This is a genomic window from Mycetocola reblochoni REB411 (assembly GCF_900163835.1).
GTDB lineage: Bacteria > Actinomycetota > Actinomycetes > Actinomycetales > Microbacteriaceae > Mycetocola_B > Mycetocola_B reblochoni.
On record NZ_FUKR01000058.1, the window covers coordinates 57,672 to 115,342 of the forward strand.

The following is a 57,671-nucleotide window of genomic DNA, read 5'->3' on the forward strand; positions in this document are numbered from 1 at the left end:
GTCTTGACCATGTCGCGCTTCTTGATGGTGGTCAGCGGGGCGATGGTGAGCACGCCCGCGGTGATGACGACGATGTCGATGCCGCCGAGCTCGGCGACGGCCGCGTCGACGGCCTTCCGGATGCTCTTGCGGGAGCGCACGTCGGTCCCCGTGGCGGAGCGGCTGAAGGTTTTCACGACGGCGCCGTTCTCGGCGAAGCCCTCCGCGATCGACAGCCCGATGCCGTAGGAGCCGCCGAAGACGACGACGCGCTTGCCGGCGAGGTCCGCGAGGTCGACGGTGTCCGCATCGACGCCCTTCTTGCGCATCTGGAAGATCTTGTCGGCGAAGGCGATGTCGATCGCCTCCGTGACCTTCATGTTCTCGGAGCTGCCCTCGACCACCTTGATCGGCGTGCCGGGCAGGTAGTTGAACACGACGCCGCAGTCGTCGGTCGCGGCGAAGTCCGGGTCCTCCGCGGCCTTGGCGTAGGCGGCCCTGATCGTCCCGGCGCGGAATGCCTGCGGGGTCTGGCCCCTGCGGAGCACGGCGCGGGCCGGCATCTGGTCGATGCAGTCGTCGGCGTCGACGCGGATGATGGTGTCGGCGGAGACGATCGCGGTATCGACGGCGGAGTAGTCGTCGAGCGCGTCGATGCAGTCGTCGATGATGCGGTCGTCGATGAAGGGGCGGACGGCGTCGTGGAAGAGCACCTTCGTGTCGTCGGCGCCGACGGCGTCGAGGGCGCGCAGCGTGGTGTCGTTGCGGGTGGCACCGCCGGGCAGGGTGCGGCTGAGCTTGTGAAGCCGGTCGCGGTCGATGACCTTCTCGAGCTCGGGGATGGAGTCCTCGTGCATCATGACGATGACCTCGTCGATGCGGGGGTGGTCGTTGATGGTCTCCAGCGTGTGCACCATGATCGGCTTGCCCGCGATGCGGATCAGCTGCTTGGGGATGCCGAGGCCCACGCGCTCGCCGACGCCTCCGGCGAGCACCACGGCGATGTTCTTGGACGACGACGTCACGAGCACGGTCCTTTCTGCACGACGGGCCGGGGCGCGCCGTGGATGTTACGGAAGGTGAATAATCCGTGAACAGTCTAGGGCGTGCCGTCTGAGAGCAAGGCCCGGAACTCGGCGCTTGGGCGCGTGTGCTGGAAACGCGGGTGGCGTGCGATCAGGATCGTCACGACTAGTGCGGCCGCGCCCGCCAAGGCCAGGACGTAGCCGGCCCAGGTGAGTCCTGGCCAGATCGCCGCTTGCTCCCCGCTGAAGCGTCGTGCGAGCATCGCCGACGTCTCGACGCCCATGAGGGTCGAACGGATCACCACCCAGCCCAGCAACGCGATCGCCGCCGCACGGCCGGTGACGAGCGCGAGGGCCATCACCGGGGCGAGGAACGGCACGAGGGCGAAGAAGTACCGGGGGAGCGAGGAGCCCGCACCCGCCGTGTGAGAGATCTGCATGGCTGCGACGCCGAGGCACGCGAGCACGATGACGCCGAACACGATCATCTCGGTCCCGCGGCTCTCGCCGGACCGATCCGGCGCGGCCACGTCGCTGCGGCGTGCCGTGGGCGCGATCGTATCGACGTCCGTGGGTGTACGGGTCACCGCGATCCGGCGCAGCCAGATGACACCGCCGACGGCCACGGGCAGGAGGAACAGGATCGGGATGCCCCAGTTCATCCACCACGCCCAGGGCTGCTCGGGAACGGTTCGGGTGGAGAACTGCTGGAGCATGGTTTTCCAGAAGTCGGGGTCACCGGCAACCTTCAGCAGCGGCCGTGCCCCGCGTCCGGTGTGCTCGGTGGCCCAGTCCGGGTGCCCTCCGCTGAGGTTGCCGGTGAGCGCGACGTTGCGCAGGTAGAACCAGGCACTGCCAAGGACCATCACGACGCCGCTGAGCACGGGGGCGCCGACGGCGCGCCAGAACCCGGGGCGTGACACAGTGAGCCGCTGGATGAGGAACGCGGTGAGCAGCAGCGCGCACAACGGGAGGGCGGAGAAACGCGTCAGCGCGGCCAGGGTGATGAAAAGCGTGAAACCGAGGTACCACCGGCGACGATGCGGTTCGCGGAACATCGCCACGAGCATCCCGAAGGCCAGGCACACGACCACGGCGGCGAGGACGTCGTTGTACACCGAGCCGCCGAGGCGGACGAACCAGACGGAGAGGCCCGTGATCAGCGCTGCAGCCCAGGCGACGGCGGGGCGGCCGGGGAAGATCCGGCTCGTGGTCCACCTGACGGCGAACAGCAGAGCGACCGCGAGTCCGGCGACGACCAGCCGGGCACCGATCGCGGCACCGACGATGTGGCCGGCGTCGACGAGCGGGCCGACGACGGGGGCCAGGAGCAGGTAGAAGAGCGGAGGATGCTGCGCCGTCCATTGCACCGGCGGGTGCACCCCCATCGTGTTGGCGAGAACGAGGCCGTCCTCGAACACGGGGAGCCGTCCCTGCCACAGCTGCAGCGCGTAGTCGACGTGGGCCGCCTCATCGCCGCTCGAGTACGCCGGGGACCCGAACACGTAGATCAGCGGGCCGCCGAGGCCGAGCGCGACGAGTCCGAGAACCCCCAGCCATCGCGGGATGCGGCGCGGAGCGCCGTGACGTGAGGGCATGGGGATCGAGGTCCTCTCTGTCACCGGGACGGCCTGCCGTCGTTCGGCGTCGTGGCTGGCTCGGCCGACGCGGCATCGTCTCCAGCGGCCCGCGCCGCGCGGATGCGCCGCCCGGCGATGAGACCGATGGTGGCGAGCACGACGTCGACGAGGGTGAGCAGGACGCGGCTGAGCAGCACGACGGTGAGGACGACCGGACCGGACACCCCTCCGGCGAGGGTGGCGCCGAGGACGGCCTCGCGGGCGCCCACGCCCGCGGGGGCGACGATGAACAGGAACCCGGCCGACCAGGCCAGCGCGTAGCCGGCGATGCAGAGCCAGGCGAGCTCGGGGCCCGCGGAGCCGAGGCCGGTGGCCAGGAGCCAGACCTGCAGGCCGGCGAGGGCCCAGCCGAGGAGGGCCCAGATGACGGAGACGAGCACGCCCCGCGTCGACAGCGGGGACTCCAGCGGCGGGCGCTTGGTGAGGCGGAAGACGAGGGCGACGACCCGGTTGAGCACCGGGGGGACGAGGGCGACCGCGAGCGGGACGGCGGCGACGACGAGCCAGCCCCAGGCCTGCAGCGCGGGGCTCGGCGAGAACAGGAACGCCGTGCAACCGATGGCCAGACCGCTGACGAGGGAGACGAGCACGGCGATCGCCATCGCCGTGACCGAGCGGCGGCGAGGGATCTGGTGCGCCATGCCGATCTCGGCCGCGGCGACGATGTTCCACACGCCGCCGGGGATGTACTTGCCGATCTGGCTGACGCCGAACAGCTCCGTGGCCGCCCCGATGCTGATCGGCGATCCCAGGTCGCGCAGGATCCGTCGCCACGACAGCATGGTGCACCACACGTAGGCCGCGCTGACGAGGGCCGCGAGCACGAGCAGCCACACGTTCAGCTGGGCCAGTGCGACGACGATCTCGTCCCACTGCCGCCAGACCGCCCAGACGCCGAGGCCGAGGGCCACGGCGAGGAAGAGCCACTTGATCAGGGGGGAGCGCAGCGCCCCGAGTGCGCGCTTCACGGGCGTCCCCCCGTCAGCTGCTCGAGTCGTCGGCGTAGCGGCTCGACGATGACGGCGGCGCGCACGCGGTCGGCTCCGGCGCGGCTGCGGGAACGGAGCGCGTCGAGCCGCTCGCTGTCGGTGGCGAGGGAGACGAGCTCGGCGGCGAGCGCGGAGGGGTCGGCGGGGGCGACGAGGGCGAGCGCGTCGCCGAGTGCCCTGCGCTGGGGTCCGGTGTCGCTGGTCACGACCGCGCATCCCGCGGCGAGCCCCTCGTACACCTTGTTGGGCACGACGCGGAGCGCCTTCGCGGTGTCGGCGAAGATGCCGAGGCAGACGTCGTGGGCGGCGACGAGGTCGGGCAGCTCGCGGTGGTCCACCCAGTCGATCCACTCGACACCGTCGGTGCCGTCGAGGATCGCCCGCGCCGCGTCGTAGTCCTGACCCGTGCCGACGAGCGTCGCCCGGACCGGCGCACCGGCGCCGGAGGCGATCCGGAGCGCCTCGGCGATGACCGGGGCGCCCTGGAGCGGCGTGAACAGTCCGAAGAAGATGACGCTGAGGCGACCGTCCCCTGGGTCTGCCGCCCGCCCGTCGGCGCCGTGCGCCGTTCCGGTCGGCACGGGGGAGCCGGCAGTGCTGGCCCCGTGCGCGGCACGGGCGGCCGCGTCGAACCACTCCTGACGCGCCCCGACCGGCACGACGACACCCCTGTCGGGGTCGGGCAGCAGCGCCCGGTGCTCCTCGGTGTCGACGACGACGATGTCGGCCGCGCTCGTGGCCGCACGGTCGAGCCGGTTCAGCAGGCGGACCTTCAGGCCGGTGGCGCCGCGGTCCTGGGCGGTGTCGCCGGCGAAGATCAGGTGGTCGAGCACGATCGGCACGCGACGGAACAGCCGCCGCGCCACGAGGACGTCGAAGTGGCCCATGTAGCCGACGACGACCGCGTCGACCCTGGCCCCCGTCCGGCGCAGCCGCCGGGCGTCGGCCGCCATCAGCCACCAGCAGCGGAGCATGCGCCAGCCGAAGGCCGGCAACCGCCACGGCTGGGCGAGCATCCGCACACGCTCAGCCGTGCTGAACCCGAGCGGGTGGTTGATCTCCGCGACCTCGGCACCGTGCTCCCTCAGGCCGTCGAGGATGATCCCGACGCGGGGGTGCTTGCCGGTGTCGTAGCTGCCGAAGCCGAGGATCATCGCTCGTGCTGCTCCGGCGTGCTGCCGTCGGCCGCGTCCGGCCTGGTGCCGTTCGCGGGCAGCGGCCCGGGGCCCGTGGCGTCGAGGATGAGGCGCTCCGGCGCGTACTGCAGCTGCTTGATGCGCTCCAGGCTGTCCTCGATGAGCACCCGGTTGGTCTGCTGCAGGTCGGAGATGACCAGCAGCGCCAGGGACAGCAGCGTGCCGACGAGCATCGCGCTGCCGAAGATGAGCGACTGGATGTGGTCACCGGCCACGCCCATCCAGCTGAGGATGAGGAAGCGGCCGAAGGGGATGACCGCGCCGAGGAAGAACAGCCCGGCCAGGGTGAGGAAGATCGTGTGCGGCTTGAACATGATGTAGCTGCGCATGATCGCCTGGGCCGACTTGCCCATGTGCTGGAAGATGTTGCTGAACAGGCGGGACTCGCGGGTCTTCGGGTTCGTGGTGATCGGCACCGACTCGATGCGCAGCCGCTTGTTGCCCGCCTGGATGATCGTCTCCATGCAGTAGCTGAACTGGGTGACGATGTTGAGCCGCTCCAGCGCCAGCTTCGAGTAGGCGCGGAAGCCGCTCGCAGCGTCGGGGAGCTCGGTGCCCGCCGCGAGGTTCACGACGCGGCTGCCCGCGCCCTGCATGAACTTCTTGAACGGCGAGAAGTGCGCGATCGTCTTCGTCTGACGGTCGCCGATGGCGATGTCGGCCCTGCCGGCCAGGAGCGGCTGGACGAGGTCCCCGATGCGCGACTGGGGGTACTGGTTGTCGCCGTCGGTGTTGACCACGATGTCCGCCCCGTGCTGGAGGGCGTAGTCGACGCCGTCGCGGAAGGACCGGGCCAGGCCCATGTTGCGCGCGTGGCGGACGAAGTGGGTGACGCCGTAGGACTGGGCGACCTCGATCGTGCGGTCGGTCGAGCCGTCGTCGACGACGAGGATGACGATCTCGTCGACGCCGTCGATGTGGGTCGGGATGGACTCCAGCACCGAGGGGAGGGTCTCTTCTTCGTTGAGGCAGGGGATTTGGACGAAGACGCGCATGAGCGGGGATTCACCATTTTTCTCTTGAGAAGACGGGCAATCGTCACAGCGGCGAGGCCCGAATCCGGGCTGGGCCCTGACGGCGGTGGCTCAGTCTACCCGAGCGAATCAACGACTCGGTTCGACCGGATCGGTGCCGCCGAGCGGCGACTGATGTGGCTCTGCGGGGACCCGTCCACCCCCGGCAGGTAGGGTGGCTTGGTCCGGCGCGCACCGTCGGTTCCCCCGCCCCACCTCGCCACGGAAGACCCCTGCCTCCATGACTGTCACCGCCGAGCTCGTGCCGACCAACCTCGAGGACGCCGCCGTTGTCGGCCGCTCCCGAGCACGGAGGCGTGTCTGGCCCGCGCTCGCCGTCGTCGCCGTCGTCACGGCCGCCGTCCTGCACATCCTCGTCGCGCGGAGCGCCGTGACCCCGGCGTTCCCCTACGACGAGATCACGATCTTCGCCCTGGCCAAGTACGTCGCGGGTGAGCCGGTCACTCTCGTGGCCAGTGGCGGCTACTTCCCCCTCTGGGCGTTCCTCATCGCGCCGCTGTGGTGGATCAGCTCCGACCCGGCGACCGTGTACGCGGGGGCGACCGCTATCGGCGTGGTTCTCGCCGTGGCCACGATCTGGCCGTTATCCCTGCTCGTCCGACGTGTCGGCCTGTCGCGCGCCCAGTCGGTCGCTGTGGCGGCGATCGTGATGTGCATGCCGGCGAGGACCCTCCAGGCAGACTACGCAATGAGCGAGAAGCTCCTCGTCTTTCTTCTGGTGTGGGCCGTGGTCGCCGGTTTCGCCCTGTGGGAGAGACCGACCGTGATGCGCGGGGCGGTCTTCTCCGTCGTGATCGGTCTGAGTTACTTCTCGCACGCCCGTGCCCTGCCCATCGTGATCGTCGCCGCCATCTGGTTGGTGGCGCTGCTCTGGCGCCGGTGGCGCGTCGCAGTCGTCGCTCTCATCGTCCTCGCGGCGGCGACGCTGCTCGTCTATCAGGTCTCGCACGCGCTCAACGCCGCGGTGATCGAGGGCGGCGAGTTCGCCCAGGGTGAAGGGTTCATGGACAACCTCCGCGACACCCGTCCCGGCCTGATTCTGCGCGCGCTCTTCGGCCAGGCCTGGTACCAGGTCGTCTCCAGCTTCGGGCTCGTCGTCGTCGGCGGTGTCGCTGTCGTCGCCTGGTGCTGGCGTGAGGTGCGCGAGCGGCGTCTGGGCAGGGCGTGCCTCGTGTTTGGCGTCGTCGTCGGGATGTTCCTGCTCAGCGTGCTCGCCTGGAGCTCATGGTGGAACCTGTACGCGAACCCGTGGCGTCGACTGGACGCGTGGGTGTACGGCCGGTACGTGGACCCGTTCACTCTGCTCCTGGTCGTCATCGGACTGGCCGTGATCGTCAGGGGGGTCCGCAGGGTCGTGCTGTGGTGGTCCGCCGCAATCAGCACCGTCGTGCTCGGCTTCACGCTGCTCTGGGTCGCTCCGCAGGCGCCCACGTGGGGGTACGTCACTCCCGCCCACATCCCCGGGGTGATGCCGTGGGCGGGCTTACTCCCGTCGGAGGAGTTCGCGGAGGGCACGCGGTTGCTCCCGTCGCTGGTCAACGAGAACCGGTTCTGGCTCATCGCCTCCCTGTGCGCGTGGGCGGTCGTCATCGTGACGCTGCTGTTCCGATCGCGACCGGTCGTGCCCGCGGTCGTGCTGCTTGTGGCGTTCGCGGCAGGGACGATCGCGGCGGACCCCGCGTCGGACAGCTTCCACGAGAACAACGGCAACGCCCAGAACGCGCTCAGGGCGCTGGACACTGTGGAGGAGCTGACCGGGCCGGTGCCGGAGGTCGACTTCGACCGGGAGTGCCGCGCCCCGGAGAACCGCTCGCCCGTCGCGCAGAACTACATGATGTTCTGGTTGAGCCCCCGGGCGCTCGACCTGGTTTATCCGTCGACTGATGAGTTCGACTCGGACGTCGTCTTCGCCTGTGACGATTGGCCTCTCGCGGCCGAGCTGGGCGCGCGCGCGATCGAGGGCAGCGACGGCCAGTACTTCTCCAAGCTGTGGGTCCTGCCCGGAGAGCGCCAGGACGAGCTAGAGAAGGCCGGCGTCCTGGAGTAATCAGGCGTTCCGGGGGCCGCCAGATCTTTTAACGCGCACACAACACGGGAATCTTTATGCTGATTCTCATGAATCCACAAGGCAAACGTGTGCGTCCCCCGATGTTGGGTGGGCTCAGACTTCCCGTGGTCCTCGTGACCAGCGTCGCGCTGACGCTCACCCCGGCGGCCGCGCTGGCTGCGACCCCCGCGCCGACGCCCGTTCCGATGGTCTCCGCCGATCCGACGCCGGGCCAGCCGGACACGGCAACGGAGCCGTCGTCCGATGCGTCGGTGCCTGCGACGGTCCAGCCGCCGGTCATCGCTGTGACCGGCGATGGAATCCTGGAGTCAGGGCGAGACCTGGGGGTCCGGGTCACGGTGACCGCGGAGGAGGGCACGCCGCTGCGACTTCTCGTGCAGCGGGAGCAGGACTCCTCACCCGTGGACGCGACTCGGACGGACGTCACCGTCGACGCCTCGGGCGAAGCCGAGGTGGTCCTGGACGGCTCGACGCTGAGCGCAGGCCAGTATCGCGTCGTCGATGAGCTGAGCACCATCCGCGGTGACGCGTTCACGGTCGCCGACGCGCCGGAGGCGCCGTCAGAGCCAGCCCCCGAACAGCATGGCGAGGCGTCGGAAGCACCCGACGAGACCGTCGACGTCCCGCTCGACGAGTACTACCCCCAGTTGGCCAAGGACCTGTTCGACACGGATGGCGACGGGATCTACCGCATCGGAGCCCCCGCCGCAGGGGGAAGCGCCACGGGTGTCGTCCCCGCCGGTCTTGACGACTACTACGCGCAGGCCGCCGACTTCACCGCGGAGAAGTGTGACCGTCTCGGGCTGCCGACGGCCGCCTACGAGCGGCTGGTCGGCACGACGCTGCGTTGCGGCTACGTCATCTCGCCGATCGACGACGAACACCCCTCGGCGGGCAATGTCGCCGTCGCGACGATGGTCGCCGACCACACCGGCGACGAGAAGAAGGGGTCCATTTTGTGGAACCCGGGCGGGCCGGGCGGGTCCGGTCTGACCCTCGCCGTCGCCGGGGCGCTGTATGAGCCGGAACTGCTCGAGCACTACGACCTCATCGGCTTCGACCCGAGGGGGACGGGCTCATCCATGCCGTACTCGCAGTGCTCCACCGACGAGATGCTCGACGAGGACAGGGCCGCCAACTCGTACGGACTCCCTCTGAGCGAGGCCGAGGAGGATCTCAATGCGCGGGCCGAGCGTTTCGCGGACGACTGCTTCGCCAACACCGCGGCGCTGTTCGACCTGGACGGAGACGGCAGTGCCGACGACGCGGACCAGCGCGCCCAGCAGGAACGGCTGATCGAGAACCTCGGCACCTGGGACGCGGTCGGTGACGTCGACGTGATCCGCTCCGTGGCGGGCGACCAGAAGCTCAGTTTCGTCGGCTTCTCCTACGGGACCCGTCTCGGCTACGTCTTCAGCCAGAAGTTCGGCGGGAGCGTCGGCCGTCTCGTGCTCGACGGGGCCGTGGACCCAGGGAACGTCGACAGCGCGAGCATCGACGCGATGCGGTCGATCAACCGGGCAGTCGGTGCGGACGATCCCGACCCGGCGGAGGAGGCCGCTGAGTCGAACATCGCCCAGGGGGCCGGCTTCCAGGGCACCTTCGAGCAGTTCGCGCTCGACTGCTCGGCTCGGGGTGCTCGGGGCCTCACCTGGGGTGAGGCCTATCCTGACCTGGCCGAGGAGGAGATCGGCTCGACGGCGTTCACCTGCCCGCTCGGTGACGGTGTGACCGATAAGGCAGCCCTCACCGCGGCGAACCAGGAAATCCTGCGCACACTCGAACGGGGCGCGCTTCCGACCGGCCAGCCGGGCGACGAGCGCCTGGTCAGCTTCGCAGATGCCCGGACCGGCGTCTTCCAGGCGTTGTACTCGGAGACACTCTGGTCGAGTCTCGCGCAGGGACTCGCGGAGCTGAAGGAGGGACGGACCGCCGGCGGCCTGATGATCCTGGCCGATCAGTACAACGACCGCGACAGCGAGACCGGGCACTATGCTCCGATGCTGCAGGCCTTCACCACCATCAGGTGCACGGACGAGAACAGCAACGGTTCCCTGCCGGACATTGAGAAGGTCCGCTCGTTCGCTGAGCGCTACGACGAGGCCGCGCCCTTCCAGGCTGCGTCGATCTCGCCCGGTGTCTACGACTACTGCGACTTCTGGAGGTTCGTCGGCACCTTGCCCGATGCCGAGGAGCTGACCGCGGTACCGAACATCCTCGTGGTGTCCACCTCGCACGACTCCGCGACGCCGTACGCGTCGGGAGTGAAGCTCGCCAGGCTTATCGACGGCACCCTGTTGTCGGTCTCGGGCGCCTCGCACACGTCCTACATGTCCGGCGACGAGGAGAAGGCGTGCGTCGATTCCACAGTCAACGACTTCCTCATCGACGGCGTGGTTCCGGACGACGGGGACTTCGGCCCTGCGCTGGCGGAGCAGGACACCGCGGTGGACGACACGGGGGAGACGGTGACGTTCGACACCCGCTGCAAGGTGGAGACGTTCCGGTCGGCGGAGTTCGCGCTCTCGGCTGACACCGCCCACGCCGGGGAGCGGATCGGCTTCCTCGCCGCCCACCTCGTCGATGACGTGGGCTTCGAGATCGCCGTCGACGGGGAGAGCCTGGCGTCCGGTCGTACTGACAACGGCGGGAATGCAGGAGGACAGTTCACACTCCCCTCCGATATCGCGCCGGGCCGCTATGCTGTCGAGTTCCGCAGCGGAGGGTCCGCGACCCTGGCGTCCTCGGCCGGCTCGTCCGCCGGACGCTTCGCCACGGCACGGTCGGCCGCCGCCGGCGAGGTGATCGCGACCGCAGAGTTGACGATCCTCGCCGACGACGTCCCGAAGACCGACGACGGTGACGACGCACCCGCCTCGCAGGGCCCGGCCGGCGGAGCTGCTGACGACGGCGATGGATCGTCGTTGAGCGCTTCCGCCGCGGGCTCGCTCGCGCGAAGCGGGACGGATGCGAACGTCGGGCTCCTGCTCGCTGTGGTGCTCGTTCTCGTGGGCGGCACGCTGCTCATCCGCAGGCGGAGGACCGCGGAGGGCTAGCAGCCCCTCGCCCACGAGACGAAGGCGGGGCGGTCGATGTGTCGACCGACCCGCCTTCGCGGTTCTGTACGGCGGGTCAGGGACGACCGAGGCCGTGGAACTCCCAGCCGGCCGCGCGCCACGCGGAGGGGTCGAGCACGTTGCGGGCATCCACGATCACGGGGCGCGCGACGCGGGCGGCGGTGTCGGTCGCGTCGAGCTCGCGGAACTGCCGCCACTCGGTGGCGACGACGACGGCCTCGGCCCCGGCCAGTGCCTCCTCCGCCGAGGAGACGTAGTCCAGCTCGGGCGCCACCCGGCGGGACGACTCCACGGCCTCCGGGTCGTAGCCGGCCACGGTCGCGCCCGCGGCGGACAGGGCGCGGGCGATGTCGAGGGCGGGGGAGTCGCGGACGTCGTCGCTCTCCGGCTTGAACGCCAGTCCGAGCACGGCCACGCGGCGCCCGGACACGTCGCCGCCGAAAGACTCGGCGACGAGGTCGACGACGCGGGCGCGACGGCGCAGGTTGATCGCGTCGATCTCGGCGAGGAACGCCACCGACTCGCCGCGGCCGAGCTCCTCGGCACGGGCGGCGAAGGCACGGATGTCCTTGGGCAGGCAGCCCCCGCCGAAGCCGATCCCCGCGTTGAGGAAGCGGCGGCCGATGCGGTTGTCGTGGCCGATGGCGTCGGCGAGCTGCGTGACGTCGGCTCCGGTGACCTCGGCGATCTCGGCCATTGCGTTGATGAAGGAGATCTTCGTCGCCAGGAACGCGTTCGCCGCGGTCTTCACCAGCTCGGCGGTCGCGTAGTCGGTGACGACCAGGGGGGTGCCCGCGCCGATCGCCCTGGCGTAGACGGAGTCGAGGATCTCCCTGGCGCGCTCGCTCACGACGCCGTAGACGAGGCGGTCGGGCTCGATCGTGTCCTTGACCGCGAAGCCCTCGCGCAGGAACTCGGGGTTCCAGGCCAGCTCGGCGCCGGTCGGGGCGATGCGCTCCTGCAGCCGCGCGGCGGTGCCGACGGGGACCGTCGACTTGCCGACCACGAGGTCGCCCGGTTTGAGGATGGGCAGCAGCGAGTCGACGGCGGCGTCGACGAAGCGGAGGTCCGCGCTGTTGCCGTCCGCGCTCTGCGGCGTCCCGACGGCGATGAAGTGGACGACGGCCTCAGCTGCGTCTGTCACGTCGGTGGAGAACCGCAGGGCGCCGCTCGCGTGCGTCCGGGTCAGCAGCTCCGGCAGCCCGGGCTCGTAGATCGGCGAGCGGCCGGCGGCGAGCGCGTCGATCTTGGCCTGGTCGACATCGATCCCGACGACGTCGTGGCCGAGAGAGGCCATCGCTGCTGCGTGCACGGCACCGAGGTAGCCGCATCCGATGACGGACAGTTTCATGGTGGTGTTCCTCAGGATCGGTCGAGCTGCCCGGACCGGGCGGCGTTGTTCGGCGTACACCTTATCGTGCGAGGGTTGACGTCCGGTTGCCCCGTCCTTCCGGTCGGCGATGCCCGGCATCGTCGCCGGGGCGGAGTGTTTCACCCGTCGGGCTAGACTGTGCCCCGTTGTGCCGTCGAACGAAGTGGAGCATATGCAGATGAACGCCGATCTGATCGTCGTCGGGTCCGGATTCTTCGGACTGACGATCGCCGAGCGGGCCGCGAACGAGCTGGGGCTGAAGGTCCTCGTCGTCGACCGCCGGGACCACATCGGCGGTAACGCCTACAGCGAGGCCGACCCCGAGACGGGAATCGAGGTGCACCGTTACGGCGCGCACCTGTTCCACACCTCGGTCGAGTCGGTCTGGCAGTACGTCAACCGCTTCACCTCGTTCACCAACTACCAGCACAAGGTCTATACCAACCACAAGGGTGTGGTGTACCCGCTGCCGATCAACCTCGGCACCATCAACCAGTTCTTCGGCGCCGCCTACGGCCCCGACGAGGCGCGCGCTCTCATCGCGTCCCAGGCGGGGGAGTTCAACGTCTCCGACGCCCGGAACCTGGAGGAGAAGGGCATCGCCCTCATCGGCCGACCGCTGTACGAGGCGTTCATCCGCGACTACACGGCCAAGCAGTGGCAGACCGACCCGACCGAGCTGCCCGCGGAGGTCATCTCGCGGCTGCCCGTCCGGTACACCTACGACAACCGCTACTTCAACGACACCTACGAGGGTCTGCCGGTCAAGGGCTACACGAACTGGCTCGAGAACATGGCGGACCACCCCAACATCGAGGTGAAGCTCGGTGTCGACTTCTTCGACGAGAGCCAGCCGATCAACAAGAAGGCCGTCGTCGGGCAGGTCCCCATCGTCTACACGGGCGCGATCGACCGCTACTTCGACTACGCGGAGGGCGAGCTCAGCTGGCGCACCCTCGACTTCGAGCGTGAGGTCCTGCCGATCGGCGACTTCCAGGGCACCTCGGTGATGAACTACGCGGACAGGGACGTGCCGTACACGCGCATCCACGAGTTCAGGCACTTCCACCCCGAGCGCAGGGAGTACCCGACGGACAAGACGATCATCATGCGGGAGTTCTCGCGCTTCGCCACGCGCGAGGACGAGCCGTACTACCCGGTCAACACCCCCGGCGACCGCGACGGTCTGCTCGCCTACCGCGGCCTGCAGGACGGCGAGAAGAACGTGTTCTTCGGCGGACGACTGGGAACGTACAAGTACCTGGACATGCACATGGCGATCGGTTCGGCGCTGAGCATGTTCCGGAACAAGCTCTCGCCGCTGTTCGGCGGGCCGGAGGGCGACGGCGAGGAGTAGCCTCCCGCCCGCCCCGCGCACGCGAACGCCCCGCCACGATCCGTGGCGGGGCGTTCGGCGTTCGCGCGGGGCGGGCGGCCTACTGCTCGAAGGTGGTCTTCCACGCCTCCTGCGAGGTGAACTCGGGAAGCGCACGGCGGTACTGCTCGGCCAGGGCGTCCCAGTTGCGTTCGAGCTCGCGGTGCAGCCGCAGGCTCTCCTTGAGCAGCGCGCGGAACTCCGAGCGGTCCCTGCGGTACCAGGACGAGCCGCGGCCGTCCGCGGTGGAGATGAGCGCGCTGTCGAAGCCGGGCACGCGCCACCAGGTGGCGTCACGCTTGGCGAGCTCCACCTGCGGCTGGCTCTGGTCCGCGGGGGAGGTGAGCCAGTGGCGGGCCGCCGCCTTCGCCGTGAACACCGCGAGCGATGCGCCCGCGGGCGACGGCTCGGTGTGCAGCGGGTAGCTCCGGCGCCCCTCACGGGTGGGAGGGACGTCGCTGTCGGCGGTGTACACCGACGTCTCCGAGAAGTCGGCCGCCTGCGCGCGAAGCTCCGGCAGCTTCGTGCCCATCGTGCGGTGCAGGTGCTCCGGGCCGGTGAGCAGGTCACGGATCGCCTCGTTGCGCAGCTCGACGGCGTAGTACTGCATGCTCAGCAGGTGCTTGAGGCTGATGCGGCTGCTGTTGCTCAGCAGGCGACCGCCCTTGCTGTAGGGGGAGTGCAGCAGCCCGGCGACGAGGCGGTTGCGGGCGTGGTAGTAGGCCTGCCAGTCCTGCGAGTCGTCCTTGTCGATCCAGGAGATGTGCCAGAGGGCGCTGCCGGGCAGCGACACGGTGCGGTAGCCGCGCGACCGGGCGCGGAGGCCGTACTCGGAGTCGTCCCACTTGATGAACACGGGGATGCTCAGGCCGATGTCGCGGATCACCTCGACGGGGATCATGCACATCCACCAGCCGTTGTAGTCGGCGTCCATGCGGGCGTGCATCCACGGGGTCTGCCGCAGGTTGGACACGCGGAAGTCGTGGCGGATCTGCTCGTCGAAGCCGGGACGCCAGAGGAAGGGGTGCAGGTCGATGTTCTCGGAGAAGGCGTGCAGGATCGGCTTGTCCAGCAGGTCGAACATGTGGCCGCCGACGATGGTGGGGCGGCTGCTGAAGCGGGAGAACTGGATCGAGCGGAAGATGCCCTCCGGCTCGACCTCGACGTCGTCGTCGAGGAGCAGGACGAAGCCGCTCGTTCCCGCGTCGAGAGTCTCCGACATCGAGCGGGAGAAGCCGCCCGAGCCGCCGAGGTTGGCCTGGTTGATGACGGTCAGCTTGTCGCCGAGCGCCTCAGCGACGGCGGGGAACTCCTCGCGGTCCTGCACCTTCGTGGTGCCCTGGTCGACGACGTAGATCGTGTCGATGTCGGTGAGGAGCGCGGTCTCCTTCGCCAGCGCCGCCAGGTTCCTGACGCAGTAGTCGGGCTTGTTCATCGTCGTGATGCCGATGGAGGCGTTCGCCGTCGTGCGCGGGGTCGCGTCGGTCGACCAGGAGCCCGAGCGGATGATCAGCTCCTCGGACCCGGCGACCGCGTCGAACCAGTACCAGCCGCCGTCGGTGAAGTTGGTCACCGGCAGGCTGAATCGGACGGTGTCGCCGCCGCTGACGTCGCGCGACTCGACGCGCTGGGCGACGCCGTTGGCGTTGGAGCGATACACGAGCACCGTTCCGCTCCCCTCCGTGCTCAGCTCGAGCGTGACCTCGCGGACCGTCGTCCAGTGCTGCCAGTAGGAGGCGGGGAAGGCGTTGAAGTAGCTGGCGAACGACACCCGACGTCCGGGGCGGACACGGGCGCTGGAGCGGTCGAGGACGTCGTCGACGTGCGCGAAGTCGCTGACCCGCACGGTCTCGTGCCCGACGGTTGTCCAGGTCTCCGCATCCAGATAGAGGGGGAGGATGTCCGGGTCTCTGTCGAGGGGGAAGACGAGGTTCTGGACGACGAGCGACATGGCGGGGTGATCTCCGGACGGCTGCTGGACGGGTGGTGGGACGGGCACGAGCATAGCCGCTGCACATGTCCTGCCGGTGAACGCGCGGTTCGTCACCGCCCGCCGTGGGGCGCTCGCATCGGATGCGCCTGCCGGCTCAGTCGAGCGCCGGCGCTCCCCGCGAGGCGGGGACGCCCTGACGCTGCCGGTTGGAGGCCTGGACGGCGCAGAGCACCAGCAGGAACCACCCCGCGTCCAGCAGGATGAAGCTCTCCGCCAGGGAGCTGGTCCACAGCAGCACCAGGATCAGGGCGGGCCAGACGACGCTGACCGTCCGGCGCGCGGAGGCGAGCAACCAGGACCGGCCGAGCGCGAGCAGGGCGAAGCCGGCCACGAGCGCGAGCCCGACGGCGCCCAGCTGCAGGGTGACGTCGAACCAGGCGTTCAGCGCCGTCCCATGGGCGCCGCGCACCGAGATGTTGATTCCGACGAACGGCGCCCTCCCACCGATCCACTCGCCGGCCCAGCCCCAGCCGGTGGTCGGCTCGATCCGGATCGCCCGTGCGATCGCGGTCCACAGCTGGGACCGCGTGTCCATCTCGGCCGCGGCGTCGAGCAGAGACACCAGCCGGTGCCGGAACACCCACGACAGCACCGTCGCGAGCGCGAGCACCGTCGCCAGCGTCCACTGGATGCGCGGCCTGACGGCGGCGGGGGCGCGCCTGATGAGGGCGATCGCCCCGGCGGCGACCGCGAGGGCCAGCGTCATCACCATCGTCACCGGTGACTGGCTGAGCACGATCATTCCCGAGGCCAGGAGGATCGAGGCGACGACCCGGCCGCGGGGCACGCTCCGCGTCACCCCCTCGATGGCGAAGGTCACGAGCGCGATGAGCGCGACGAAGCCGAGCAGGTTCCTGGTGAGGAACAGGCCCTGGATCGGCCCGCCGTCCCCGATGTCGCCCTGGATGCCGAGGGCGAGGAACGGGACGTGGAAGACGAGCCCGGACAGCAGCTCCAGGGCGAGCGACACCCCCAGCAGCGCGCGCAGCACGTCGCCGACGGCGCGGATGATCTGGATCAGGTCGCGGAGCAGACCGATGATGACGGCCAGTGCCGTGATGGTGATCTGCTCGGTCACCGCCAGCAGGGTCGGGCCGCGGTAGTCGCTCCAGAGCAGCGATGCCGCCATCCACGCCAGGACGAACACGACGGTCAGCGGAATCCGGATGGGCCGGTCGATGCGTTCGTGGGACGCGCTCAGCACGACGAGCGCGACCGCGAGCAACGCCAGCAGGCCCCCGACGACGACGGCGTGCCCGACCGTGGCCCGCAGCAGCGGCGCGACGAACACGAAGCCGACCGCGGTGGTGGTCAGCGCCTTGGCCGCGCTCACCTGGCCGGCCGCGCGGTAGAGGACGGCGAGGGCGCCGGGGGGCGTGCTCATCCGGCCGGCACGGCCCGGGCGGCCGCCGCCCCGGTGTCGGGCACGATCTGCGGGGTGGTGGAGGTCTTGACGGCGACAAGGGTGAAAAGGACCCAGCCGGACTCGATGAGCACGCGGCTCTCCATGAGCGACTGCACGACGAGCACCACGACGATGAGCAGCGGCAGCAGCGCCAGCGGGCTGAACGACAGCGCCTGCGTCGCCCCGGTCCGCGGCTGGTCGACCGCGCGGAACCAGCTCCGGCCGACCGCGCCGACCACCAGGCAGGCGAACAGCACCACGCCGATCGCCCCGAGCTGCATCCAGACGTCCAGCCACGCGTTGTGCGCCTGCAGTTGCAGCACCTCGTTGCGCACGACGAGCGTGTCGAAGGGCTCGGCCCAGGGCACCCAGGGGCTGGCGAAGCCGTTGCCGATGATCGGGTGGCGTTCGGCCTGGCCGATGACGGCCTCCCAGATGCTGAGCCGTCCCGTCAGATCGCTGGACTTGCCGAACACCGCCAGGACGAGCGGCCACAGCGCGGCCACGGCGGCGAGGGCGGCGAGCGTCGCCGCCGCGCTCAGAAGGGTCCGCCTGCCCCTGGCGCGGTGGTCCGGCGCGCTCCTGACCCAGAGCGCGAACCCGAGGACGGCGGCCGCCGCGGCCGCCGCGATGACGACCGTGCTCGACCGGGTCATGACGAACACGAGAGCGGACAGGCCGACGAGGAACCACAGCCCCGGACGTCTGCCCTCCTGGGCCAAGCGGATGCCGGCGACGATGAGACCGAGCAGCGCGATCATGCCGAGCAGATTGGAGTTGCCGGGGAGTCCCTGGATCCTGTCGCCGGTGAACAGCAGGTTCCGCGACCACATCGACATCGGCGTCGCGGTCTCGGGGTCGCCCACGAAGCCGGCGGGGAACACGGGAGCCCGGACGACGAGCGACACCCAGAGCTCGAACAGCAGCGAGCCGACGAGCAGGGTCGCGGTCGCCCGGGAGAGCGCCCTGAGGATCTCCGACCAGCTCAGCAGCAGGGCCAGGTACAGGCCGACGGCGGTCGCCAGGAGCAGCCCGACCAGCGTCACGGCGCTCGCCGCAGGATAGGCCGACCAGATCAGCGACAGCACGGCGAGGCCGAGGTATGCCACCAGCGACCGCGGGACCGCGCCGATCCGCAGCGTCGGCCGGGCACGGATGAGGGCGATCGCGACCACGAGACCCGCCACCCCTGTGACGACGAGCGCCGGCACGACGCCGAGCGCGTTCCTCAGCGCGTCGCCGCCGAGGGCGACGATGAGGGCCCCGGCGGCGATCGCCCTGACGATCTGGCGGGGGGTGGACTGGTCGAGGGGGACGGGAACGCTCGACGTGGTCATGACCTCAAGGGTAGCCGGAGCGTGTCGCGGGTCGACGGCATCCGCTCAGACGAACGCGGCGTGGCCGGTGACGGCGCGTCCCACGATGAGGGCGTTCATCTCTCTGGTGCCCTCGTAGGAGTAGAGCGCCTCGGCGTCGGCGAAGTGCCGGGCGGCGCCGTAGTCCAGGACGATGCCGTTGCCGCCCATGATCTCCCTCGCCCACGCGACGGTCTCGCGCATCCGGCTGGTGCAGAAGGACTTCGCCAGCGCCGAGTGCTCGTCGCGCTGGACCCCGTCGTCGAGCATCTGCGATACCCGGACGCACAGCGCGATACTCGCGGTGATGTTCCCCAGGCAGCGTGCGAGGAGGTCTTGGATCAGCTGGTGCGCGGCGATGGGCTTGCCGAACTGGACCCGCTCCGTCGCGTACGCCAGGGCCGCCTCGTAGGCACCGATGGCCACCCCGACGCTCGACCAGGCGACACCGGCCCGCGTCAGCCGGAGCACCCTGGCGGTGTCCGCGAAGCTGCGCGCGCGGGTGAGGCGGAGGTGGTCGCCGACACGCACGTCGTTGAGGGTGATGTCGGCGTTCTGGACCATGCGCAGACTGATCTTGTTGCCGATCGCCGTGGCCGTGTAGCCGTCCGCGTCGGTCGGGACGATGAAGCCGATGACCTGGCCGTCCTCGCTGTCCTTCGCCCAGATCACGGTGATGTCGCTGAACGTCGCGTTTCCGATCCATCGTTTGCTGCCGGAGAGGACCCACTCGTCGCCGTCGCGCGTCGCGGTCGTCCGCAGGCCCCGCGCGCTGTCGCTTCCGGAGAGCGGCTCGGTCAGGCCGAACGCGCCGATGATCTCGCCCCTGGCCATGCGCGGCAGCCAGTCGGCGCGCTGCTCGGGGGAGCCGCACTCCCCGATCGCCCCCATCGCCAGGCCCTCCTGGACTCCGATGAAGGTCGAGATCGAGGCGTCGACGCGGCTCATCTCCAGCGACGCGAAGCCGCGGAAGACGGCGGAGTACTCGGTGTCCCTCGTCTCCGGCCAGGTCCAGGAGGCGACGCCGGTGTCGAGCAGCGGACGGATGATCTGGTGGGGGAACTCGGCCCGCTCCCAGTACCGGTCGGCGATGGGCGCGATCTCGGACTCCATGAACCCGCGGAGCCGGCTGAGGGCGTCGAGCTCATGGGGGGCGAGGGCGTTCTCGAAACCGTAGAAGTCGCTCGTCAAAGGGTCAAACGTCACTGTTCTTCTCCCGTGTTGTCGCCGAGTCTCGTGGCGCGGCGGTCATCACGCTACGGTGTCTGGCGGTCAGGCTTCGACCGCCTTGGTAGTTTGGGTGTCGAAGCGGGTGCCGCGTGCGTGGTCCCCTTGTAGGGACCACCCAATGTCGTGCGCCGTTCCCCGATGAAAGGCAGTCGTGTTCGTACCGATCAGCAACACCCCCCGCCCCTATGCCTGGGGTGACCGCACCGCGATCGCCGGTCTGCTCGGACGGGAGGCCTCTGGGGGCCCGGAAGCCGAGCTCTGGCTGGGGGCGCACAGCGGCTCTCCCGCGACCATCCTCGACCCGGAGGCGGTCGGCGGATACGACCGGCTCGACGAGTGGATCGCGGCGGATCCGGAGCGGGCGATCGGCTCCGACCGCTCGCGTCTGCCCTTCCTGCTCAAGGTCCTCGCCGCCGCGAGACCGTTGTCGCTGCAGGCGCACCCCTCCGCGGGGCAGGCCGTCGTCGGCTATGAGAAGGAGAACGCGGCCGGTGTGCCCGTCGATGCTCCTGACCGCAACTACCGCGACGCGTACCACAAGCCCGAGCTGATCCTCGCGCTCAGCGATCGTTTCCAGGCGCTGTGCGGCTTCCGCCCCCTCGAGCAGACGCGGCTGCTGCTAGCCGCGCTCGTCCCGGCAGGGGTGTCCGCCGAGGTCGACGAGCTCCGTGAGCTGCTGGGCGCGGACGGCGATGCGAAGGCCCTGCGCCGGAGCGTGCGGTGGATACTCACCGGCACGGACGAGCAGACGACGGCGCTGATCGACGCCTTGACCGCCGGGGCCTCGAGGAAGGGCGTCGAGGACTTCGCCGCCGAGCGCGCGACCCTCCTCGACCTGGCCGGGGCGTACCCCGGCGACCCCGGTGTCGTCGTCGCGCTGCTGCTCAACCGGGTGGAGCTGCGCCGCGGCCAGGTGTTGTTCCTGCCCGCGGGGAACATCCACGCCTACCTGGAGGGGCTCGGCATCGAGCTGATGGCCGCGAGCGACAACGTCCTCCGTGGCGGGCTGACGTCGAAGCACGTCGACGTGCCTGAACTGCTGGCGGTTCTGGACTTCACCCCGATCGATGCGGCCCCGCTCGCGCCGGAGAGGCTCGCGGACGGTGTGGTGCGCTTCGATCCCGATGTGCCCGACTTCTCGCTCGTCCACGCGCTCGGTGACGACGTCGGGCCGGTCGCGGTGCCGGTGCGCGGGCCGGTGGTCGTGCTCGCGACCGGGGGCTCCTTCGAGCTGCGCAGCAGCGGCGACGCCACCCGCCTGGTCAGGGGCGAGGCCGTGTACGTGACGCCGGGGGAGCGCGAGCTGACGATCGAGGGCTCGGGCGAGCTCTTCATCGCAACGATCGGCTGACGGCTGACGGCTGACGGCTGACGGCTGACAGGCGCTGGCGTCGCCCGCGTGCCGTGCGGAGAACGTCGGTGGCCGCTGGATACCCTGGAGGAAGTCGACGCCGCGCGCGTCCCGGTCAGGAGGATTCATGAGTTGGTTGGTCACCGGCGGTGCCGGGTACATCGGCGCGCACGTCGTCAGGGCGTTCCAGGACGAGGGCATCGATCCGGTCGTCATCGACGATCTCTCCAGCGGTCACGAGTCATTCGTCCCCGACGGGGTGCCCTTCGTCCGCGGTGACGTGCTCGACGTCGAGCTGCTACGGCGCACGCTGAGGGAGCACGCCGTCACCGGTGTCGTCCACGTCGCGGGCTTCAAGTACGCGGGGGTCTCGGTGCAGCGTCCGCTGCACACCTACGAGCAGAACGTGACCGCGACGCAGCGCCTGCTCCAGGCCATGGGGGAGGAGGGCGTCGATCGAATCGTGTTCTCGTCGAGCGCGGCCGTCTACGGCACCCCCGACGTCGATCTCGTCACCGAGGACACGCCGAAGGCGCCGCAGTCGCCCTACGGCGAGTCGAAGCTCATCGGCGAGTGGCTGCTCAGGGACGTGGCTGCCGCGGCCGAGCTGCACCACACCTCTCTGAGGTACTTCAACGTCGTCGGCTCCGGTATCCCGCAGCTGCGTGACACGAGCCCGCACAACCTGTTCCCCCTCGTCTTCGACGCGCTGGTCGAGGGCAGGACGCCGCGGATCAACGGCGACGACTTCGCCACACCGGACGGCACCTGCGTCCGCGATTACATCCACGTCGCCGACCTGGCCGCGACGCACGTCGCCGCGGCGCGGCTGCTCGAGGAGGGGCGCCCGCTTCGTCCCGCCTACAACCTCGGCTCGGGTGACGGGGTCTCCGTCGCCCAGATCATGTCCGCCGTCGCCCGGGTGACCGGCGTCGACTTCACCCCGGAGATCGCCCCGAGACGTGCGGGTGACCCGGCGCGGATCGTCGCGAGCGGCGCGCTGGCCCAGGCCGACCTCGGCTGGCGGATGACGCGCGACCTCGACGACATGGTCGCGACGGCGTGGGAGGCGCGCCAACTGGCCGGATGAGGCCGACGCTGAACCCTCCATTGCTGGTTGAGGGTTTATCATCTCCGACTTGACTGATCCGAATCACACCGTTGTAATTAGGGAAGCCAACGCAACGAGAGGGAGGATCGGAGATGGCCCCTGACTATCGTCCTGGCGTCCCAGAGGACTGGTTCGTCGATCCGGTCAATCTCGGGATCCCCGGCGTCCGACGTCCCGCGGCAGAGCCCGACGAGGACGACGCGCTCTCGTGGCAGGTCGACTCGCTCTGCGCCCAGACCGACCCGGAGGCGTTCTTCCCCGAGAAGGGCGGATCGACCCGCGACGCGAAGAAGATCTGCCAGTCGTGCTCCGTGCGGTCCGAATGCCTGGAGTATGCGCTCGAGAACGACGAGCGCTTCGGCATCTGGGGCGGGCTGTCCGAGCGCGAGCGGCGCAAGCTGAAGAAGCGCGCGGTATAAGAGGCGGGGCCTGCGGGCTCCGCTTCCGTCATGTCAGGGCCCGTGCCGTGCGTGCGACTCCGGCTCTCGCCGAGCACCAGGCGTGCGGCAGGGCGCGGGCGCCTCGCCCGCCATCGCGTCCTCCCCAGGGCGGCGGGGCGTTTTTGTGCCGAGTCTCCCGCGCGCCGAGCAGGGGGCGGCAAAGGCGCGGCTTAGCCTGAGTGCGATGTCTCCCCGAGTTACAGCGATCGTCGTCGTCCATTCCGGTCATGGGCGGGACGGCTCAGACCACCTGTCCGGCACGCTCTCCGCGCTCGCCGCCCAGACGCGCCCGGCTGACCGGCTCGTCATCGTCGCGACCGGTGCGCCGGACTCCGTGCTCGACACGGCGAGGGGATTCGCGCCCACCCAGCTGGTGACGGCGCCGGACACGCTGCCGTTCGGGCAGGCCGTCGCACTCGCGACGCGCTCCCTCCCCGATCTCGATCAGGACGAGCTGCTGTGGTTCCTCGCGCAGGACTCGACCCCTCGGCCGGATGCGCTGCGGGTGCTCGTGGGTGCGCTCGAGACGGCCCCCTCGGTGGCCATCGCGGCACCGAAGGTCCTGGACGGGCAGGACCCGTCCATGATCGCCAGCTTCGGGCAGTCCGTCACCCGTTTCGGGGCGAGGGTCGACCTCGTCTCCGATGAGATGGACCAGGGACAGCACGATCACAGCAGCGATGTCCTCGGGGCCCAGGCGACCGCGATGCTCGTGCGTGCTTCCGTGTTCAGGGAGCTGGGCGGATTCGATCCGGCCCTGGTCTCCTTCGACGGTGGGCTCGACCTCAGCATCAGGGCCCGCCTGGTCGGGCACCGCGTCGCCGTCGCCCCCGCTGCCGCCGTCCTCGACCACGGCGACGGCGTTGCAGGGCCCCGCCGCGACACCAGGGCGTCCACGCGCAGGCGTAACACGCGCCTCGCCCGTTTCTCGCAGTTGCACCGGCGCCTCGTGTACTCGCCCGCGTGGGCCCTCTGGCTGCACTGGCTCGCACTCGTCCCGACGGCGCTCGTGCGCGTCGTCGTCGCCCTCCTGCGCAAGCGGCCCGAGACGATCGCCGCGGAGATCGGCTCCGCGCTCCAAGCTGCCTTCTCCCGCCAGCGACTCGGCGAGGCGCGGCGACGACTCGGGAGAGCGAAGACGGTGCCGTGGAGCGCCCTGGCGCCCCTGCGGATCAGCTGGTCCGAGGTCAGGCGCCGTCGCCGGCTCCGCGCCGAGGACGACGTGCCCGTGATCGCCTCGGAGCGATCCGCTCTTCGCTTCTTCGACGGCGGCGGGGCGTGGGTCGTTCTGGCGTCCGCTCTTCTCGGCGTCGCGCTCGTCGTGCCACTGCTCGGCGGCGGCTATCTCGCCGGTGCCAACCTCACCCAGCTCTCCGGGAGCATCGGCGAGCTCTGGCGCAACGCCGGGTTCGGCTGGCGCGACATCAGCGTGGGCCAGGCGGGGGCGGCCGACCCCTTCGCCGTCGTCCTCGCGGTCCTCGGCTCGATCACGTTCTGGCAGCCGTCGGCCGCCGTGGTGGCGATCATGGTCGCCGCCCTTCCGCTCGCGACGCTGGGTGCGTGGTTCGCCATGGTCAGGCTCACCGAGCGCAGCGCGGTCCGCATCGTCGGTGCGATCCTCTGGACCGTTGCACCCCCCTTCGTCGTCGCCCTCGCCGACGGCCGGTTGCACGCGGTGCTCGTGCACCTGCTGGTGCCGTGGCTGTTCTACGCGGGCACGGCCGCCGCGCGCTCCTGGACGGCGGCCGGGGCGGCATCGATCATCGCCGCGGTGATCGCCGCGAGCGCTCCGTCCACGATCCCAGTGCTGCTGCTCGGCTGGCTGATCCTGTTGCTCGTATCCCGTCGTGGCGTCGGTCGGCTGCTCTGGACGATCATCCCCGGGCTGGTGCTCTTCGCCCCCCTGGTGTGGACCCAGGGCGTGCGCAGGGGGGCATGGCTGAGTATCGTCGCCGACCCGGGCCTGCCGGCGAACAACGTCACGCCGTCGGGCTGGCAGCTCCTGCTGGGGGTTCCCAGCGGGGACGGGCTGGGGTGGCCCCAGCTGGTTCAGGGCGGGGCACTCCCCGACGTGATCGGCTCGCTCGTCCTGCCGGTGGCGTTCCTGCCGCTGGCGGTCTGCGCCCTCGCCTCGCTGCTGCAGCGTCGCGTGGCCATCGCCGCGCCGCTTCTGCTGGTCGGAGGCGTGGGGCTGCTCTCCGCCGTCGTCGGCAGCCACCTGTTCCTGACGATCTTCGGCGCGACGACGGTGCCGATCTGGACCGGTTCCGCGCTGAGCTTCTACTGGTTCGCGCTGATCCTCTGCGCGGGCATCACGCTCGACGGCTGGCGCAGGGGCAGTGCGGGGGTGGCCGCTGCGGCTGCCGTCGCCGCCGCAGTCGCGGTGGTCCCCGTCGTCGTCACGATCCCGACGCACACGGCCGCGCTCACGGCTGCTGACGGTCGCGGCCTGCCCGCCTACGTCAGCGCCGCGGCGACCGACGATCCGGACACCCGCACGCTCGTCCTGCGGCCTCGGGGGGATGACACACTCTCCGCCGTGCTGGTCAGGGGGGAGGGCGAAACCCTCGACCGGCAGTCGACGATCGTCGCCACGTCCCATATCGCCACCGAGGACGAGGCGCGTCTGGCCGAGATCGCGGGGAACATGGTGGTCGCCAGCGGTGCCGACACCGCGGCCGACCTCGACGAGTTCGGCATCCGATTCGTCGTCGTGTCGCAGCTGGCCGCCCAGCAGGGGGCAAATCCCGCCGCCGTCGCCGCGCAGTCCACCCAGATCGCCGCTGTGCTCGACGCGAATGCGGCGTTGAGCGCCGTCGGCGATACCGACCGCGGTGTCCTGTGGCAGGCGAGCGAGGCCGCGGTTTCCCAGCCCGTTCCGACGATCGCCGCTCCGCTTCGCGCCGCCATCTTCATCGTGACGGCCGTCGTCTTCCTCGCGGCGCTGCTCCTCTCCGCGCCGACGGTCTCCTCGCGCCGGCAGGCGGAGCTGCACCCGCGCAGCATCGGGCAGGTCCGAAGCGTCGAGTCGATGACGAGCGAGAAGCGGATGCGTCGCCGTGACCGCGCCGCGCGCCGTCGCCACCGGGCCGACCGGGGCCGACGCGCGACCGCCTCGAGCACACGTGAACGTCGGGGCCGGCCGACCGCGGCGGCGCCAGCGGCGGCCCCCGCCGCGATCGGAAGCACGGACGAGGGGTCCGCCACCGGAGGCGTCATCGGTGCCGCCAGGGCCGAGTCCGCTTCGTCGCCCTCGGAGGACGCCGCCGAGGAACGCAGCCGCGACGATCGTCCCAGCGAGGACGACGCACGCGACCCCGCGGGGTCGGCAGAGGACGCCCCCGTCGCCGACGCGACGGCGAGCACCGCCGACCCCGACATCGCCGACGCGCCCACGGACGCCGAGGGGACGGCCGGCGTCGGCACGACCGCTGCTGCCGCCGCCGACACGGACACGCACGCTCCTGATGAGGCGCGGGTCACCGCCGCACCAGGGTCGGCCGAGGAACCGGCCGCACTCACCGATGCGCCGGCCGACGGTGATACCCCTCGGACCGGCAGCGCGCCCGAAGCCTCGGCGAACGACGACAACGAAACGAACGGAGAAGAGCGATGAGCCCCAGCGGCCGCACCGTCGCACGAATCGGCGTCGGAGCCGTCGGAATCGTCGCAGCGCTTGGCGTCGGCGCCGCCGTCGGTCTCGTCCAGCTTCCTGAACTGGTCGAGGCGTCCCCGTCCGTCTCGGTCGACCCCCAGCCGGCGGATCAGCGTCGTGCCTGCACGGGCGGGGTCCTCGTCGGCCAGGGCACGGACGGCGAGAGCTTCTCCACGACCGGTGGTACTCGGCTGCACGCCGCGCCGGAGAACGCCGCCTCGACGCCGCTCGACGGCTTCAACGTGGACGGCGACGACGCCGGACGGGTGGTCCTGCGTTCGGCCGCGGAGGTGGCGATGGCCGGAGCCCTCAGCCAGAGTGTCGACCAGGACGGCATGCTCGGTCTCGTCACGAGCTCGTGCGCCCCGGCCCGGGCGGAGAACTGGCTCGTCGCGGGTTCAGGAGAGACGGGCCGTTCGGCCGTGATCGTGCTCAGCAACCCCGGCGAGACCGATGCGAGCGTCGACATGTCCTTCTTCGCGGAGAGCGGAGAGCTCGAGGCACCGGGCGCCACCGGAATCATCGTGCCCGCGGGTCAAACGCGCGCGATGCCGCTGAGCGCCTTCGTGAGCTCCGTCCAGCTCCCCGTCGTCCAGGTCGTCGCCCGCGGATCCCAGATCAGCGCCAGCATCCAGAGCACGAGCACCCGTGGCCTGGACCCGGCCGGTGTGGACATCAGCGGTGCGACGGCCGCTGCGTCGACCCGGCAGACGATCGCCGGGCTGGTCATCCCCGACAACGTTGGGAAGACCGAGGGCGAGGAGTTCGACGACATCGAGCCGGGTGTGCGGATCTTCGCGCCGCACGCAGACAGCGCGACCGTGACGGTGACGGTGTCCAAGGACGGTGACGGGGCGCAGCCCCCTCAGGAGCTCCGCGTCGTTGACGGCGTCGTGGCCGAGGCGATGCTCGGAGCCCTCGACGCGGGGGAGTACTCCGTTGTCGTCGAGAGCGACGTGCCCGTCGTGGCTGCCGTTCGCACCACAGTGAGGGACGGCGACACCTCGGAGTACGCGTGGACGACCGCGGCGAGCCCGCTCAGCGACCTCACCGCGATCGCGGTTCCCGCCGCCGTCGACGCGAGACTGCACGTCTTCAACCCGGGGGAGACGGGCACGGAAGTGACCCTCGTCGACAGGAGGGGCGACGAGCGTGTCCTGACGATCGCGGCGGGCGATCAGGCCTCGTTGCGCGTCGACGCGGGGGCGGATTACCAGCTGATCGGCTCGGACGTCGTGGCCTCGATCTCCGCGGTGTCGGACGACGGCATCGCGTCGTCGCCGGTGTACCCGGCCTCGTCCGGTGCGGGGTCGCTCACCGTCTACCCGCACTGAGAGTGGCTCGCATCCGCACGGATGCGGAACACGGAGTGCAGACTGCGGTCCCGTCGCGGTCATCGGGCCGCACCCGCACCCGCACCTGCGTCAGGGTCGGCGGGAGCCGTCGATGGTGGCGTGACCCGACGGGGCGTCAGACGTTCGTCCGGGCGTCAGGTTCTCAGAGGTAGCGGCCGTCTTTGTCCAGGTCCCAGGGGTCCCGTCCGACGTATTCGGCGGTCGCGCGGAACACCATGCTCTCGATCAGCATCTGCCGGTGCTCCGGGTCGTTGCGGTGCATCCGGCTGAGCCGTTCGATCGGCACGCGGAACAGCACGATCCGGCGCTCGAGCTTGCTCGTCCACCAGCGCGGAACCTCGTCAGGGTCGGCCGCCGCGGGCATGGCGCCCACCTCGAAGGCGACGCCGGTCAGCTCCTGCTCCCAGGCCCCGCGGAGGTAGTCTGCCGCGCCCGCCACGATCGACGAGAACTGCTCGCTGCGCTGGCCGACGATGAACAGCTCCGGGCCGAGCACGCTACTCCTGCCCGCCCTCCCGTGGCGGTCGTGCCTGACTGCTCGACGCGCGAGGGAGCGCTGGCGGTGACGGGGCATGCACACGAGTCTACGACCCGCACACCGTCCTCGGCGGGGGCTACCCTGGGACCGATGGAGACGCGAGTGTGCAGCAAGGTGGGGTGCGGCAGGAGTGCCGAGCGCACCCTCAGCTACGACTACGCCGACTCCCTCGTCGCCATCGGCCCGCTCGGCCTCACCCCCGACCCGCACAGCTACGACCTGTGCAGGGCCCACGCTGACTCCCTCCGCATCCCCCGCGGCTGGACGCTCATGCGCTATCGCGAGCCGGAGGACCGGGAGACTGACCCGACTCTGGGAGACTTGTCCCATGACCAGCCCTGAATTCCCCCCGTACTCCGTCCGCGATCTGTCCCTCGCCGAGTCCGGGCGCCACCAGCTGCGCCTGGCCGAGAACGAGATGCCAGGACTCATGGCGCTGCGAGCCGAGTTCGGTGAGACCAAGCCCCTCGCCGGCGCGCGGATCGCCGGATCGCTGCACATGACCGTGCAGACGGCCGTGCTGATCGAGACACTCGTCGCCCTCGGCGCGCAGGTCCGCTGGGCGAGCTGCAACATCTTCTCCACCCAGGACGAGGCGGCGGCGGCGGTCGTCGTGGGACCCACGGGCACCCCGGAGGCGCCGGCGGGCGTGCCGGTGTTCGCCTGGAAGGGCGAGACCCTCGCCGAGTACTGGTGGTGCACGCAGCGCATCTTCGACTGGTCGGCCGAGGCGGCGGCCGCCGGTGCCGACTGGACCGGCCCGAACCTCATCCTCGACGACGGCGGCGACGCCACGCTCCTGGTCCACAGGGGGAAGGCTGCCGAGGCGGCCGGCGTCGTCCCCGAGCCCGCCGACGGCGACTCCGCCGAGTACCGCGTGATCCTCGATGCCCTCAGGGAGTCACTGGCGGACGACCCGCAGCGCTGGACGCGGATCGCCGACGAACTGCGCGGCGTCACCGAGGAGACGACGACGGGCGTCCACCGCCTGTACGAGCTCGCGCGTGAGGGCGAGCTGCTGTTCCCCGCCATCAACGTGAACGACGCGGTCACCAAGAGCAAGTTCGACAACCGCTACGGCATCAGGCACTCGCTGCCGGACGGGCTGAACCGCGCCACCGACACGCTCATCGGCGGCAAGGTGGCGTTCGTGGTCGGCTACGGCGACGTCGGCAAGGGGGCCGCGGAGGCGCTCAAGGGCCAGGGCGCACGCGTCATCGTGAGCGAGGTCGACCCGATCTGCGCGCTGCAGGCCGCCATGGACGGCTACCAGGTCGCCCGCATCGAGGACGTCGTCGGGCAGGTCGACATCTTCGTCACCTGCACGGGCAACCTCGGCGTCATCACGACCGAGCACATGCTCGCGATGAAGCACCTGGCGATCGTGTCCAACGTCGGCCACTTCGACAACGAGATCGACATCGCCGGCCTCGAGGCGATCCCCGGTGCGGAGCGGATCGAGATCAAGCCGCAGGTGCACGAGTGGCGTCTGCCGAGCGGCCGAAGCATCCTCGTCCTCAGCGAGGGGCGCCTGATGAACCTCGGCAACGCGACGGGGCACCCCTCCTTCGTGATGAGCAACAGCTTCGCCAACCAGGTTCTCGCGCAGATCGAGCTGCACACCCGCATCGAGGAGTACCCCGTCGGGGTCTACACGCTGCCCAAGCGCCTCGACGAGAAGGTCGCCCGGCTCCACCTCGACGCCCTCGGCGTGGAGCTGACCACGCTCAGTCAGGAGCAGGCCGACTACATCGGCGTCCCCGTCGACGGCCCGTACAAGGTCGATCACTACCGGTACTGACTCGGTGCCTCCCGCCGTGTCGCCTCCGGTCGTATCGCCGGCCGCGCGGCGCCGTGCGCGGGCGCACGGCGCCGCGGCCGACTACGCTGAAGCCAGCCCACCCCCGGACGGTCCCCGTCAGCAGAGAGAAGGACTGAGGGTATGAACCCACGAATCCTCGTCGTCGACGACGATGTCGCCCTTGCCGAGATGATCGGAATCGTGCTCCGTACGGAGGGCTTCGACACCGAGTTCTCCGTCGACGGGACGAGCGCGCTCGAGGACGTGCAGCGGGTCGCCCCCGACCTCATCCTCCTCGACCTCATGCTGCCGGGGATCGACGGCATCGAGGTGTGCCGCAGGGTCCGTGCCGAGTCCGGCGTTCCCATCATCATGCTCACCGCCAAGTCCGATCCGACGGACGTGGTCAAGGGGCTCGAGTCGGGGGCGGACGACTACATCGCCAAGCCGTTCAACCCCAAGGAGCTCGTCGCTCGCATCCGCGCACGGCTGCGTCCCGCGCCGGAGTCGGGGCCGGAGGTCCTCACCGTCGGCAGCGTGACCATCGACGTGGCCGGGCACGAGGTCACCCGCAACGGCCAGCCGATCAAGCTGACGCCCCTCGAGTTCGACCTGCTGCATGCGCTGGCCTCGGCCCCGCAGCAGGTGTTCACGCGGGAGATGCTGCTGGAGCAGGTCTGGGGGTACCACTACAAGGCCGACACCCGTCTGGTCAACGTCCACGTGCAGCGGCTGAGGGCGAAGATCGAGGAGGACCCCGACAACCCGAGCATCGTGACGACGGTCAGAGGCGTCGGCTACCGCGCCGGCCACGCGGGATGACCCTGCGATGACCCCGGCCACGGCGCGGGTGACGCGGCTCGGTCCGCGCGGCTGGCCCGGACGGATTGCGGACAGCTTCCGACGCTCCCTCCAGTTCAGGACCGTCGTGGTGACGGTCGCACTCGCCATCATCGCCGTGGCGGGGACGAGCATCTACATGGGCGCGAGCATCAGCAGCGACATGTACCGCTCGCGGGTGAACGACGCGCTCGTCGACGCGCGGAGGGCCACGGCGAGCGCGCAGAGCCTGTTCGACTCCTCGAGCGCCGAGGAACGCGCCGAGCTGCAGAACCTGATGAGCACGGCCAGGACCCAGATCGCGCAGACGGCGTCGACGACACTGATCGCGGGCTACCGTGCGCCGGGCCAGGACAGCAATCTGCTCATCCCGCAGGACTTCGAGAGCCCGGCGCTTCAGGGCGGCGTCGTCACCGACGACCTCCGCAGCCAGGTTCAGCAGAACCCGAGCGATCAGTGGTGGCAGGCCGTGGCGCTGCCGGCGGAGGACCGGGAGGTGCCCGGCGTCGTCGTCGGAAGCATGATCACCCTCACCGACGGCAGCCGATTCGAGCTCTACATCGGTTATGAGCTGTCCGACACCGAGCGGACGCTTCAGTTCATGCAGCGCACCTTGCTGTTCGGCGGGGGAGCGCTGCTGCTGCTCGTCGCCGCGGTCGCCTGGGTGGTGGCGCGGCTCGTCGCGCGTCCGGTCCAGGTGGTGGCGGAGAGCAGCGAGCGCCTGGCCAGCGGCGAGCTGGAGACGCGCATCCCCGTCACGGGCGAGGACGAGATCGCGACCCTCGCCTCGTCGTTCAACCGGATGGCGGACAGCCTGCAGGCGCAGATCGCCGAGCTCGAGCAGCTGTCGATGGTGCAGCAGCGTTTCGTCTCCGACGTCTCGCACGAGCTGAGGACACCGCTGACCACGATCCGTCTCGCGGGGGACGTGCTGTACGACCAGCGTCTGGACTTCCCGGCGGGGACGGCTCGGGCCGTCGAGCTTCTGAACACGCAGACGCGGCGTTTCGAGCAGCTGCTGTCGGACCTGCTCGAGATCAGCAGGTATGACGCCCGCTCCGTCGAGCTCGACCGTGAGCCGGTGAACCTCGTCCAGCTGGCGGAGGACAGCATGGAGTCGATGGCGCCGCTCGCGGCGACCGCCGGCTGCTCGCTGATCCTCAGGGCACCGGGAGGGCACACGGAGCTCCCCCTCGACGCGAGGCGGATCAGGCGCATCGTGCGCAACCTGCTCGGCAACGCGATCGAGCACGGCGACGGGCGCAGCATCGTTGTTTCGATCGACAGCAACACGGACGCGGTCGCGCTGGGGGTGCGCGACTACGGTCAGGGGATCGCGCCCGAGAACCTCTCGCGCGTCTTCGACCGCTTCTGGCGTGCGGACCCCGCGCGAAAGCGCACCATCGGGGGGACGGGGCTCGGCCTGGCGATCTCGCTCGGCGATGCCCAGCTGCACGGCGGCGATCTGAGGGTCTGGTCTCGGCCGGGGATGGGGACGAGCTTCCTCCTGATCCTGCCGAGGGAGGGAGGCAGCATCGAGCGTTCTCCCCTCCCGCTCGAGCCCGACGACGCCGGGTCCCCCGACGCGGTCGTGGCGACGGAGGCGGGCGATGTCGTCGTCGTGCAGCCGGGCGAGGCGGAGGCGGCGGTCGACGACGAGCAGATGGACGCACCGGTGCGTGCCGCCGAGGTCAGGCACGCGGGCGAGCCGGTCGACGGGGAATCGGCGCGGGACGACGACGTGCCGGACGACGCCGTACCGGCCGACGACACGGATTCGAGGGAGGGGCGCCGATGAGCATCGAGCAGCAGGAAGTGACCGGCCGGGTACGGTCCGCGGGGGCACACGGTCGCCTGCGGAGCACGCGTCGGGGTCTCGTCGCGCTCGCCGCAGCGGTCGCCGTCGTCACCCTCGCCGCGTGCACGGCGGTTCCCACCTCCGGTTCGGTGCAGAGGGGGCAGACCGCGCCCGCCGATGCCGAGCCCGACGTCGACTTCATCGCCGAGGGCCCGGAGCAGGATGCCGACCCGCAGCAGATCCTGCTCGGATTCATCGACGCGGCGACGAGCACGAGGGACAACTACGCCGTGGCGAGGGAGTACCTCACTCCGGCGTTCTCGGCCTCGTGGCACCCCGACGAGAACGTCACGGTCGACGTTGCGGCCGAACGCCGGCTGACCCCGGCGGCCGACGACAGGGTGGAGCTCTCGCTCGTCCCCGTCGGCGACGTGGACGAGGAGGGGGTCTACCGTGAGATCGACTCGCGCGACCCGATCACGCAGGAGTACGCCTTCGAACGGGTCGACGGCCAGTGGCGCATCGCCGACGCCCCCGCGGGGCTCATCGTCGAGGACTCCGCGTTCACCGATGTGTTCAGCGCCCACGCCCTCAGCTTCTTCGACCCGACCTGGTCGACGCTGGTGCCCGAGCTCCGCTGGTTCCCGGTCAGGTCGTCGACGACGACGCGGATCGTGTCGGCGCTGCTCGCTGGTCCGAGCGAGTGGCTCGCGAGCTCCGTCGTCTCCGCCTTCCCCGCGGACGCACGCCTGAGCACCGACACGGTGCCGACGACGGGGGAGGTTGCCGACGTCTCGCTCGCGGTGGATGCCGCCGACCTCGACGACGAGGCCTACTCCCGGATGCTCCTGCAGCTTCAGGCGAGTCTGGAGGGTGTGACGACGGTCGGCTCGATCGCGATGACCGTCAACGGTGTCGACGTCGACGCCACCGCTGCCGTCCCGGCGTCGACCCGCGTCGACTCGCGGGCCGCCGTGGTCAGTGAGGGGGCACTCGGCTTCCTGGCTGCCGGCGAGCTGAGCCCGATCGAGGGCGTGCCGTCGTCGATCGGCGTCGAGAAGCCCCGCTCGGTCGCGATCTCCGCCGACCGCAGCGTCGTGGCCGTCGGCACGGACGCGGGAACCGTGGCGTTCCGTTCGGGGGAGCGCTCCGTCGTCGACGACAGGAAGGGCCTCGTCGACCCCGTCGTCGACAACAGCGGCTTCGTCTGGAGTGTTCCGGAGAGCCACCCGGAGCTGATGGTCGTGGCCGGCGCCGCGGGGGTCGTCCCGGTGCGCTCCTCGTGGCCGGAAGGGGCGACGGTGCGTTCGGCCGAGCTGGCGCGGGACTCGTCGCGGCTGCTCGTCCTTCTCGACTACGACAACGGCACCACGAGCCTCATGGTCGCCGGCGTCCAGCGGGATGCGGCCGGTGTGCCGAGCGGGCTCAGCGACTTCGTCGAGCTCTCGACCCAGCAGGGGGAAGGCATCGACGCGACCTGGGTCGACAGCAGGACGGTCGCGGAGCTCATCGAGGGCCCGCAGGGGGAGACGCTCACGCAACTGCAGGAGGTCGGCGGACGGTCGAGCTCGATCGTGTCGTTCCCCGGAGCGCGGTCGATCGTCGGCGGGAACGGCGCGAACCAACTGCGCGCGCTTACGGACGACGGCCGGTTGGCCGTGAGACGTCAGGCGGGGTGGCAGTTCACGGCGTCGAAGGTGGATGTTCTCGCGACCCAGATGGGGACGCCGGAGTAGCGTCGCCGGGTGCGGAGCGGCGTCCCGTCGTCCCTGCACACCCCTTCCGCGCTCCGGTGCCACGACGGGAGTCGTGCCGACGCCTCGACGCGGCGGGTGAACGGAGCAGGATCCTGGCATGACCTCAGTCCTGTCTCCCGGCGGCGGCGATCGCGCACGCGCAGCGGCACCGGCATCAGGACGCTGCGGAGCGTGCCGGATGCCGGACACGGGCCTGTGTGCCGCGTGCGTGGCCACGACCGCGCGACTGCCGGCGGCCCGCGTCGTCGCCGGCCGCGAGCTTCGGGCTGCGGCGGTCTACGAGGGCGCCGTCCGCCGCGTCGTCCTGGAGGCGAAGACGCGGGGCGTGACCGCTCCGCTCGCCCCGGCCGGGCGGCTGTGGGCTCCGGTTCTCGCCGCAACGGTCCGGCGCGTCGCTGCCTCGGGCACCGTGCCGCTGGTGGTGGCGATCCCTGAACGGCGGGGTCTCGGCTCGCGGGGGTTCAGCGTGCCGGAACTGCTGCTCAGGGGCGCGGGGTGCGCGGTCACGCCGGTGCTGCGCTGGTCCCGCTCGACGGCCGACCAGATCGGGCTCGGAAGGGCGCAGAGGGCGCGCAACCTCGACGGCGCGTTCGGGGTCAGGCGCCGGGGGGTGCCGTCGCCTGAGGGGCGATCGGTGATCCTCGTCGACGACGTCGTCACGACCGGGGCGACGCTCCGCGCCGGGGTCGCCGCGCTCGAACGACACGGGTGGACGGTCGGCGGGATCACCGCGTTCGCCTGTGCGGAGCCGAGAGGATCCGATGAATCGGCCACGCCGCGTCACACGGGGATGACTTTTGATCCGCCGGGGCACTAGCGTGTGGGAAAAGGCGTGAAAGGATCGCCCGAGAACGAGGCGACACGTCTTATCCGGGAGGTCGTCGTGGAAACAAACATCGTCGGACGCGGACTCGGGATCACGGATCGTTTCCGTGACTACGTCGAAGAGAAGACCGCGAAGGTCGACACATTCGCCCCCACCGCTCAGGTCCTCGAGATCAAGGTCTCACGTCACGCGGATAAGGCGGGCAAGCGCGGGGGCGACAGGGCGGAGCTCACCCTCGTCGGCAAGGGGCCGCTGGTCCGTGCGGAGGCCGAGGCCTCGGACAAGTACGCGGCATTCGACCTGGCGCATGCGAAGCTGCTCGAGCGGCTGCGCCGCGCGAAGGAGCGCAGGACCGACATCAGGGGCAAGCGCAGGACCTCGCTTCATGACGCGGCCACGGGCAACTTCCCCGGGATCGACCTCGTCCCGGCGGACACCGACGTGATCGAGAGGGTGGCGACCGGGGCGATCGACGTCGTGCCGGATGCGGCCGAGGAGCAGGACTACAGTCCCGTCGTCATCAGGGAGAAGCTGTTCGGAGCCGAGTGGCTGACGGCAGAGGACGCCGTCGACCGGATGGAGCTCGTCGGGCACGATTTCTTCCTTTTCGTCGACGCCAGGACGGACCGACCGAGCGTCGTCTACCGGCGCAAGGGGTGGGACTACGGCGTGATCGCCCTCGACAACGCCGAGGCCGCGCCGCGCGCAGCCGGCTGACGGGCGGCGTCAGGGGCGGGTCGACCCGATGGTCGGCCCGCCCCGCTGTCGTTCCCGCCGATTGCCTCGGCACAGCCAGCATTCACCGAGCGGTTCGGTAACATGGTCGTGATCATTGGTGCTGCGAACGCTCCGTGCTGCCTGCGCGGGGAATCCGGCCACCACGCCGACATCATCCAGGAGTTCAATCCGTGGCCTCACTACTCGAAAAAGTCCTTCGTGTCGGCGAGGGGCGCACCCTCAAGCGGCTGCAGGGACTGACCAAGACGGTCAACTCGCTTGCGGACGACTTCGCCGAGCTCACCGACGACGAGCTCCGCAACGAGACGGTCGAGCTGCGGCGCCGGCACGAGGCCGGCGAGAGCCTCGACGACCTGCTGCCCGAGGCCTTCGCCGCCGTTCGTGAGGCGTCCAGCCGCACGATCGGGCTCCGGCACTTCGACGTCCAGGTCATGGGTGGCGCCGCGCTTCACCTCGGCAACATCGCCGAGATGAAGACCGGTGAGGGCAAGACCCTCGTGGCGACCCTCCCCGCCTACCTCAATGCGATCGCGGGCAAGGGTGTCCACGTGATCACCGTGAACGACTTCCTTGCCAAGTACCAGTCCGAGCTGATGGGCCGCGTGTTCCGGGCGCTGGGGATGACCACAGGGGTGATCCTCTCGGGGCAGACCCCCGCCGAACGTCGCGAGCAGTACAACGCCGACATCACCTACGGCACCAACAATGAGTTCGGTTTCGACTTCCTGCGCGACAACATGGCCTGGCAGAAGCAGGACCTCGTCCAGCGCGGGCACTTCTTCGCGATCGTCGACGAGGTCGACTCCATCCTCATCGACGAGGCGAGAACGCCGCTGATCATCTCTGGCCCGTCGTCGGGCGAGGCGAACCGCTGGTTCGCCGAGTTCGCCCGGCTGTCCAGGACGCTTGTCGCCGGTGAGGACTACGAGGTCGACGAGAAGAAGCGCACCGTCGGCGTGCTCGAGGGCGGTATCGAGAAGGTCGAGGACTACCTCGGGATCGACAACCTCTACGAGTCGGCCAACACGCCGCTGATCTCGTTCCTCAACAACTCGATCAAGGCCGCGGCCCTGTTCAAGAAGGACAAGGACTACGTCGTCATGAACGGCGAGGTCATGATCGTCGACGAGCACACCGGGCGCATCCTGCCCGGGCGTCGCTACAACGAGGGAATCCACCAGGCGATCGAGGCCAAGGAGGGCGTGCAGGTCAAGGCCGAGAACCAGACGCTGGCGACGGTCACGCTGCAGAACTACTTCCGCCTCTACGAGAAGCTCTCCGGCATGACCGGCACGGCCGAGACCGAGGCCGCCGAGTTCATGTCCACCTACAAGCTCGGGGTGATCCCGATCCCCACGAACCGTCCGATGCAGCGCATCGACCAGCCCGACCTGGTGTACAAGAACGAGCAGGTCAAGTTCGAGCAGGTCGCCGAGGACATCGCGGAGCGGCACGAGAAGGGCCAGCCCGTCCTCGTCGGCACGACGAGCGTCGAGAAGAGCGAGCACCTCTCGCGCCTGCTGGCGAAGAAGGGCATTCGTCACGAGGTGCTCAACGCCAAGAACCACGCACGTGAGGCCGCGATCGTCGCTCAGGCTGGACGCCTGGGAGCGGTGACCGTCGCCACGAACATGGCCGGTCGCGGTACGGACATCATGCTGGGCGGAAACGCCGAGTTCCTCACCGTTCAGGAGCTCGCCTCGCGTGGTCTCGACCCCGCCGACACTCCGGAGGAGTACGAGGCGGCCTGGGACGAGGTGCTCAGCTCGGTCAACGCGGTCGTCAAGGAGGAGGCCGCGAAGGTCCAAGCGGCCGGCGGGCTGTACGTGCTCGGTACCGAGCGGCACGAGTCGCGGCGTATCGACAACCAGCTGCGTGGCCGGTCCGGCCGTCAGGGCGACCCGGGCGAGAGCCGCTTCTACCTGTCGCTGACCGACGACCTCATGCGCCTGTTCAACGCGGGCGCGGCGGAGGCACTGATGTCGCGAGGGAACGTCCCCGACGACGTGGCCATCGAGTCGAAGGTCGTCAGCAGGGCGATCCGGAGCGCGCAGTCGCAGGTCGAGTCCCGCAACGCGGAGATCCGCAAGAACGTGCTCAAGTACGACGACGTGCTCAACAGGCAGCGCGAGGCGATCTACGCCGACCGGCGGCAGATCCTCGAGGGCGACGACCTCGAGGACAAGGTCTCGTCGTTCCTTGAGCAGGTCATCGACGAGGTGCTCGACCAGCACGTGTCCGAGGGCAATGGTGACGACTGGGACTTCGACGCTCTCTGGACCGACCTGCGCACCATGTACCCGGTCGGCGTGACCATTGACGAGGTCGTCAGCGAGGCCGGCGGGTCGCGCGGCCGGGTCAACCGCGACTTCATCCGCCGCGAGATCCTCTCGGATGCGACCGTGGCGTATGGCAGGCGTGAGGAGCAGCTCGGTTCTGAGGCGATGCGCGAGCTCGAGCGCCGCGTGGTCCTGCAGGTCGTGGACCGCCGCTGGCGTGACCACCTCTACGAGATGGATTACCTCAAGGACGGCATCGGTCTGCGGGCGATGGCTCAGCGCGACCCGCTGGTCGAGTACCAGCGCGAGGGCTACGCCATGTTCCAGCAGATGATGGGGCAGATCCGTGAGGAGTCGATCGGGTTCCTGTTCAACCTGGACGTCGAGGTGAACACGCCCGCGGGCGAGGTGGCGCCGACGATCAACGCGAAGGGGCTGTCCACCCCCGACGAGGAGAAGAAGGAGCAGCAGTCCCTCAGCTACACCGCTCCGAACGACTCGGGCGAGGCGGAGGTCCGTGACGAGAAGGGCCGGGTCAACGACACTGCGAGCGCGAAGGCCCGCAATGAGGAGGATCCCGCTGCCGGGCGGGGGGCTTTCGGCCAGCAGCAGGGCGGCAACCGCGCCGAACGTCGCGCCCAGGGCAAGAAGTAGCGCTCAGCACGAACGGAGCGCGACCGTCACGCTCCGTGAAAGCCCACTGAGGCCCGGGCTCAGCAACATGCTGAGCCCGGGCCTCAACGCTTGGCGCGTGTGCGCGAGCGTGCGGTTGTGGGGTGCGCGAGCGCGCGGGGTGCAACGGTGGGTGGTCAGAGCACGGCGATCGAGCTTGCCTTCCAGCGACCGTCGACGCCTTCGAGTCGGATGGCGACGGCGCGAGCCCGGTTCGGAGTGGAAACGATCGTCACGGCCTCGATCACGCCGTCCGCGGGTTCACACATGTGCACCGGTCCGACTCCCATCCGGGGGCGTCGTGCCGGAACGCCTCGCGTGCGTCTGCTCCGCGCGGCGAGCACGGAGCGGCGGAGGAGGTTCGAGTACACGTCGTGGGTAATCCAGCGCGACAGCTGTTCGAGATCCCGCGCGCCGGCGAGGACCTCGATGACGCTGCTCGCGAGGTTCTCGATGAGTGGATGCGGGTCCGGCAGCTCGGCACTGGGTGTGGGCTGGTGGCCGAAGAACTGTTCGGCGTCGAACGCCCCTCGTCGTTCCCCTCGCGGACGTGCTTTTCGTGCTGGTTGTGACTGATTCTGGGCGAGTGCGTTGCTCACGTGACTGGCTCCGTCTGTGCATATCGGTCGGAAGATGATGACCGGCGTCTGGCCTCGGGTAAGCCGTACCGACGATGAAGCAGCTCCGGGAAGCGGGGTCGGCGGTGTGCGAAGCGTCATGCTGCACAGTGTCGAGAAACTCGTCCCCCCGAGTTGTTTCTGAACATCTGATTAGACCTAATCATGTTCGCTGCGGGCTGTCCAGCCAATGGGGAGTTCTGCCCATCTGCGGCGACACTGCCTCTCGTCGACCGGCGCTCTGTGGGTCGATGATGTGGCGCCGACAGTGCTCGGCTAGTGTCCCGCGAGTGCGATGGGACAGCCTCTTCACCGACCTCGAGGGCCAACTCGAGTTCGAACTGAGCTCGGAAGACAGAGAACGCCGAATCGAGGACGAGCGGATCCGCGTCGCCCGTCTGACCGTGCGGGAGAGGGCCGCCGCCCTTCGGGGACAGACCATCCGGCTGCGCTTCGGTGAGGAGCCGCCGCTCGCGGGCCGGGTCGCCGGGCTCGGCAAAGACTGGCTGCTGGTCGAGGCTGTCCCCGACGACGCCCCGCGGGTGCAGGGTCGTTCTGACGTGCAGGGTCGTTCTGCCGCGCGAGGCCGTGCCGATTCGCGGGGCCGCGCTGGCGCGCAGGGTCACGCCGAACCCAGGGGGAGTAACCGACCTCACGACTTCGCCCGGACACTGCTCGTTCCGCTTCGATCGCTCCGCTGGATCGAGACGGCGCCAGACCATGCGGTCGAGACCGTGCCGGGCAGCGGAGAGCCGGCGTCCGCCGTGCCGCGCATAGCGGAGAGGATCTCGCTCCCGTTCCTGCTCAGGGATCTGGCGCGCCGCCGGCGTCCCGTCGTCGTGGTGACCGACGAGAAGAGCCACGGGACGATCGATAGGGTCGGTGCCGACCACTGCGACCTTGCTCTGCACCCCGAGGGTACGCCGCGGCGGCGGACGGCGGTCACCGCCGTCCGGATCGTCGCATTCCACACGGTCAGGTACATCGAGTTGTCGTGACGGCGGGCGACCCGCGTCGAGCGTTACAGCCGCGGTGCGATGCGCGTCGCACGACCGCGTCGCGCATCGTCCAGATCGCCGATGCTCGCCAGGTTCGCTTCTCGCCAGAGCAACGCGCGCCGCGCCTCCTCGTACTGCGCATCGACGTAGGCGGTCAGCTCGTCGATCTCGATGCGCCACTGCCCTGACGTGCCGACACGGATCGCGCGGAGCTCACCCCTGCCGAGCAGATCCATGACGTCCTCGCGGGCGACCTTGAGAAGCTCGGCCACGTCGACGACCGTGAGAAAGCGCGGTGCCGCCGGCGAGGAGTTCCTGATCATGATTCGATTATCCGCACACTGACCCGCCTCCTGATGAGGGCATCGGTGCTGTGGATAATCGCGGCGCGGGAGACGTCCCGCCCCCACGATTGTGGCCGTTCGGATCAGGCGACGGAGGGGGAGACGATGGCGAGGAAGCGCGCGTGGTGGAGACGGATCGATGCGCGAGGGGTCATCGGTGTGGCGCTGGTGGCACTGGCCGTGGCGGGAACCTGGCTGACGGTGGCGAACGCGGTCCCCGGCACCCGTTTCGCGGTCGCTTCGCGCACCCTGCTCCCCGGGGACACGATCGGCGCCGGCGACGTGCGGGTCGTTCAGGCTGCGGTCGGTGAGTCGAGTGAGCGGTACCTGGTCGAGGGCGAGACGACCGTTGGCATGACCGTGACCGAGACGGTGGCGGCGGGCGAGCTGGTGCCTCGTCGCACGATGACCTCCGGCACCGACAACGGGCTGGCGCGGATCGTGATCAGTGCAGGGGGCTCCGCTCCGGCGGGGATCGCGGCCGGGACACGGGTCGATCTGTGGCGGGCCGCGGAGCCCGACCTCGACGTGGACGCGGCGCCGCTGGTGAGCGGCGCGACCATCGCATCGGTTGATGTGTCGTCCGGACTCACCGGAGCAGACGATGCTCGAACGGTCGAGGTGATCATTCCCGAGGACGACGTCGCGGCGGTCATCACGGCACAGTCCACGCGAGGGGGCATCACGGTGGTGCAGAGCGCGGGGGCGGAGCGATGACCGGGAACGCAGACGACCGCCTGGTCATTATCGATGCGCCGCCCACGACGGTCACCCGGCTCTCCGCGTCCGCTGCCGAGGAGGGCATCGTGCTCCGTGCCCGTGGTGAGGACGACGATGATCCCCGGTCGTGGATCGAGTCGTCGGGGGCTGCAGCCGTCATCGTTTCCGAGCCGGAGAGCATCGGCAGCGTTCAGACGTGGGCGGACCGTGCGGGCGCGCGCCTGGTCGTCCTCACCCGGTCCCCTCCGCTGGCACGGGAAGGTGCGCGCCGTGGTGTGGCGGTCGTGCCGCCATCCGCGCAGTGGCAGACCATCGTCGAGGCGCTCGCCGAGGCGGTGTCGGACCGGCACGTCTCACCGGCGACCGCGGGGCGAGTGACGGTGGTGTGGGGTCCGACCGGCGCGCCGGGTCGGAGCAGCATCGCCGCGGCTCTTGCCGCTGAGTTCGCCGCCGCGGGGCGAGGCGTCGTCCTCATCGACGCGGACACCTACGGGTCGTCTCAGGCGGCCGCGCTGGGGTTGCTGGACGAGTCCGCAGGGATCGCGGCGGCGTGCCGTGCAGCCGCACGCGGTGAGCTCGACCGCGACACCATCGATCGCTATCTGGAGCGGGTGGAGCCCGCCGACGGGTCCGTCTTCTGGCTCCTCGGAGGCATCGTCCGGGCGGCGCGCTGGCCGGAGCTCGACGAGGACAGCCTGGCGAACGTCGTCGGCGCGTGCAGGGACTGGGCGGACGAGGTCGTGATCGACGTGGGGTTCAACCTGGAGCAGGACGAGGAGATCATCAGCGACCTGCTCGCTCCCCGGCGCAACGCGGCGACCCTGCTCGCGATCCGATCGGCGAGCATCGTCGTCGCGGTCGCCGGTGCCGAGCCGGTCTCCATGATGCGCTTCATCAGGGCGCATGCGGGTCTGGTTGAGCTGGCCGGGGCCGCGCGGATCATCCCCGTCGTCAACCGTGTCAGGTGGAACGCCCTCGGCTCAGGACCGGCCGCCCAGCTCGATGATGCACTCGAGCGGCTGGCGGACATCAGCGATCCCTCGCTCGTTCCCTACGACCTGCGCGCCGTCGACAGAGCGTTCGCCGAGCGGGGGACCTGGAGGGATGTCGCGCCGCGTTCGCCGCTCGTCTACGCGATACGGCGACTCGCCGAGCGAATCGACCCGGCACTGCGAACGCAGGGCAGGCCTGAGGGCCGCGTCGCCGGCGGACGCGACGCAGCCGACGGACATCGCGGAGGCGACGGACGCTGGTGGAGACGGCGCGCGCGAACGCACACCTGAGCACGCGGTGTTCGCGGCACGATGATGAACGCGCCGCGTGCAGGAGGGCGACGGGTCGGCGTGGGGCGTGCGGAGCGGGCGACCGTAGACTGTCCAGGTGTCGATTCTCAGCGAACTCGTTCTCCTGCACGGTCGGTCCTCAGAGGAGGACATCGACTGGCTGCACATGCTCGTCGGCGACTCCCAGCTGCTCGCGGACCTCTCACTCGCCGACATCGTGCTCTGGGTCCCGACCGAGAGCGAGTCCTTCGTCGCCGTCGCGCACAGCAGGCCGTCGGGCGCAGCGACCCTGTTCTATCGCGATTTCGTCGGCCAGAACATCAAGGCTCAGTGGAAGCGCCAGGTGTCCGAGGCGTACAGCACCGGTCGGATCATCGACTCCTCGGCGCCGGACTGGTTCGAGGAGACTCCGACTCGGGTGCGTGCGATCCCCGTGCTTCGTCGATTGAGCCCCGCCTCGACCGAGAACACGCCCCACCCCATCGCCGTGATCACCCGGCACACCAACCTTGGCGAGGCACGAACCCCGAGCCGCCAGGAGCTGACCTTCAACGACTGCGCGAACGACCTCTTCGAGATGATCGCGGACGGGGACTTCCCCGATCTCAGCGGTCCGACCGGTCCGAGGCGTGGAGCGCCGCGAGCCTCGGACGGACTGATCAGGCTTGATGTGAAGGGCGTGACGACCTTCGCCAGCCCGAACGCCCTGTCCGCGTTCAACCGCATGGGGTTCGACGACGAGCTCGAGGGCGAGCTGCTCGCCGAGGTGACCACGCAGATTCTCCCCCAGCAGCAGGACATCGACGAGTCCCTCCCTCTCGTGGTCACGGGGCGGGCGCCGTGGCGCACCGAGATCGAGTCGAAGGGAGTCACCGTCTCGCTCCGCGCGATCCCGCTGCGGCGGCGCGGCGAGCGCATCGGCGCCATCGTGCTCTGTCGCGACGTGTCAGAGCTGCGGCACCAGGAGCGCGAGCTCATCACCAAGGACGCCACGATCCGCGAGATCCACCATCGGGTGAAGAACAACCTGCAGACCGTGGCATCGCTGCTGCGGATCCAGGCCAGGCGGACCCACTCGGATGAGGCCAAGGAGGCGCTCACCCAGGCGATGCGCCGGGTCGCGTCGATCGCGGTCGTGCATGACACGCTGTCGGAGGGGCTCTCCCAGATCGTTGACTTCGACACCGTGTTCGATCGTGTCCTCATGTTGATCGCCGAGGTCGCGTCCACGCACAACACGACCGTTCACCCCAAGAAGTCGGGGAGCTTCGGCGTGCTGCCGAGCGAGTACGCGACCCCGCTGGCGCTCGCGCTCACCGAGCTCGTCACGAACGCCGTGGAGCACGGCCTGGCCGGACGGGAGGGTGAGGTCGAGATCTCGGCCGAGCGGACCGACGACTCTCTGACTGTCGTCGTCCGCGATGACGGCGTCGGGTTGCCGGAGGGCCAGGTCGGAACGGGCCTGGGCACGCAGATCGTCCGCACCCTCATCCAGGGTGAACTCAGCGGAACGATCGACTGGCACACGGTCATGGGCAGCGGGACAGAGGTCACCATCGAGGTTCCGTTCCGTACGGCAGCCGGGGTGTAGCGCCGCGCACGGTCGGACCGCGGGCGGCGAGGAGTCGCGGCGCGATGACGGTCCGCGGCGTGGTGGCGCCTGCGGGGCGCGGTGGTGAGTGCGGTGGTGCTCGTGATCTCGGCACGCTCGTCAGCCGTCAGCCGTCAGCCGTCAGCCGTGATCCGTGATCCGTCAGCGGGTGTCGTCACGCCGCGCCGTCGCGCGGTCGGGGACGGCACCGTCGACCGGTGGGGAAACGCGTCGGGCGGCCCCGCGCCGAAGCGCGGAACCGCCCGACGGCGATGCGGGTGCTACGAGGCGCGGCGTGCGCGCGCGGCGCGCCGCTTGAGGGCGCGGCGCTCGTCCTCGGACAGCCCGCCCCAGACTCCGGAGTCCTGACCGGTCTCGAGCGCGTACTGCAGGCAGGTCTCGGTGACGTTGCAGCGGGCGCAGACCGACTTGGCCCGCTCGATCTGCTCCACAGCCGGGCCGGTGTTGCCGACGGGGAAGAACAGCTCGGGGTCGACGGTCAGGCAGGATGCGTTCTCGCGCCAATCCATGGGGGAACTCCTTAGGGGTACACATAAGGACATGGCAGAGCATGTCGCTTCGGGAAACGAAGTCGATTCGAAAATGAGGCGGGTTCCTCACAGAACGAGGCCAACTCACCGCCCCGTGAATTGATATTTCGACCTCGAATATGGTCCCATACGGGGGACGTGTAATCAATAGTCATCCGTCACTCGCATGCACCCCAGACGACACCCTCGTCCGCTATAAGGAGCCTCGTGACCACCACCACCCCCGGGGCATGGAAGCTGCCCGTGCTGACCGCGATCCTGCTCGCCGAGGCGCTGGTCATGACGGCGATCGTGCTCTGGTTAATCGTGGACCTGGTGACGCTGACGCCGAGCTCCTACGCGACGGCCGTCGCCATCACCGTGCTCGCGGCGATCGGCGCGGCCTTCGTCTGGGCGATCGCCCTGATGTGCCTGCGCCGTCGTGCCCGGTTCAGGGGCGGTGCGGTCGTCTGGCAGCTCATCCAGATCGCGGTGGCGGTCGGCAGCTTCCAGGGGGCCTTCGCCCAGCCGCTGATCGGCTGGGTGATCCTGCTTCCCTCGCTCGCGGCGCTGATCCTGTGCTTCAGCGCACCCGTCACCCGGCTGGTCACCGCGGAGCAGTGATCGGCGCTTCCGCCTGGAGCGCGCGCAGGGCGGCGTCCCGCTCCCGTCCGGTGCGGGGGAGGGCGCGAACCGCTGAGCGGAGCGTCCAGAGCAGATGGCGGAGCGTCGAGAGTGGAGGGCGGAGCGTCGAGAGCAGAGGCCGAGCGCCGAGGGCTGACAGCCGAGGGCTGCGTGACCGCGCTCAGGCGTCCAGACCGAGCTTCTTCCTCAGCGAGGCGACGTGACCCGTCGCCCGCACGTTGTAGAGCGCGTGCGTGAGGACGCCGTCCTCGTCGATGACGAAAGTCGAGCGGATCACGCCCTCGACGACCTTGCCGTAGAGCTTCTTCTCGCCGAACGCGGCGTAGCGGTGGTGCACGGCGAGGTCCTCGTCGGAGAGCAGCGGGAAGTCGAGCCCATCGCGCTCCGCGAAGGTCGCGAGCGTGGCTGGCGCGTCCTTGGACACTCCCAGCACGGTGTACCCCGCCGCGGTCAGCGAGGAGAGGCTGTCGCGGAAGTCACAGGCCTGAGTGGTGCAGCCCGGCGTCATCGCCGCGGGGTAGAAGTACAGGATCACCTTGTGACCGCGCAGCTCGGAGAGGGTCACGGACCCGCCGTCGGCCGTGGGGAGCGTGAAGTCGGGCGCCGCATCGCCGGCGGAGAGTCGTTCTGCCATGTCGATCAGCCTATCCCCATCGTCGTCACTCGCCCGGCGACGACCGCGTCGCGAACGTCTCGAGCAGCCGCTGCAGCGAGTCCAGTCGCGCCGTCTCGGCCGCCGACAGCCGGCCCTCCCGCTCGGCGGTGACGAGCGCGCAGTCGGTGGCGTCCGGCAGATGCGTACAGCCGCGCGGGCAGTCGGCCGCGATGGCGGCGAGGTCGGTGAAGGATCGGAGGATGTTCGCCGGGTCCACATGACCGAGCCCGAACGAGCGCACGCCCGGGGTGTCGATCACCCATCCCGCGGAGCCCCCGCCGAGCGGGTAGGACACGGTCGAGGACGAGGTGTGCCTTCCGCGACCCGTGACGACGTTGACGTGCCCGGTCGCGCGATTGGCGCCAGGGACGATCGCGTTGACGAGCGTCGACTTGCCGACGCCGGAGTGGCCGACGAACACGGTCTCATGCCCGTCCAGCGCCTCCCGGATTTCGTCCACCGGAACCAGGCCGGTCCGGGAGCGGAACACCGGGATGTCGAGCCCGGCGAAGTTCGCCAGGAAGGGCTCGGGGTCGGCCAGGTCGGTCTTCGTGATGCACAGCATCGGGGAGATGCCGGCGTCGTAGGCGGCGACGAGGTAGCGGTCGACGAGCCGGGCCCGCGGCTCCGGGTTGGCCGCGGCGACGACGATGAGCAGCTGGTCGGCATTGGCGACGACGATGCGCTCGACGTCGTCGGTGTCGTCCGCGCTTCGGCGCAGCACCGTGCTGCGTTCGGTGATCCGGACGATGCGCGCAAGCGTGCCCTCGTCGCCGCTGAGGTCGCCGACGACGTCGACCCTGTCCCCGTTCACGATCGGCTGGCGGCGGAGCTCCCTGGCCCTGACACAGCTGAGCTCGACGCGGTCGCCACCGGTCCCGTCGACCGTGACACGATAACGGCCGCGGTCGACGGCGTACACGCGGCCGGTGGCGGCGTCCTCGTGCTTGGGCCTGATCTTCGTCCGCGGACGATTCGCCTTCGGGTTCGGCCGGACCCGGACGGTCGACTCGTCGTAGACGTCCTCGTCCTCGTCGTCCTCCTGCCACCAGCTCACCGGTTCACGCCTCCAGCATCCGCTGCCAGAGCTCGGTGAACTGCGGCAGCGTCTTGGACGTCGTGGCGATGTTCTCGACGGTGACCCCGTCGACGCGCAGCCCGATGATCGCGCCGGCGGTGGCCATGCGGTGGTCGTGGTAGCTGTGCCACTCGCCGCCGTGCAGCGGGGCGGGGGTGACGTCGATGCCGTCCTGCGTCTCGACGGCGTCTCCGCCGAGACGGTTGATCTCGGCGACGAGCGCAGCGATCCGGTCGGTCTCGTGATGGCGGATGTGACCGATGCCCCGGAAGCTGCTCGGGCCGTTCGCCAAAGCGGCGAGCGCGACCAGGGGCGGTGCGAGCTCGCCCGCCTCGCTCAGATCCAGCTCGACGCCGCTGATCGACTCCGGCCCGGTCACGGTGAGCACGCCGTCGGCCAGTGCGACGGAGGCGCCGAAGCGCGGCAGCAGCTCGCGCAGCTGGGCACCGACCTGCGTGGTCTGCTCGGGCCAGTCGGTGATGCGGACGGTTCCCCCGGTCGCGACGGCGGCGGCGAGGAACGGGGCGGCGTTGGACAGGTCCGGCTCGATGACGACGTCGCGCCCTGCGATCTCCTGATGGGCGACCTGCCACACGCCCGGCTCGGGGGAGTCGACGCGGACGCCCCGTTCCGCGAGCGCTGTCGCCGTCATCTCGATGTGGGGCAGGCTCGGCAGCCGCTCACCGGTGTGGGTGACGCGGACGCCCTCCTCGAAACGCGCGCCGGCGAGCAGGAGTGCGGAGACGAACTGCGAGCTGGAGGAGGCGTCGATGGCGACCGGCCCGCCGCGCAGCGCCCCCGTGCCGTGCACGGTGAACGGCAGCCGCCCGGAGCCGTCATCGGCGATGTCCGCCCCGAGCGCACGCAGCGCCCCGATGAGCGCGGACATCGGCCGCGTGCGCGCCGTGGGGTCCGCATCGAACGCCGTCGGTCCGAGGGCGAGAGCGGCAAGGGGAGGGGCGAATCGCATGACCGTGCCCGCCTGGTCGCAGTCGATGGTGGTGGAGCCGAGCAGCTCGTCCGGCGGGGTGACGACCAGGTCGGGCCCGAACGGCGAGGAGCCCTCGCGCTCGCCCACGTCTACGCCGAGCGAGCGCAGCGCCTGGACCATCGCGTCGGAGTCCCTCGAGTGCAGCGGGCGGCGCAGCACGCTGGGCCCGGAGGCGACGGCGGAGAGGATCAGCTCGCGGTTGGTCAGCGACTTGGACCCGGGCAACTGAAGGGTTGCGTCGACCGCGCGCACGGCGAACGGCGCCTGCCAGGCGGCGTCGTCCTCGGGGACGGAGGCATCGTCGTAGAGCGGCAGGTCGGGAGCGGAATATTTGGACTCGAGCATCGTTGTCAACAGTATCGGCGAGCGCGCCGAATCACGAGCGGAGGACCGGTGGGCAGCACACTTCTCGAGCGTCCGGCACGGGCGGGCAGCACCCCCGACGGGGTGCGCGGGACCGTCACGGCGGCGTCGCAGGCGGCGACCGTAGACTGGGCGGCGATGACAATCGACGAGCCCCGACCGACGGCCGACCCCGCTCCGGCGGGGGATGAGCCGGCCGACCCGCGCGCGCTGTTCGAGGAGCAGGCGTTGCCGTTCATCGACCAGCTCTACGGGGCGGCGATGCGGATGACGCGCAAGCCCCAGGACGCGCAGGACCTCGTACAGGAGACCTTCACGAAGGCGTACCGGGCGTTCGACCGGTTCCAGCAGGGCACAAACCTGAAGGCCTGGCTGTACCGCATCCTGACGAACAGCTACATCAACGACTACCGCAAGAAGCAGCGCGAGCCCTATCAGAGCGCCATCGACGACCTCGAGGACTGGCAGCTGGGCGGTGCCGAGTCGACGACCGCGAGCTCCGCCCGCTCGGCGGAGGCCGAGGCGATCGACCACATGCCCGACGGCGTGGTCAAGGAGGCGCTGCAGTCGATCCCGGAGGACTTCCGCATGGCGGTGTACCTCGCCGACGTCGAGGGCTTCGCCTACCAGGAGATCGCCGACATCATGAAGACCCCCATCGGCACCGTCATGAGCCGGCTGCACCGCGGCCGCCGGCTGTTGCGCGAGCTGCTGGCCGACTACGCGGGTGAGCAGGGCATCACCGCGACACCATCACGGACGAGGAGCACGAAATGAGCGACTGCGGCTGCGAGAAGGCCAGGCGCGACCTCGAAGAGTACCTCCGCAACGAGGTGTGCAGCACCGAGGCGTCCGACATCAGGGAGCACATCGAGAACTGTGCGGACTGCAGGGACGAGATGGTCGTCAACCAGACGCTCACCGAGGTCATCCAGCGGGCGTGCCGTGAGAGCGCGCCGGAACAGCTGCGATCGCAGGTGCTCGCCCGCATCCGCGAGGTCCAGAGCGCTCACGGCTGAGCGGTCGTGCCCGTGCCCTGGCGCGGACGCCGGGGCGGCGGTCTGACGCAGAGCCCGTCACGGCGAAGGGGAGGCGGGGCCGCGGCCCCGCCTCCCCTTCGCCGTGACGCTGGTCAGCCCTGGCGTGAGGTGTCCAGCGCGACGGAGAGCAGCTCGGCCTGCTCGACCGCGTGGCGCTTCGCCGATCCTGTCGCCGGCGAGGCGGCGCCCGGGCGGGACACCACCCTGATCGGCCGGTCGGGGAAGCGCTTCGGGGCGCGCAACGCAAGGAACGGCCAGGCGCCCTGGTTCTCCGGCTCGTCCTGGACCCAGACGATCTCGGCGTTCGGGTACCGGTCGAACACCTCCTGCAGCTCGGCGACCGGGAGCGGGTAGTACTGCTCCAGCCGCACCAGCGCGACCTGCTCGTTCGGCGTCTTCGTCAGCTCGTTCACCAGGTCCCAGTGGATCTTGCCCGCGTGCAGCAGCACACGAGTCACCGCGGCGGGGTCGATCGGCCTGGTGTCGTCGATGACGGTGTCGAACCGCCCGTTCGTGAAGTCCTCGAGCGGGCTGGACGCGCCGCGCAGCCGCAGCATCGCCTTCGGGGTGAACACCACGAGCGGACGACGGGGCCTGGCGTACGCCTGACGGCGCAGCAGGTGGAAGTAGGACGCGGGGGTCGACGGCCTCGCCACCGTCATGTTGTTCTCCGCACACAGCTGGAGGAACCGCTCGATGCGCGCCGAGGAGTGGTCGGGGCCCTGACCCTCGTAGCCGTGGGGGAGCAGGAGCACGACACCGGAGCGCTGCTCCCACTTCTGCTCGGCCGAGGCGATGAACTCGTCGATGATGGTCTGCGCGCCGTTGGTGAAGTCACCGAACTGCGCCTCCCAGAGCACGAGCGCGTCCGCGCGCTCGACCGAGTAGCCGTACTCGAAGCCCATCGCCGCGTACTCGCTGAGCAGCGAGTCGTAGATCCAGAATCGGGCCTGCTCCTCGGAGAGGTTCACCAGCGGCAGCCACTCCTGGCCGTTCACCCTGTCGTGCAGCACCGCGTGGCGCTGGACGAAGGTGCCCCGTCTGGCGTCCTGGCCGCTCATGCGGACCGGGGTGCCCTCGAGCAGCAGGGAGCCGAAGGCGAGGAGCTCGCCGAACGCCCAGTCGATGTTGCCGTTGCGGCTCATGTCGAGGCGCTTCTTCAGCAGCTGGTCGAGCTTGGTGTGCACGGTGAAGCCGGCCGGCTTGTTGTTGAACGCGTCGCCGATGCGGTGGATCACCTCGGTGCCGACCGCGGTGACGTCCGGCTCGCCGATGTAGCCGTCGCCGGTGTCCTCGGGCAGGATCACGGGCAGCGAGGCGGTCTGCGCCGCGTGCGTCTCGGAGAAGGCGCGCTCCAGGCGGTTCTGGAAGTCGCGGTGCGCGGCGTCGTACTCGTCCTGCGTGATGTCGCCGCGGCCGACGAGCGCCTCGGTGTAGAGCTTGCGCACGCTGCGCTTGGCCTCGATGAGGTTGTACATCAGCGGCTGCGTCATCGAGGGGTCGTCGCCCTCGTTGTGGCCGCGGCGTCGGTAGCAGACCAGGTCGATGACGACGTCCTTCTTGAAGGCCTGCCGGAACTCGAACGCCTGGCGGGCGACACGGACGACGGCCTCGGGGTCGTCGCCGTTGACGTGCCAGATGGGCGCCTGGATGGTCTTGGCGACGTCACTCGCGTAGACGCTGGAGCGGCCCTCGCCGGGGGGAGTGGTGAACCCGACCTGGTTGTTGACGATGATGTGCACGGTGCCGCCGGTGCGGTAGCCGCGCAGCTGGGACATCTGCATCGTCTCGACGACGACGCCCTGTCCGGCCATGGCGGCGTCGCCGTGCAGCAGAACCGGCAGCGTCGAGAACGTGCCGATGGGCCTGCGGTCCTGCTTGGCCCTGACGATGCCCTCGAGCACGCCGTCGACGGCCTCGAGGTGCGAGGGGTTCGCCGCGAGGTACACGGGGAGCTCCTCGCCGCCGGCGGCGTGGAAGGTTCCCTCGGTGCCGAGGTGGTACTTCACGTCGCCGGAGCCCTGCGCGCCGCCGCCGGCGGTGCCCTCGAACTCCTGGAAGATCTGCCCGTAGGTCTTGCCGGCGATGTTGGTCAGCACGTTCAGCCGGCCGCGGTGGGCCATGCCGATCGCGGCGCCGTCCATGCCGTCCTCCGCCGCCCCCTGCAGGATGGCGTCGAGGAGGGCGATCGTCGACTCGCCGCCCTCAAGGCTGAAGCGCTTCTGACCGACGTACTTGGTCTGCAGGAAGGTCTCGAAGGCCTCCGCCTCGTTCAGCTTGCCGAGGATGCGCATCTGCTCGTCATGGGTGGGCTTCGCGTAGGGGCGCTCGACCTTCTCCTGGATCCAGGCGCGCTGCGCCGGGTCCTGGATGTGCATGTACTCCAGGCCGATCGTGCGGCAGTAGGAGTCGCGGAGGGTGCCGAGGATGTCGCGGAGCTTGGCCTGGCGGCGCTCGCCGAAGCCACCGGTGACGAACTCACGGTCCAGGTCCCAGAAGGTCAGACCGTGGCTGGCGATGTCCAGGTCGGGGTGCGAACGCTGGACGTACTCGAGCGGGTCGATGTCGGCCATGAGGTGCCCGCGCACGCGGAAGGAGTTGATCAGCTCCTGCACGCGCGAGGTCTTGTTCACGTTGTCGCTGACGTTCACGGAGATGTCCGGCGCCCACTCGATGGGGGCGTAGGGGATGCGCAGCGCCGCGAAGACGTTCCGGTAGAAGCCGCGCTGGCCGAGCAGGAGCTCGTTGACCTTCTTCAGGAACTCGCCGGACCCGGCGCCCTGGATGACGCGGTGGTCGTAGGTGGAGGTGAGGGTGATGGTCTTGCCGACGCCGAGCTTCACCAGGGTCTCGGCGCTCGACCCCTGGAACTCGGCCGGGTACTCCAGCGCTCCCGCCCCGATGATGCAGCCCTGGCCGCTCATCAGCCGCGGGACCGAGTGGACCGTGCCGATGCCGCCCGGGTTCGTCAGCGATACCGTGACGCCCTGGAAGTCGGCCGCCGTGAGCTTGTTCCCCCGTGCGCGCTTGACGAGGTCCTCGTAGCTGGCCAGGTACTCGCTGAAGGTCAGCGACTCCGCCCTCATGATGCCGGGGACCATGAGGGTGCGGGTGCCGTCCGGCTTGGGCAGGTCGATCGCGATGCCCAGGTTGATGTGGGCGGGGGCGACGACCGCGGGCTTGCCGTCGGTCTCCGTGTAGTAGACGTTCTGGCTCGGGAACTCCTTGAGCGCCTGGATGAGCGCCCAGCCGATCAGGTGGGTGAAGCTGACCTTGCCGCCGCGGGAGCGGGCGAGGTGGTTGTTGATGACGATGCGGTTGTCGATCATGAGCTTGGCGGGGATCGTCCGCACGCTCGTCGCCGTCGGGACGGTCAGCGACTGGTTCATGTTCGCCACGAGGGTCTTGCCGACGCCGCGGATGGGCGTGACGACGTCCTCGCGCTCCTCCGAGTCGTCGCGCTCCTCGCCCGAGGAGCGGTTCGCCGGCGCGTCCGCGGGGATCGGCGCGGGCTTCGCCGGCCGGTTGGTGGTCTTCGCGACCGGGGTACTCGAGGTGGTCGGCGTCTGCGCGGCCTCGGCGGAGGCGGCGCCCCCGGCCGGGGCCGCCTGCGGTGTCGAGGCCGGTCCGTGCGCGGCGCGCTCGTCCGGTGCGGGTGATGCGGCGGTCGCGCCGGTCTGCTGTGCGTGGAACTTCTCGAGCACGGGCCACCACGATCGATCGACGGAGTCCCTGTTCGTCAGGTACTGCTCGTAGAGCTCCTCGACCAGCCATTCATTCGCGCCGAACTCCTCCGACGCCCCGTCGCCTGCACCGCTGCCGGTACCCAGGTTTGACACAGGTTTTCGCCCACTCTCTCCGTTGATTAGTGACACGTGACGGAGGCAGTTGCGACCCCGTCACGCTCCATCGGGAACCAGCCTAATCCAGATCACCATTCCGCGAGCGGACGCGCCGGGGTTACGGTGACGCCATGCGATTCATCGACGATGCCCCCGGTCACGAGCTCAGCTTCCCCGACGTCTTCCTCGTCCCGTCGCGCAGCGACGTGGCCTCCCGCTACGACGTCGACCTCGCCCCCGAGGACGGGACCGGCTGCACGATCCCCCTCGTCTCGGCCAACATGAACTCGGTCACCGGTCCGCGCCTGGCCGCGCAATTGGCCAGGCGCGGCGGTCTCGGCGTCCTGCCCCAGGACGGGCTGTTGCAGACCAGGGCGCAGGCCATCGCCAGGGTGAAGGAGCAGGACCCGCGGGTGGAGAGCCCCCGCGTGGTCGGCCCGGGGACGCTCGTGGCCGAGGCCGCGCTCCGGCTGCCGCCGCTGGCGGGGCACGGTGCCGTCGTCGTCGACGCGGACGGCGCCGTGCTCGGCGTCGTCGAGGGGGACCGGCTGCGCGGCGCCGACCCGGCGACGCCGATGGCCGAGCTCGCGGTGCCCGTCCCCGGCATCGACGCGGACTCGGGTGCGAGCCCGCGTGAGGTGTTCCGGCTGATGCATGAGGCGGGCGTCGGGCTGTGCACGGTGCTGAGGCACGGCCGGCTCGTCGGAGTGGTGAGCAGGGCGGGTGCGGTGCGCGATGCCAGCTACCGGCCGAACGTCGCGGCCGACGGCCGGCTCAGGGTCGCCGCCGCCGTCGGCGTGAACGGCTCGCCCGCGGACAAGGCGGAGGCGCTGGTGGAGGCCGGAGCGGACGTCATCGTCGTCGACACCGCCCACGGGCACCAGGGAACGGCGCTCAGGGCCGTCGAGGCTGTCGCGGCACGGGAGCTCGGCGTCCCGCTCGTGGCAGGCAACGTCGTCACCTCCTCCGGTGTGCGGGACCTGGTCTCGGCCGGGGCGACGATCGTGAAGGTCGGGGTCGGGCCGGGCGCCATGTGCACGACCCGCATGATGACCGCCGTCGGCCGTCCGCAGTTCTCCGCGGTCATGGAGACGGCCGCCGCCGCGACCGCGCTCGGCGCGCACGTCTGGGCCGACGGCGGGGTCAGGTACCCCAGGGACGTCGCGCTCGCGCTCGCCGCGGGCGGCGCTCAGGTGATGATCGGCTCCTGGTTCGCCGGGACCATCGAGGCGCCGGGCCAGGTCCGCCGTGACGAGGACGGCCGCGTGTACAAGGAGAGCTGGGGCATGGCGTCCGCCAAGGCCGTCGCCGACCGGTTCTCCGCCACCGACCCGTTCGAGCTGGAGCGCAAGCGCCTCTTCGCCGAGGGGATCTCCTCCTCGCACATCTACATCGACCCCGACCGCCCCTCCATCGACGACCTGCTCGACATGATCACCTCGGGGGTGCGGTCCTCGTTCAGCTACGCGGGCGCGCGGAACCTGGCCGAGTTCAGGGACAGGGCGGTCGTCGGCGTCCAGTCCGCGTCCGGCTACGAGGAGGGCAAGGCGCTCCCCGTCTCCTGGTGAGCGTCTGCCGGTGACGACCGTCTCCGGGTGAGCGTCCCCCGGCGACCCGACGCGGCTCCCCGTCGCGTCCCGGACGGGAGCCGACGAGTTCGGCCCCCGACGTGGGCCTGCGGGCCGGGTGACCGTACAATGGTCTGCACTATGGACGAACCTCCCTCTCCCAGCTCGCCCGAACACCGAACCAGCGACCGTGAGGCGGGTGCCGCCCGTGTCTGATGTGATTCTCTTCGGAATCGGTCTGCTCCTCACGGTCGGAACAGGACTGTTCGTGGCCAGCGAGTTCGCTCTGGTCAACCTGGACCGCTCGGACCTCGAGGCCCGTCGCGACCGCGGCGAGAGCCGCCTGACGATGACCATCGCGGCCCTCAAGATCACCTCGACCCACCTGTCGAGCGCGCAGCTCGGCATCACCCTCACGACACTGCTCACCGGCTACACGATGGAGCCGGCACTGTCGAACATGCTCGCCGGGCCGCTCTCCTCGCTCGGCCTTCCCTCCGGGGCCATCGGCGTCGTCGGCACGGTCCTCGCCATGGTCATCGCCACGCTGCTGTCGATGGTGTTCGGCGAGCTGGTGCCGAAGAACTTCGCCCTCGCCCTGCCGCGGCACACCGCGAAGCTCGTCATCCCCTTCCAGACCCTGTTCACCACCGTGTTCAAGCCGGCGGTCCTGCTGCTGAACGGCAGCGCAAACAAAGTGCTGCACGCGATGGGCATCGACCCGAAGGAGGAGCTCTCCGGCGCCAGGAGCGCGGAGGAACTCTCCAGCCTCGTGCGTCGCTCCGCCGGAGCGGGAACGCTGGAGGCGGACACGGCGACGCTGCTGGACCGCACGCTGCACTTCTCCAGCCGCGACGCCTCCGACGTGATGGCCCCGCGCGGCTCCGTGGAGACCGTCCAGCGCGCGGACACCGCCCAGGACGTCATCCAGAGGGCAAGGGACACCGGGTTCTCCCGCTTCCCCGTCATCGACCAGGATGCCGACGACGTCGTCGGCATCGTGCACATCAAACAGGCCGTCTCCGTCCCGCCGGAGAAGCGCACCGAGGTGCCCGTCGCCGCCCTCATGGAGGAGCCGATCCGGGTGCCCGAGACGATGAAGCTCGACGTGCTGCTGTCGGAGCTGCGCGGGCGCGGCTACCAGATGGCGATCGTCGTCGACGAGTACGGCGGGACCGCGGGCGTGGCCACGCTCGAGGACCTCGTCGAGGAGATCATCGGCGAGGTCTCCGACGAGCACGACCGCTCCAGGGCGGGCATCGTCCGCACCCCCGGCGGCGTCACCTTCCCCGGCATGCTGCGCCCGGACGAGCTGTGGGAGCGCGCGGGCATCCGCGTCCCCGAGGACGACGACTACGAGACCGTCGCCGGCTACATCATGGCAGGGCTGGGGCACGTCCCCGAGGTCGGCGACAGTGTCGCGACCGACGGCGGCACGCTGAACGTCGTGCGGATGGACGGCCGCCGCGTCGACCGCGTCCGCTTCGTGCCCTCGGCCGATGCCGACGGACACGCGGGCACCGAGACGAGCGGGGTGAGGCGATGAACGACTGGATGGGGATCTTCTGGCTCGTCGTGCTCCTGATCGGCAACGCCTTCTTCGTCGGGGCCGAGTTCGCCGTCATCTCGGCCAAGCGCTCGCAGATCGAGCCGCTGGCGGAGAAGGGCAAGCGCAGCGCCAAGACGGCGCTGTGGGCGATGGAGCACGCCACCCTCATGCTCGCCACCTCGCAGCTGGGCATCACGATCTGCTCGCTCCTGATCCTGAACGTCTCGGAGCCGGCGATCCACCACCTGCTCGAGGTCCCGCTCGGCCTGCTGAACCTGCCCGAGCAGGCGGTCGGCCCGGTCGCGTTCGTCATCACCCTGCTGCTGGTGTCGTACCTGCACGTCGTGTTCGGTGAGATGGTTCCGAAGAACCTGTCGTTCTCGGTGCCGGACAGGGCCGTGCTGTTCCTCGCCCCCGCGCTGGTGTGGGTGTCGAAGGTGTTCCGCCCGGTGATCTGGGTGCTGAACAGCCTCGCGAACAGCGTGCTGCGGCTGTTCCGGGTCGAGCCGAAGGACGAGGCCGCCTCGACCTTCACCCTGGACGAGGTGCAGACGATCGTCGACCAGTCGACGCGGGAGGGCCTGCTCACCGATGCCTCGGGCGCGCTCGTCAACGCGCTGGAGTTCACGACCAAGACGGTGAGGGACGTCGCGCTCCCACTGGACAGGCTCGTCACGCTCAGCGCGAGCGCCACCCCCACCGAGGTCGAGCGTGCCGTCGCCAAGAACGGCTTCTCGCGGTACATCGTCTGCGACGCCGAGGGGCTGCCGAGCGGCTACGTGCACCTCAAGGACGTGCTGCGCATCGACACGGACCGCGCGGCGCACGAGTCGACGGCGCCGATCCCGGCGAAGCGCATCCGCCAGCTGGTCTCGATCCTCGCCGACGCCGACCTCGAGGACGCCCTCGCGGTGATGCGGCGCAGCGGCTCGCACCTGGCGCGGGTGATCACGCCGGA

At 70.1% G+C, this 57,671-nt stretch carries 44 protein-coding genes (2 of these 44 cut by a window edge); 26 read left to right on the forward strand and 18 right to left on the reverse strand.

Annotated elements, in window-relative coordinates; genetic code table 11:
- The 5 genes from FM119_RS10700 to FM119_RS10720 all read right to left on the reverse strand — a co-directional run.
- On the reverse strand, nt 1–1,004 hold the 5' portion of the coding sequence (locus FM119_RS10700) for a bifunctional cytidylyltransferase/SDR family oxidoreductase (RefSeq protein ID WP_087138056.1). It extends 370 nt beyond the left edge of the window; the window shows 1,004 of its 1,374 coding nt (coding positions 1–1,004); its start codon is at nt 1,002–1,004; its stop codon lies off the left edge, out of view.
- A 74-nt stretch (nt 1,005–1,078) separates the two neighbouring features.
- Nucleotides 1,079–2,602, reverse strand: a complete 1,524-nt coding sequence (locus FM119_RS10705) for a hypothetical protein (RefSeq protein WP_087137965.1) — start codon at nt 2,600–2,602, stop codon at nt 1,079–1,081.
- Nucleotides 2,603–2,622: 20 nt separating this feature from the next.
- Nucleotides 2,623–3,612 carry a lysylphosphatidylglycerol synthase domain-containing protein gene (locus tag FM119_RS10710; protein ID WP_087137967.1) on the reverse strand — a complete coding sequence of 330 codons (990 nt, stop codon included), beginning with the start codon at nt 3,610–3,612 and terminating at the stop codon, nt 2,623–2,625.
- Nucleotides 3,609–4,787: a glycosyltransferase gene (locus tag FM119_RS10715; RefSeq protein WP_087137969.1), complete on the reverse strand. Its 1,179-nt coding sequence runs from the start codon at nt 4,785–4,787 to the stop codon at nt 3,609–3,611. The genes FM119_RS10710 and FM119_RS10715 overlap by 4 nt, the downstream gene beginning before the upstream one ends.
- A complete protein-coding gene (locus tag FM119_RS10720) occupies nt 4,784–5,824 on the reverse strand; it encodes a glycosyltransferase family 2 protein (RefSeq protein WP_087137971.1) in 1,041 nt (346 codons plus the stop codon). The genes FM119_RS10715 and FM119_RS10720 overlap by 4 nt, the downstream gene beginning before the upstream one ends.
- Before the next feature lie 259 nt (nt 5,825–6,083).
- Here FM119_RS10720 and FM119_RS10725 point away from each other — a divergent pair, with 259 nt between their 5' ends.
- Nucleotides 6,084–7,910, forward strand: coding sequence for a hypothetical protein (locus FM119_RS10725; RefSeq protein WP_087137973.1), 1,827 nt, complete (start codon nt 6,084–6,086; stop codon nt 7,908–7,910).
- Nucleotides 7,911–8,044: 134 nt separating this feature from the next.
- Nucleotides 8,045–10,987 (forward strand): alpha/beta fold hydrolase, encoded by a 2,943-nt coding sequence (locus FM119_RS10730; RefSeq protein ID WP_179205301.1) that lies wholly within the window; start codon nt 8,045–8,047, stop codon nt 10,985–10,987.
- A 76-nt stretch (nt 10,988–11,063) separates the two neighbouring features.
- On the opposite strand, the gene FM119_RS10735 is transcribed toward FM119_RS10730, so the two are convergent.
- Nucleotides 11,064–12,359 carry a UDP-glucose dehydrogenase family protein gene (locus FM119_RS10735; protein WP_087137977.1) on the reverse strand — a complete coding sequence of 432 codons (1,296 nt, stop codon included), beginning with the start codon at nt 12,357–12,359 and terminating at the stop codon, nt 11,064–11,066.
- A 199-nt stretch (nt 12,360–12,558) separates the two neighbouring features.
- Between FM119_RS10735 and glf the strand changes: the two genes are divergently transcribed.
- Nucleotides 12,559–13,737: a UDP-galactopyranose mutase gene (gene glf, locus FM119_RS10740; RefSeq protein ID WP_087138057.1), complete on the forward strand. Its 1,179-nt coding sequence runs from the start codon at nt 12,559–12,561 to the stop codon at nt 13,735–13,737.
- A gap of 79 nt (nt 13,738–13,816) precedes the next feature.
- Here the strand turns inward: glf and FM119_RS10745 are convergent, their stop codons facing one another.
- From FM119_RS10745 to FM119_RS10760, 4 genes are all read right to left on the reverse strand, one after another.
- Nucleotides 13,817–15,706 carry a glycosyltransferase gene (locus FM119_RS10745; RefSeq protein ID WP_087137979.1) on the reverse strand — a complete coding sequence of 630 codons (1,890 nt, stop codon included), beginning with the start codon at nt 15,704–15,706 and terminating at the stop codon, nt 13,817–13,819.
- A gap of 136 nt (nt 15,707–15,842) precedes the next feature.
- Complete coding sequence (locus FM119_RS10750) at nt 15,843–17,132, reverse strand: O-antigen ligase family protein (protein ID WP_087137981.1); 1,290 nt, start codon at nt 17,130–17,132, stop codon at nt 15,843–15,845.
- Nucleotides 17,129–18,490 carry an O-antigen ligase family protein gene (locus tag FM119_RS10755; protein WP_087137983.1) on the reverse strand — a complete coding sequence of 454 codons (1,362 nt, stop codon included), beginning with the start codon at nt 18,488–18,490 and terminating at the stop codon, nt 17,129–17,131. The genes FM119_RS10750 and FM119_RS10755 overlap by 4 nt, the downstream gene beginning before the upstream one ends.
- A 45-nt stretch (nt 18,491–18,535) precedes the next feature.
- Nucleotides 18,536–19,714, reverse strand: coding sequence for an acyl-CoA dehydrogenase family protein (locus tag FM119_RS10760; protein ID WP_087137985.1), 1,179 nt, complete (start codon nt 19,712–19,714; stop codon nt 18,536–18,538).
- 175 nt (nt 19,715–19,889) lie between these two features.
- Here FM119_RS10760 and manA point away from each other — a divergent pair, with 175 nt between their 5' ends.
- The 5 genes from manA to FM119_RS10785 all read left to right on the forward strand — a co-directional run bounded on the left by manA (nt 19,890) and on the right by FM119_RS10785 (nt 27,629).
- The gene (manA, locus tag FM119_RS10765) at nt 19,890–21,089 is read left to right on the forward strand and encodes a mannose-6-phosphate isomerase, class I (protein WP_087137987.1); all 1,200 of its coding nucleotides are present in this window, start codon (nt 19,890–19,892) and stop codon (nt 21,087–21,089) included.
- Between the two features lie 127 nt (nt 21,090–21,216).
- Complete coding sequence (gene galE / locus FM119_RS10770; protein WP_087137990.1) at nt 21,217–22,179, forward strand: UDP-glucose 4-epimerase GalE; 963 nt, start codon at nt 21,217–21,219, stop codon at nt 22,177–22,179.
- A gap of 113 nt (nt 22,180–22,292) precedes the next feature.
- Nucleotides 22,293–22,619 carry a WhiB family transcriptional regulator gene (locus tag FM119_RS10775; RefSeq protein WP_087137992.1) on the forward strand — a complete coding sequence of 109 codons (327 nt, stop codon included), beginning with the start codon at nt 22,293–22,295 and terminating at the stop codon, nt 22,617–22,619.
- Nucleotides 22,620–22,824: 205 nt separating this feature from the next.
- The gene (locus tag FM119_RS10780; RefSeq protein WP_087137995.1) at nt 22,825–26,256 is read left to right on the forward strand and encodes a glycosyltransferase; all 3,432 of its coding nucleotides are present in this window, start codon (nt 22,825–22,827) and stop codon (nt 26,254–26,256) included.
- Nucleotides 26,253–27,629, forward strand: a complete 1,377-nt coding sequence (locus FM119_RS10785) for a DUF5719 family protein (RefSeq protein ID WP_087137997.1) — start codon at nt 26,253–26,255, stop codon at nt 27,627–27,629. The genes FM119_RS10780 and FM119_RS10785 overlap by 4 nt, the downstream gene beginning before the upstream one ends.
- Nucleotides 27,630–27,792: 163 nt before the next feature.
- Here FM119_RS10785 and FM119_RS10790 read toward each other — a convergent pair whose 3' ends face one another.
- Nucleotides 27,793–28,224 carry a metallopeptidase family protein gene (locus FM119_RS10790; protein WP_087137999.1) on the reverse strand — a complete coding sequence of 144 codons (432 nt, stop codon included), beginning with the start codon at nt 28,222–28,224 and terminating at the stop codon, nt 27,793–27,795.
- Nucleotides 28,225–28,278: 54 nt separating this feature from the next.
- Between FM119_RS10790 and FM119_RS10795 the strand changes: the two genes are divergently transcribed.
- The 8 genes from FM119_RS10795 to secA all read left to right on the forward strand — a co-directional run bounded on the left by FM119_RS10795 (nt 28,279) and on the right by secA (nt 38,881).
- Nucleotides 28,279–28,530 (forward strand): DUF3499 family protein, encoded by a 252-nt coding sequence (locus FM119_RS10795; RefSeq protein ID WP_087138001.1) that lies wholly within the window; start codon nt 28,279–28,281, stop codon nt 28,528–28,530.
- A complete protein-coding gene (gene ahcY / locus FM119_RS10800; RefSeq protein ID WP_087138003.1) occupies nt 28,517–29,989 on the forward strand; it encodes an adenosylhomocysteinase in 1,473 nt (490 codons plus the stop codon). The genes FM119_RS10795 and ahcY overlap by 14 nt, the downstream gene beginning before the upstream one ends.
- Before the next feature lie 141 nt (nt 29,990–30,130).
- On the forward strand, nt 30,131–30,811 hold the full coding sequence (mtrA, locus tag FM119_RS10805; protein ID WP_087138005.1) for an MtrAB system response regulator MtrA: 681 nt from the start codon (nt 30,131–30,133) through the stop codon (nt 30,809–30,811).
- A 7-nt stretch (nt 30,812–30,818) separates the two neighbouring features.
- Nucleotides 30,819–32,627: an MtrAB system histidine kinase MtrB gene (gene mtrB, locus FM119_RS10810; protein WP_143822687.1), complete on the forward strand. Its 1,809-nt coding sequence runs from the start codon at nt 30,819–30,821 to the stop codon at nt 32,625–32,627.
- Nucleotides 32,624–34,363: an LpqB family beta-propeller domain-containing protein gene (locus tag FM119_RS10815; RefSeq protein ID WP_087138007.1), complete on the forward strand. Its 1,740-nt coding sequence runs from the start codon at nt 32,624–32,626 to the stop codon at nt 34,361–34,363. Before mtrB ends, FM119_RS10815 begins: the two co-directional genes overlap by 4 nt.
- Before the next feature lie 199 nt (nt 34,364–34,562).
- On the forward strand, nt 34,563–35,201 hold the full coding sequence (locus FM119_RS10820; protein ID WP_245827448.1) for a ComF family protein: 639 nt from the start codon (nt 34,563–34,565) through the stop codon (nt 35,199–35,201).
- Between the two features lie 66 nt (nt 35,202–35,267).
- Nucleotides 35,268–35,927 carry a ribosome hibernation-promoting factor, HPF/YfiA family gene (hpf, locus tag FM119_RS10825; RefSeq protein WP_087138011.1) on the forward strand — a complete coding sequence of 220 codons (660 nt, stop codon included), beginning with the start codon at nt 35,268–35,270 and terminating at the stop codon, nt 35,925–35,927.
- 191 nt (nt 35,928–36,118) lie between these two features.
- Nucleotides 36,119–38,881 carry a preprotein translocase subunit SecA gene (gene secA, locus FM119_RS10830; protein WP_087138013.1) on the forward strand — a complete coding sequence of 921 codons (2,763 nt, stop codon included), beginning with the start codon at nt 36,119–36,121 and terminating at the stop codon, nt 38,879–38,881.
- A gap of 155 nt (nt 38,882–39,036) precedes the next feature.
- Here the strand turns inward: secA and FM119_RS10835 are convergent, their stop codons facing one another.
- Nucleotides 39,037–39,498: an Rv3235 family protein gene (locus FM119_RS10835; protein WP_245827449.1), complete on the reverse strand. Its 462-nt coding sequence runs from the start codon at nt 39,496–39,498 to the stop codon at nt 39,037–39,039.
- A 308-nt stretch (nt 39,499–39,806) separates the two neighbouring features.
- Between FM119_RS10835 and FM119_RS10840 the strand changes: the two genes are divergently transcribed.
- Nucleotides 39,807–40,514 (forward strand): hypothetical protein, encoded by a 708-nt coding sequence (locus FM119_RS10840; protein ID WP_087138015.1) that lies wholly within the window; start codon nt 39,807–39,809, stop codon nt 40,512–40,514.
- 23 nt (nt 40,515–40,537) lie between these two features.
- On the opposite strand, the gene FM119_RS10845 is transcribed toward FM119_RS10840, so the two are convergent.
- A complete protein-coding gene (locus tag FM119_RS10845) occupies nt 40,538–40,837 on the reverse strand; it encodes a helix-turn-helix domain-containing protein (RefSeq protein ID WP_087138017.1) in 300 nt (99 codons plus the stop codon).
- Between the two features lie 126 nt (nt 40,838–40,963).
- Here FM119_RS10845 and FM119_RS10850 point away from each other — a divergent pair, with 126 nt between their 5' ends.
- The 3 genes from FM119_RS10850 to FM119_RS10860 all read left to right on the forward strand — a co-directional run bounded on the left by FM119_RS10850 (nt 40,964) and on the right by FM119_RS10860 (nt 44,452).
- Nucleotides 40,964–41,575 carry an SAF domain-containing protein gene (locus FM119_RS10850; protein WP_087138019.1) on the forward strand — a complete coding sequence of 204 codons (612 nt, stop codon included), beginning with the start codon at nt 40,964–40,966 and terminating at the stop codon, nt 41,573–41,575.
- The gene (locus FM119_RS10855; protein WP_087138021.1) at nt 41,572–42,861 is read left to right on the forward strand and encodes a CpaE/TadZ family protein; all 1,290 of its coding nucleotides are present in this window, start codon (nt 41,572–41,574) and stop codon (nt 42,859–42,861) included. Before FM119_RS10850 ends, FM119_RS10855 begins: the two co-directional genes overlap by 4 nt.
- Nucleotides 42,862–42,958: 97 nt before the next feature.
- On the forward strand, nt 42,959–44,452 hold the full coding sequence (locus FM119_RS10860; protein ID WP_087138023.1) for a sensor histidine kinase: 1,494 nt from the start codon (nt 42,959–42,961) through the stop codon (nt 44,450–44,452).
- Nucleotides 44,453–44,733: 281 nt separating this feature from the next.
- Here the strand turns inward: FM119_RS10860 and FM119_RS10865 are convergent, their stop codons facing one another.
- Nucleotides 44,734–44,982: a WhiB family transcriptional regulator gene (locus tag FM119_RS10865; protein ID WP_087138025.1), complete on the reverse strand. Its 249-nt coding sequence runs from the start codon at nt 44,980–44,982 to the stop codon at nt 44,734–44,736.
- Between the two features lie 228 nt (nt 44,983–45,210).
- Here FM119_RS10865 and FM119_RS10870 point away from each other — a divergent pair, with 228 nt between their 5' ends.
- Complete coding sequence (locus FM119_RS10870; RefSeq protein ID WP_087138027.1) at nt 45,211–45,606, forward strand: hypothetical protein; 396 nt, start codon at nt 45,211–45,213, stop codon at nt 45,604–45,606.
- 181 nt (nt 45,607–45,787) lie between these two features.
- Here the strand turns inward: FM119_RS10870 and bcp are convergent, their stop codons facing one another.
- The 3 genes from bcp to aroA are packed head-to-tail and all read right to left on the reverse strand — an operon-like array spanning nt 45,788 to nt 48,696.
- A complete protein-coding gene (gene bcp, locus FM119_RS10875; protein WP_087138029.1) occupies nt 45,788–46,261 on the reverse strand; it encodes a thioredoxin-dependent thiol peroxidase in 474 nt (157 codons plus the stop codon).
- A gap of 25 nt (nt 46,262–46,286) precedes the next feature.
- A complete protein-coding gene (rsgA, locus tag FM119_RS10880; RefSeq protein WP_087138031.1) occupies nt 46,287–47,339 on the reverse strand; it encodes a ribosome small subunit-dependent GTPase A in 1,053 nt (350 codons plus the stop codon).
- A 4-nt stretch (nt 47,340–47,343) separates the two neighbouring features.
- Complete coding sequence (aroA, locus tag FM119_RS10885; protein ID WP_087138034.1) at nt 47,344–48,696, reverse strand: 3-phosphoshikimate 1-carboxyvinyltransferase; 1,353 nt, start codon at nt 48,694–48,696, stop codon at nt 47,344–47,346.
- A gap of 156 nt (nt 48,697–48,852) precedes the next feature.
- On the opposite strand from aroA, the gene FM119_RS10890 reads away from it, so the two are divergent.
- Both FM119_RS10890 and FM119_RS10895 read left to right on the forward strand, forming a co-directional pair.
- Entirely contained in the window at nt 48,853–49,491 is a 639-nt protein-coding gene (locus FM119_RS10890; RefSeq protein WP_087138062.1) for a sigma-70 family RNA polymerase sigma factor, read from the forward strand.
- Nucleotides 49,488–49,733, forward strand: a complete 246-nt coding sequence (locus FM119_RS10895) for a zf-HC2 domain-containing protein (protein WP_087138035.1) — start codon at nt 49,488–49,490, stop codon at nt 49,731–49,733. The genes FM119_RS10890 and FM119_RS10895 overlap by 4 nt, the downstream gene beginning before the upstream one ends.
- Before the next feature lie 113 nt (nt 49,734–49,846).
- Here FM119_RS10895 and FM119_RS10900 read toward each other — a convergent pair whose 3' ends face one another.
- Nucleotides 49,847–53,593: a multifunctional oxoglutarate decarboxylase/oxoglutarate dehydrogenase thiamine pyrophosphate-binding subunit/dihydrolipoyllysine-residue succinyltransferase subunit gene (locus FM119_RS10900; protein WP_087138037.1), complete on the reverse strand. Its 3,747-nt coding sequence runs from the start codon at nt 53,591–53,593 to the stop codon at nt 49,847–49,849.
- Between the two features lie 134 nt (nt 53,594–53,727).
- Between FM119_RS10900 and guaB1 the strand changes: the two genes are divergently transcribed.
- The 3 genes from guaB1 to FM119_RS10915 form a co-directional block, all read left to right on the forward strand.
- Entirely contained in the window at nt 53,728–55,164 is a 1,437-nt protein-coding gene (gene guaB1 / locus FM119_RS10905) for a GMP reductase (RefSeq protein WP_087138039.1), read from the forward strand.
- A 208-nt stretch (nt 55,165–55,372) separates the two neighbouring features.
- On the forward strand, nt 55,373–56,710 hold the full coding sequence (locus FM119_RS10910; protein WP_087138041.1) for a hemolysin family protein: 1,338 nt from the start codon (nt 55,373–55,375) through the stop codon (nt 56,708–56,710).
- Nucleotides 56,707–57,671, forward strand: partial view of a hemolysin family protein gene (locus tag FM119_RS10915; protein ID WP_087138043.1) — the 5' portion only. It continues 88 nt past the right edge of the window; the window shows 965 of its 1,053 coding nt (coding positions 1–965); its start codon is at nt 56,707–56,709; its stop codon lies off the right edge, out of view. Before FM119_RS10910 ends, FM119_RS10915 begins: the two co-directional genes overlap by 4 nt.

What these genes read in the sequence shown, in the direction of transcription:
- aroA (WP_087138034.1), bottom strand. Translation starts at nt 48,696, where the DNA reads ATGCTCGAGTCCAAATATTCCGCTCCCGACCTGCCGCTCTACGACGAT.
- FM119_RS10850 (WP_087138019.1), top strand. Translation starts at nt 40,964, where the DNA reads ATGGCGAGGAAGCGCGCGTGGTGGAGACGGATCGATGCGCGAGGGGTC.
- bcp (WP_087138029.1), bottom strand. Translation starts at nt 46,261, where the DNA reads ATGGCAGAACGACTCTCCGCCGGCGATGCGGCGCCCGACTTCACGCTC.
- FM119_RS10735 (WP_087137977.1), bottom strand. Translation starts at nt 12,359, where the DNA reads ATGAAACTGTCCGTCATCGGATGCGGCTACCTCGGTGCCGTGCACGCA.
- FM119_RS10745 (WP_087137979.1), bottom strand. Translation starts at nt 15,706, where the DNA reads ATGTCGCTCGTCGTCCAGAACCTCGTCTTCCCCCTCGACAGAGACCCG.
- FM119_RS10890 (WP_087138062.1), top strand. Translation starts at nt 48,853, where the DNA reads ATGACAATCGACGAGCCCCGACCGACGGCCGACCCCGCTCCGGCGGGG.
- FM119_RS10755 (WP_087137983.1), bottom strand. Translation starts at nt 18,490, where the DNA reads ATGACCACGTCGAGCGTTCCCGTCCCCCTCGACCAGTCCACCCCCCGC.
- FM119_RS10865 (WP_087138025.1), bottom strand. Translation starts at nt 44,982, where the DNA reads ATGGATTGGCGCGAGAACGCATCCTGCCTGACCGTCGACCCCGAGCTG.
- FM119_RS10895 (WP_087138035.1), top strand. Translation starts at nt 49,488, where the DNA reads ATGAGCGACTGCGGCTGCGAGAAGGCCAGGCGCGACCTCGAAGAGTAC.
- FM119_RS10775 (WP_087137992.1), top strand. Translation starts at nt 22,293, where the DNA reads ATGGCCCCTGACTATCGTCCTGGCGTCCCAGAGGACTGGTTCGTCGAT.
- mtrB (WP_143822687.1), top strand. Translation starts at nt 30,819, where the DNA reads ATGACCCCGGCCACGGCGCGGGTGACGCGGCTCGGTCCGCGCGGCTGG.
- FM119_RS10780 (WP_087137995.1), top strand. Translation starts at nt 22,825, where the DNA reads ATGTCTCCCCGAGTTACAGCGATCGTCGTCGTCCATTCCGGTCATGGG.
- ahcY (WP_087138003.1), top strand. Translation starts at nt 28,517, where the DNA reads ATGACCAGCCCTGAATTCCCCCCGTACTCCGTCCGCGATCTGTCCCTC.
- glf (WP_087138057.1), top strand. Translation starts at nt 12,559, where the DNA reads ATGAACGCCGATCTGATCGTCGTCGGGTCCGGATTCTTCGGACTGACG.
- FM119_RS10855 (WP_087138021.1), top strand. Translation starts at nt 41,572, where the DNA reads ATGACCGGGAACGCAGACGACCGCCTGGTCATTATCGATGCGCCGCCC.
- FM119_RS10705 (WP_087137965.1), bottom strand. Translation starts at nt 2,602, where the DNA reads ATGCCCTCACGTCACGGCGCTCCGCGCCGCATCCCGCGATGGCTGGGG.
- FM119_RS10795 (WP_087138001.1), top strand. Translation starts at nt 28,279, where the DNA reads ATGGAGACGCGAGTGTGCAGCAAGGTGGGGTGCGGCAGGAGTGCCGAG.
- galE (WP_087137990.1), top strand. Translation starts at nt 21,217, where the DNA reads ATGAGTTGGTTGGTCACCGGCGGTGCCGGGTACATCGGCGCGCACGTC.
- FM119_RS10725 (WP_087137973.1), top strand. Translation starts at nt 6,084, where the DNA reads ATGACTGTCACCGCCGAGCTCGTGCCGACCAACCTCGAGGACGCCGCC.
- FM119_RS10750 (WP_087137981.1), bottom strand. Translation starts at nt 17,132, where the DNA reads ATGAGCACGCCCCCCGGCGCCCTCGCCGTCCTCTACCGCGCGGCCGGC.
- FM119_RS10790 (WP_087137999.1), bottom strand. Translation starts at nt 28,224, where the DNA reads ATGCCCCGTCACCGCCAGCGCTCCCTCGCGCGTCGAGCAGTCAGGCAC.
- FM119_RS10815 (WP_087138007.1), top strand. Translation starts at nt 32,624, where the DNA reads ATGAGCATCGAGCAGCAGGAAGTGACCGGCCGGGTACGGTCCGCGGGG.
- FM119_RS10720 (WP_087137971.1), bottom strand. Translation starts at nt 5,824, where the DNA reads ATGCGCGTCTTCGTCCAAATCCCCTGCCTCAACGAAGAAGAGACCCTC.
- mtrA (WP_087138005.1), top strand. Translation starts at nt 30,131, where the DNA reads ATGAACCCACGAATCCTCGTCGTCGACGACGATGTCGCCCTTGCCGAG.
- FM119_RS10820 (WP_245827448.1), top strand. Translation starts at nt 34,563, where the DNA reads ATGCCGGACACGGGCCTGTGTGCCGCGTGCGTGGCCACGACCGCGCGA.
- FM119_RS10715 (WP_087137969.1), bottom strand. Translation starts at nt 4,787, where the DNA reads ATGATCCTCGGCTTCGGCAGCTACGACACCGGCAAGCACCCCCGCGTC.
- FM119_RS10785 (WP_087137997.1), top strand. Translation starts at nt 26,253, where the DNA reads ATGAGCCCCAGCGGCCGCACCGTCGCACGAATCGGCGTCGGAGCCGTC.
- guaB1 (WP_087138039.1), top strand. Translation starts at nt 53,728, where the DNA reads ATGCGATTCATCGACGATGCCCCCGGTCACGAGCTCAGCTTCCCCGAC.
- FM119_RS10845 (WP_087138017.1), bottom strand. Translation starts at nt 40,837, where the DNA reads ATGATCAGGAACTCCTCGCCGGCGGCACCGCGCTTTCTCACGGTCGTC.